This is a genomic window from Halioglobus sp. D3-4 (assembly GCF_055809315.1).
The window spans coordinates 2364535-2422205 of sequence record NZ_CM147907.1; the positions used below are offsets into that span (position 1 = coordinate 2364535).

General features: G+C 55.9%; 51 protein-coding genes (2 of these 51 only partly in view). 18 read left to right on the forward strand and 33 right to left on the reverse strand.

The window, feature by feature from the left end; genetic code table 11:
- Positions 1-1163: the 3' portion of a redoxin domain-containing protein gene (locus tag AC0L6S_RS10125; protein ID WP_473428364.1), read on the forward strand. It extends 649 nt beyond the left edge of the window; only the last 1163 of its 1812 coding nucleotides appear in the window; its start codon lies off the left edge, out of view; the stop codon is at positions 1161-1163.
- Positions 1164-1181: 18 nt separating this feature from the next.
- Here the strand turns inward: AC0L6S_RS10125 and AC0L6S_RS10130 are convergent, their stop codons facing one another.
- On the reverse strand, positions 1182-2129 hold the full coding sequence (locus tag AC0L6S_RS10130) for an NAD(P)H-dependent flavin oxidoreductase (protein WP_473428365.1): 948 nt from the start codon (positions 2127-2129) through the stop codon (positions 1182-1184).
- 220 nt (positions 2130-2349) lie between these two features.
- Positions 2350-3387 (reverse strand): glutathione S-transferase N-terminal domain-containing protein, encoded by a 1038-nt coding sequence (locus AC0L6S_RS10135; protein ID WP_473428366.1) that lies wholly within the window; start codon positions 3385-3387, stop codon positions 2350-2352.
- Between the two features lie 142 nt (positions 3388-3529).
- Here AC0L6S_RS10135 and AC0L6S_RS10140 point away from each other — a divergent pair, with 142 nt between their 5' ends.
- On the forward strand, positions 3530-4120 hold the full coding sequence (locus AC0L6S_RS10140; protein ID WP_473428367.1) for a hypothetical protein: 591 nt from the start codon (positions 3530-3532) through the stop codon (positions 4118-4120).
- A gap of 19 nt (positions 4121-4139) precedes the next feature.
- Here AC0L6S_RS10140 and AC0L6S_RS10145 read toward each other — a convergent pair whose 3' ends face one another.
- Complete coding sequence (locus AC0L6S_RS10145; protein ID WP_473428368.1) at positions 4140-4823, reverse strand: hypothetical protein; 684 nt, start codon at positions 4821-4823, stop codon at positions 4140-4142.
- Positions 4824-5022: 199 nt separating this feature from the next.
- Here AC0L6S_RS10145 and AC0L6S_RS10150 point away from each other — a divergent pair, with 199 nt between their 5' ends.
- Positions 5023-7236, forward strand: coding sequence for a TonB-dependent receptor (locus tag AC0L6S_RS10150; RefSeq protein ID WP_473428369.1), 2214 nt, complete (start codon positions 5023-5025; stop codon positions 7234-7236).
- 60 nt (positions 7237-7296) lie between these two features.
- Here AC0L6S_RS10150 and AC0L6S_RS10155 read toward each other — a convergent pair whose 3' ends face one another.
- Together AC0L6S_RS10155 and AC0L6S_RS10160 are read right to left on the reverse strand one after the other, a co-directional pair.
- Positions 7297-8964 carry a sulfatase gene (locus AC0L6S_RS10155; RefSeq protein ID WP_473428370.1) on the reverse strand — a complete coding sequence of 556 codons (1668 nt, stop codon included), beginning with the start codon at positions 8962-8964 and terminating at the stop codon, positions 7297-7299.
- Between the two features lie 47 nt (positions 8965-9011).
- Positions 9012-9986, reverse strand: a complete 975-nt coding sequence (locus tag AC0L6S_RS10160; RefSeq protein ID WP_473428371.1) for an NAD(P)H-dependent flavin oxidoreductase — start codon at positions 9984-9986, stop codon at positions 9012-9014.
- Between the two features lie 191 nt (positions 9987-10177).
- Here AC0L6S_RS10160 and AC0L6S_RS10165 point away from each other — a divergent pair, with 191 nt between their 5' ends.
- Complete coding sequence (locus tag AC0L6S_RS10165) at positions 10178-11641, forward strand: MFS transporter (RefSeq protein ID WP_473428372.1); 1464 nt, start codon at positions 10178-10180, stop codon at positions 11639-11641.
- Between the two features lie 10 nt (positions 11642-11651).
- Here AC0L6S_RS10165 and AC0L6S_RS10170 read toward each other — a convergent pair whose 3' ends face one another.
- On the reverse strand, positions 11652-13178 hold the full coding sequence (locus AC0L6S_RS10170; RefSeq protein ID WP_473428373.1) for a malonate--CoA ligase: 1527 nt from the start codon (positions 13176-13178) through the stop codon (positions 11652-11654).
- 99 nt (positions 13179-13277) lie between these two features.
- Here AC0L6S_RS10170 and AC0L6S_RS10175 point away from each other — a divergent pair, with 99 nt between their 5' ends.
- Positions 13278-14036 carry an SDR family NAD(P)-dependent oxidoreductase gene (locus tag AC0L6S_RS10175; RefSeq protein ID WP_473428374.1) on the forward strand — a complete coding sequence of 253 codons (759 nt, stop codon included), beginning with the start codon at positions 13278-13280 and terminating at the stop codon, positions 14034-14036.
- A gap of 68 nt (positions 14037-14104) precedes the next feature.
- Here AC0L6S_RS10175 and AC0L6S_RS10180 read toward each other — a convergent pair whose 3' ends face one another.
- The 6 genes from AC0L6S_RS10180 to AC0L6S_RS10205 form a co-directional block, all read right to left on the reverse strand.
- The gene (locus tag AC0L6S_RS10180; protein ID WP_473428375.1) at positions 14105-14590 is read right to left on the reverse strand and encodes a hypothetical protein; all 486 of its coding nucleotides are present in this window, start codon (positions 14588-14590) and stop codon (positions 14105-14107) included.
- Entirely contained in the window at positions 14590-15591 is a 1002-nt protein-coding gene (locus AC0L6S_RS10185; protein ID WP_473428376.1) for an SH3 domain-containing protein, read from the reverse strand. Before AC0L6S_RS10185 ends, AC0L6S_RS10180 begins: the two co-directional genes overlap by 1 nt.
- A 191-nt stretch (positions 15592-15782) precedes the next feature.
- Complete coding sequence (locus AC0L6S_RS10190; protein ID WP_473428377.1) at positions 15783-16514, reverse strand: hypothetical protein; 732 nt, start codon at positions 16512-16514, stop codon at positions 15783-15785.
- 78 nt (positions 16515-16592) lie between these two features.
- On the reverse strand, positions 16593-19037 hold the full coding sequence (locus AC0L6S_RS10195; RefSeq protein ID WP_473428378.1) for a penicillin acylase family protein: 2445 nt from the start codon (positions 19035-19037) through the stop codon (positions 16593-16595).
- 147 nt (positions 19038-19184) lie between these two features.
- A complete protein-coding gene (locus tag AC0L6S_RS10200) occupies positions 19185-19808 on the reverse strand; it encodes a glutathione S-transferase family protein (protein ID WP_473428379.1) in 624 nt (207 codons plus the stop codon).
- 131 nt (positions 19809-19939) lie between these two features.
- Positions 19940-20572, reverse strand: a complete 633-nt coding sequence (locus AC0L6S_RS10205; protein ID WP_473428380.1) for a pyridoxamine 5'-phosphate oxidase family protein — start codon at positions 20570-20572, stop codon at positions 19940-19942.
- Positions 20573-20692: 120 nt separating this feature from the next.
- Between AC0L6S_RS10205 and AC0L6S_RS10210 the strand changes: the two genes are divergently transcribed.
- Positions 20693-21598, forward strand: coding sequence for a LysR family transcriptional regulator (locus tag AC0L6S_RS10210; protein WP_473428381.1), 906 nt, complete (start codon positions 20693-20695; stop codon positions 21596-21598).
- Positions 21599-21626: 28 nt separating this feature from the next.
- On the opposite strand, the gene AC0L6S_RS10215 is transcribed toward AC0L6S_RS10210, so the two are convergent.
- Complete coding sequence (locus tag AC0L6S_RS10215; protein ID WP_473428382.1) at positions 21627-22226, reverse strand: TetR/AcrR family transcriptional regulator; 600 nt, start codon at positions 22224-22226, stop codon at positions 21627-21629.
- 116 nt (positions 22227-22342) lie between these two features.
- Here AC0L6S_RS10215 and AC0L6S_RS10220 point away from each other — a divergent pair, with 116 nt between their 5' ends.
- Positions 22343-24001 (forward strand): phytoene desaturase family protein, encoded by a 1659-nt coding sequence (locus tag AC0L6S_RS10220; protein ID WP_473428383.1) that lies wholly within the window; start codon positions 22343-22345, stop codon positions 23999-24001.
- A gap of 45 nt (positions 24002-24046) precedes the next feature.
- Here AC0L6S_RS10220 and arsJ read toward each other — a convergent pair whose 3' ends face one another.
- The 4 genes from arsJ to AC0L6S_RS10240 all read right to left on the reverse strand — a co-directional run bounded on the left by arsJ (position 24047) and on the right by AC0L6S_RS10240 (position 27171).
- The gene (gene arsJ, locus AC0L6S_RS10225; protein ID WP_473428384.1) at positions 24047-25276 is read right to left on the reverse strand and encodes an organoarsenical effux MFS transporter ArsJ; all 1230 of its coding nucleotides are present in this window, start codon (positions 25274-25276) and stop codon (positions 24047-24049) included.
- Positions 25277-25285: 9 nt separating this feature from the next.
- Positions 25286-26296, reverse strand: a complete 1011-nt coding sequence (locus AC0L6S_RS10230) for an ArsJ-associated glyceraldehyde-3-phosphate dehydrogenase (protein WP_473428385.1) — start codon at positions 26294-26296, stop codon at positions 25286-25288.
- 113 nt (positions 26297-26409) lie between these two features.
- On the reverse strand, positions 26410-26754 hold the full coding sequence (locus AC0L6S_RS10235; RefSeq protein ID WP_473428386.1) for a metalloregulator ArsR/SmtB family transcription factor: 345 nt from the start codon (positions 26752-26754) through the stop codon (positions 26410-26412).
- A gap of 12 nt (positions 26755-26766) precedes the next feature.
- Positions 26767-27171: an arsenate reductase ArsC gene (locus AC0L6S_RS10240; protein WP_473428387.1), complete on the reverse strand. Its 405-nt coding sequence runs from the start codon at positions 27169-27171 to the stop codon at positions 26767-26769.
- 141 nt (positions 27172-27312) lie between these two features.
- On the opposite strand from AC0L6S_RS10240, the gene AC0L6S_RS10245 reads away from it, so the two are divergent.
- Together AC0L6S_RS10245 and AC0L6S_RS10250 are read left to right on the forward strand one after the other, a co-directional pair.
- Positions 27313-27528: a DUF2970 domain-containing protein gene (locus tag AC0L6S_RS10245; protein WP_473428388.1), complete on the forward strand. Its 216-nt coding sequence runs from the start codon at positions 27313-27315 to the stop codon at positions 27526-27528.
- Positions 27525-28145 (forward strand): hypothetical protein, encoded by a 621-nt coding sequence (locus AC0L6S_RS10250; protein WP_473428389.1) that lies wholly within the window; start codon positions 27525-27527, stop codon positions 28143-28145. Before AC0L6S_RS10245 ends, AC0L6S_RS10250 begins: the two co-directional genes overlap by 4 nt.
- A gap of 85 nt (positions 28146-28230) precedes the next feature.
- Here AC0L6S_RS10250 and AC0L6S_RS10255 read toward each other — a convergent pair whose 3' ends face one another.
- From AC0L6S_RS10255 to AC0L6S_RS10270, 4 genes are all read right to left on the reverse strand, one after another.
- Positions 28231-30408, reverse strand: a complete 2178-nt coding sequence (locus AC0L6S_RS10255; RefSeq protein WP_473428390.1) for a vWA domain-containing protein — start codon at positions 30406-30408, stop codon at positions 28231-28233.
- Positions 30405-30929: an RNA polymerase sigma factor gene (locus AC0L6S_RS10260; protein ID WP_473428391.1), complete on the reverse strand. Its 525-nt coding sequence runs from the start codon at positions 30927-30929 to the stop codon at positions 30405-30407. The genes AC0L6S_RS10255 and AC0L6S_RS10260 overlap by 4 nt, the downstream gene beginning before the upstream one ends.
- Positions 30930-31043: 114 nt before the next feature.
- A complete protein-coding gene (locus AC0L6S_RS10265; protein WP_473428392.1) occupies positions 31044-31952 on the reverse strand; it encodes a bile acid:sodium symporter family protein in 909 nt (302 codons plus the stop codon).
- A 223-nt stretch (positions 31953-32175) separates the two neighbouring features.
- Complete coding sequence (locus tag AC0L6S_RS10270) at positions 32176-34188, reverse strand: FUSC family protein (RefSeq protein WP_473428393.1); 2013 nt, start codon at positions 34186-34188, stop codon at positions 32176-32178.
- A 205-nt stretch (positions 34189-34393) separates the two neighbouring features.
- Between AC0L6S_RS10270 and AC0L6S_RS10275 the strand changes: the two genes are divergently transcribed.
- On the forward strand, positions 34394-34960 hold the full coding sequence (locus tag AC0L6S_RS10275; protein WP_473428394.1) for a redoxin family protein: 567 nt from the start codon (positions 34394-34396) through the stop codon (positions 34958-34960).
- Between the two features lie 167 nt (positions 34961-35127).
- Here the strand turns inward: AC0L6S_RS10275 and AC0L6S_RS10280 are convergent, their stop codons facing one another.
- The 3 genes from AC0L6S_RS10280 to AC0L6S_RS10290 are packed head-to-tail and all read right to left on the reverse strand — an operon-like array spanning position 35128 to position 37414.
- Positions 35128-36468 (reverse strand): M20/M25/M40 family metallo-hydrolase, encoded by a 1341-nt coding sequence (locus tag AC0L6S_RS10280; RefSeq protein ID WP_473428395.1) that lies wholly within the window; start codon positions 36466-36468, stop codon positions 35128-35130.
- A gap of 2 nt (positions 36469-36470) precedes the next feature.
- A complete protein-coding gene (locus tag AC0L6S_RS10285; protein ID WP_473428396.1) occupies positions 36471-36641 on the reverse strand; it encodes a hypothetical protein in 171 nt (56 codons plus the stop codon).
- Between the two features lie 2 nt (positions 36642-36643).
- The gene (locus AC0L6S_RS10290) at positions 36644-37414 is read right to left on the reverse strand and encodes an enoyl-CoA hydratase/isomerase family protein (RefSeq protein ID WP_473428397.1); all 771 of its coding nucleotides are present in this window, start codon (positions 37412-37414) and stop codon (positions 36644-36646) included.
- 257 nt (positions 37415-37671) lie between these two features.
- Here AC0L6S_RS10290 and AC0L6S_RS10295 point away from each other — a divergent pair, with 257 nt between their 5' ends.
- The 4 genes from AC0L6S_RS10295 to AC0L6S_RS10310 all read left to right on the forward strand — a co-directional run bounded on the left by AC0L6S_RS10295 (position 37672) and on the right by AC0L6S_RS10310 (position 41011).
- Positions 37672-38115, forward strand: coding sequence for a hypothetical protein (locus tag AC0L6S_RS10295; protein ID WP_473428398.1), 444 nt, complete (start codon positions 37672-37674; stop codon positions 38113-38115).
- A 26-nt stretch (positions 38116-38141) separates the two neighbouring features.
- Positions 38142-38924 (forward strand): hypothetical protein, encoded by a 783-nt coding sequence (locus tag AC0L6S_RS10300; protein ID WP_473428399.1) that lies wholly within the window; start codon positions 38142-38144, stop codon positions 38922-38924.
- A 104-nt stretch (positions 38925-39028) separates the two neighbouring features.
- Complete coding sequence (locus tag AC0L6S_RS10305; protein ID WP_473428400.1) at positions 39029-39874, forward strand: peroxiredoxin family protein; 846 nt, start codon at positions 39029-39031, stop codon at positions 39872-39874.
- Between the two features lie 54 nt (positions 39875-39928).
- Complete coding sequence (locus AC0L6S_RS10310; protein ID WP_473428401.1) at positions 39929-41011, forward strand: Gfo/Idh/MocA family protein; 1083 nt, start codon at positions 39929-39931, stop codon at positions 41009-41011.
- 77 nt (positions 41012-41088) lie between these two features.
- Here AC0L6S_RS10310 and AC0L6S_RS10315 read toward each other — a convergent pair whose 3' ends face one another.
- On the reverse strand, positions 41089-42360 hold the full coding sequence (locus AC0L6S_RS10315; RefSeq protein ID WP_473428402.1) for an alanine racemase: 1272 nt from the start codon (positions 42358-42360) through the stop codon (positions 41089-41091).
- Positions 42361-42649: 289 nt separating this feature from the next.
- On the opposite strand from AC0L6S_RS10315, the gene AC0L6S_RS10320 reads away from it, so the two are divergent.
- The 4 genes from AC0L6S_RS10320 to AC0L6S_RS10335 all read left to right on the forward strand — a co-directional run bounded on the left by AC0L6S_RS10320 (position 42650) and on the right by AC0L6S_RS10335 (position 47383).
- Complete coding sequence (locus AC0L6S_RS10320; protein ID WP_473428403.1) at positions 42650-43831, forward strand: DUF819 family protein; 1182 nt, start codon at positions 42650-42652, stop codon at positions 43829-43831.
- A gap of 177 nt (positions 43832-44008) precedes the next feature.
- Positions 44009-45352, forward strand: a complete 1344-nt coding sequence (locus tag AC0L6S_RS10325) for a cytochrome P450 (RefSeq protein WP_473428404.1) — start codon at positions 44009-44011, stop codon at positions 45350-45352.
- Positions 45353-45418: 66 nt separating this feature from the next.
- Entirely contained in the window at positions 45419-46411 is a 993-nt protein-coding gene (locus tag AC0L6S_RS10330) for an SDR family oxidoreductase (protein WP_473428405.1), read from the forward strand.
- A 129-nt stretch (positions 46412-46540) separates the two neighbouring features.
- On the forward strand, positions 46541-47383 hold the full coding sequence (locus tag AC0L6S_RS10335) for an acetoacetate decarboxylase family protein (RefSeq protein WP_473428406.1): 843 nt from the start codon (positions 46541-46543) through the stop codon (positions 47381-47383).
- A gap of 192 nt (positions 47384-47575) precedes the next feature.
- Here the strand turns inward: AC0L6S_RS10335 and AC0L6S_RS10340 are convergent, their stop codons facing one another.
- From AC0L6S_RS10340 to AC0L6S_RS10375, 8 genes are all read right to left on the reverse strand, one after another.
- The gene (locus AC0L6S_RS10340; RefSeq protein WP_473428407.1) at positions 47576-50002 is read right to left on the reverse strand and encodes a TonB-dependent receptor; all 2427 of its coding nucleotides are present in this window, start codon (positions 50000-50002) and stop codon (positions 47576-47578) included.
- A gap of 225 nt (positions 50003-50227) precedes the next feature.
- Complete coding sequence (locus tag AC0L6S_RS10345; protein WP_473428408.1) at positions 50228-50428, reverse strand: heterodisulfide reductase-related iron-sulfur binding cluster; 201 nt, start codon at positions 50426-50428, stop codon at positions 50228-50230.
- Between the two features lie 22 nt (positions 50429-50450).
- Positions 50451-51713, reverse strand: coding sequence for an OmpP1/FadL family transporter (locus AC0L6S_RS10350; protein WP_473428409.1), 1263 nt, complete (start codon positions 51711-51713; stop codon positions 50451-50453).
- A gap of 162 nt (positions 51714-51875) precedes the next feature.
- A complete protein-coding gene (locus AC0L6S_RS10355; protein ID WP_473428410.1) occupies positions 51876-52895 on the reverse strand; it encodes an HAD family hydrolase in 1020 nt (339 codons plus the stop codon).
- 119 nt (positions 52896-53014) lie between these two features.
- Complete coding sequence (locus AC0L6S_RS10360) at positions 53015-54718, reverse strand: arylsulfatase (protein ID WP_473428411.1); 1704 nt, start codon at positions 54716-54718, stop codon at positions 53015-53017.
- 165 nt (positions 54719-54883) lie between these two features.
- A complete protein-coding gene (locus AC0L6S_RS10365; protein WP_473428412.1) occupies positions 54884-55255 on the reverse strand; it encodes a response regulator transcription factor in 372 nt (123 codons plus the stop codon).
- A gap of 54 nt (positions 55256-55309) precedes the next feature.
- Complete coding sequence (locus AC0L6S_RS10370; protein WP_473428413.1) at positions 55310-55933, reverse strand: response regulator transcription factor; 624 nt, start codon at positions 55931-55933, stop codon at positions 55310-55312.
- 5 nt (positions 55934-55938) lie between these two features.
- A protein-coding gene (locus tag AC0L6S_RS10375; protein ID WP_473428414.1) for a GAF domain-containing sensor histidine kinase crosses the window boundary here: on the reverse strand, positions 55939-57671 show its 3' portion. It continues 313 nt past the right edge of the window; the window shows 1733 of its 2046 coding nt (coding positions 314-2046); the start codon falls outside the window, past its right edge; it ends in the stop codon at positions 55939-55941.

Sequence of the window (57671 nt, forward strand, 5' to 3'; positions counted from 1 at the left end):
TGCTGGCCGACAAATGCACTGCCTGCCATCACGATGGCGGCATTGCCCCCTGGTCTATGACTGACCACGCGATGGTGCAGGGCTGGTCGAAAATGATGAAGGAGGTCGTGATGACCCGGCGCATGCCGCCCGGGCAAATTGACCCCCACGTGGGCAAACCGATCGACGATGTGGTGGAGATGACGCCCGCTGACCTGCAAATGCTGGTGCACTGGATTGATGCTGGCGCCCCTATCGAGGATGGCGCAGAGGACCCTCTGGCGGCGCTGACCTTCGACGATGCCAAATGGACGCTGGGCGAACCCGATATCGTACTCCAGGTCCCCCCGCAGACTATCCCGGCCACCGGCCTTGTCGACTATCGCTATGTGCCGGTTGAGCTCAATCTGGACAGGGATATCTGGGTGCGTGCAGTGGAGTTTGTCCCCGGCGACGAGAAAGTGCTGCACCACGTGATCGCGTATCTATCGAGCCCCGCCGACAAAACCAGCCGCGCCAGTACCGACGAGGGTGATAGGGACGACAGCATCGCCGGCTTTGCACCGGGCAGGCAACCGGATCAGTTCCAGGACAATAGCGGCCGCCTGATCAGGAAGGGCTCCAACCTGCTGTTGCAAATGCACTACACCACCTATGGCAAGGAAACCGTGGACGAAACTGAGGTTGGGCTCTACGTGCTGGAGGAACCGCCGGCGCACGTTATGGCTGGTGGTGTTGCCGGCCAGCGCCGGTTCATGATTCCCGCTCACGCCAAGGAACATAAACTGGAAGGCGTGCAGCTGATTGAAAAAGACGCCTACCTCTACAGCATGACGCCACATATGCACTATCGCGGCAAGTACATGAGCTTCACGGCGGAATATCCGGACGGCACTTCCGAGGTCATCCTCTCGGTGCCCAAGTATGAGTTTAACTGGCAGTTCAGCTACCAGTTGGAGGAGCCGCTATTCCTGCCCGCAGGTACACGCCTGGTGGCCCGCGGCGCAATGGATAATTCCGAGCAAAACCGTTTCAATCCCGACCCTTCCAAACCGGTACTGTTCGGCCTGCAGACCAAACACGAAATGTTCTTTGGCTTTACCACCTTGCGTTACGTCGGTGATACCCCCGAAGCAGCTGCAGACAGCGAGCAACAGGCCGATGACGATATCGCCGCGCTGTAGCTGCCAAGGTCAGACCGGCTAGGAGGCGTATTTTCCCGCCAGGCCCTGCATGATGCTTTCAAACTCGGCCATGGTCTGTCCGATGATTTCACTGGCGCTTTTGACGGAATCGATGCGCCCGGCCACCTGCCCCGACAGCGGAATCGCCGCCTCCATATCGCCACCGAAATAGAGCTCCTGCAGATTAGCCATATTCTCCATGAGATCGATTTTGCCGTGCAGCGCCAACTCACTGGTGCGCGCCGTGCGCAGCGCCCGCAACGCGGGGCGCGATTCCTGATTCAGGAAGACAGTATCGGTTTCCTGCGCAGCGACCACCGCGACTTTCCAATTCGCGTGCACCGGCGAATCAGAACAGGACAGCATACGCGTACCCATCTGAACACCCTCTGCCCCCATCGCAAAGGCGCCCGCCATGGAGAGGCCATCGCACATACCTCCGGCGGCGATAATAGGCACATCGACCCGAGAGCGTATCAGCGGCAACAACACCATAGTGGAGACAGGGCTGGGATTCTTGAAACCACCACCCTCGCCGCCTTCTACGACTAATCCATCCACGCCACAGTCTATTGCCTTCATCGCCATATCCAGCGTTGGCACCACGTGAAATACCTTGATACCGGCATCCTGAAAGGCCTGCGTACACACTTTCGGACTACCCGAGGAGGTGGTCACAAATTTGATGCCCTGCTCGATAACAAAGTCGATCACATTGGTGCCCTTCACATAGGACAGGGCCACGTTCATACCGAACGGCTTATCGGTCAGCTCGCGCATCTTCGCGACCTCGGCCTTGATGTTGTCGAACTCCCCGGAGGACGTTTCGATAATCCCCAGCCCGCCCGCATTGCTCACAGCAGACGCCAACTGGGCGCGGGCTATCCAGCCCATCGGTGCTTGAATGATCGGGTAGGCAGTGCCTGTCATCTCGGTGATGCGGTTGTTGATCGGTTTGGTGCTCAAAGTGCTTTCCTCGTCGTAAGGTTTTGATTTCAGGTTGGTCCGAATGGTGCTTACCAAGACAACAATGTGACATCGAGGCAGAGAATTGAAGTCTATATGGTTGGGACTGTGCGAGGCAGGACGCCGAGCTCAAGCCCCCATGGATGGGTTCACGGCGTGTCCCAACCATATAGACTTCAATTTTCTGCCGTCTCGAGGCTCCCATACCTGCCACTGCGGGCTAAGCCAACATACTCTCTATTCCTGTACCTGCAATCAGCGCATCTACACGCGCGCGATCGCTTGCACTGAGCGCCTGATAGCGCTCATTGGTCCACTTCAGGCACTTGGCCTGATACGGAAAGGTCTGCTGTGTCCACAGTGCGCCATCGATCTGCGCTTCCCAGGTTTTCTCGCCCGCCTGCACCGCTTTCTGATTCGCCAGTTGCGCCGGTGCATAGACACGGCCTATCTCAGCCAGTAGCTCTCGCAGGCTGTCCGGTTGATCTTCCGGTGCAATCCAATCGCCGTCCTGCGGATCAAGGCCGGTCTGGTCGCGCAGATGGTCGACCCAAACAACGGTGCGCGGCGATATTGCGTGGGCGATTTCACGTGGCGTTGGATCGAAGCCTACCAACTGTGTCAGTTGCCCGTAGAGACCGAAGTCACCTGCTGCGGGCCGTGTGCCGAGCATGAACTTCTGGTTGGACAGATGATTCTCCATGGCTGTCAGGTAACGGCGATAACTCGTGTCGATCACCGGCGCTGTGGTGTCGTTGGAGCCCACCACATACAGGCGGTCGATTTGCCGTTTGGAAAACACCGCCTTGAAGGTGGCGTGGGCGTCGGTGGGTAGACTCACATCCATACCCAGCGGCAGCATGGTACCCGCGTTGTCGGCATCCTGCTCGGGGTACCAGCGGTAGTGGAACATGTACTTGGTGCACCACTCGTCAGCAAAATCCTCTATCAGGTAGTCGATGAACGCCAGCGCAGCATCCGTGGGCAGGACAGAGCGACCGGGGTACAGGGACTCCAGCCGGCGTATGATCGGCGTGGAATCGCAAACGCCCTCTACCTCGCCCTCATCGTTGTCGAACAGGAACGTGGGCATGAAGATCGGCTTCGGCTTCTCGACACCCAACGCATCCAGAAAAGCCGCCGGGTCACCCCAGGTGACTTGGTAGGGAATGCGCCGATAACGCAGTAGCGCGACCATTTTCTGGGTGTAGGGCGAGCCGGGGGCGCCAACCAGGCGCACAGGGTCTAGTGAGGACATTCCAGATACTCCATCGATAATATCAGCGGGCGATACCGCTTGCGGCTTCGAGGTACATATTGACATAATTCATGCCATATTGTTAGCATTCGAAGCAATTCGAGTAGCCCAAACCGATCATAATAGCGATAAAGGTGGCAGTATGAGCGCATGGATAATCTGGCTGACAGCCGCACTGGCCTATGCATTATTCTGGTACTGGTATGTTGGCTTTCAGAAAAAAATTACACCGCAAGAAGTCGAGGCTACCATGCGTCTCTTTGAACGCGAGGGCAGCTGGAACGCCACCCAACAAGAGCACCTGCGCAAGTTTTTGCTAGAAGATGACGGCCGGGACTTTGTGATGGTCAACCTGATCCACCTCAAATCACCGAGAAGAGAATCGCGCGAAAAACTGGCCCGTTATCAAAAGGTGTTTCTCGGTGCGCTACTGCGCAAGGCTGGGCACCCGGTGATGATCGCTACTGCAGCCAGCGGCAATGTTGAAAACGTAGACTGCGAGCACAGCAATGACTGGGGCGCGGCGGGTATGATTCGCTATCGCAGCCGTCGCGATCTGATGGAAATATTACCTTCGACCATCGGCAGTGAGCACCACAATCTCAAGCTGGATTCTCTGGAGAAAACTTTTGCCTTTCCCGCAGCACCCTGGTTTATGCTGGGCGGCCCGAGGATTGTGGTTGCACTGGTTATCGCACTGATGGCCGCATTTGCGCAACTCGCCCTGAACTAAAAATACCTGCTACTGCAGCCTAGAACAGTTTATAGCGCGGGCCGCGCGGCTTCGGCACTTTGTGCTCCTGTGGCAATGTGCAAATGCGCTCCATGCGGGTGGTGCTGCCATCGACGTATTCCCACACCAACTGTTCGCCGCTCATGTATCGCCTGACCACCAGTGGCCCCCAGCCGAGAAGATGGAATTCCAGTATGCCGTCGCTCCAGGTCATGCTGGCAGATGTTCGATTGCAGTAGGCTTTGTCACCGATCGTAAATATCACCGACCCTTCCGTATCATTCGAATTCTCACCGGCGCTGCTATTGGGGCCGCCGTCGTGAATAATGCCCGCGCTGGTAATCACCGTGCGACTGCCGCATTGCTCCACGCGCTCGACATGGCCAACTTTACCGCTCACGCCAAGCCACAAGCCGCGGATGTCTGCAGCGCCCTCGGCTAGCGGTTCGGTACACTGCGCCAGAATCGGCAGCGGGAAATGATCATAGGCACAACCGGGTGTATTGCCCTTGGGGATGTCCTGCGCCATTTTTCCGCCGCCATGCAAGGGCGGAAGTTTGCAGTAGTTGATCGCACTGCCATCCCCCGCCAGTGTCGCCGGCTCGGTCAGCAACGGTGGTCTGGCGGAAAAAAACAGCAGCCAGCAAGCGACAGAAACCAGCACCATCACTGTGACAATAACGCAGAGCAACCACTTCTTCATTTGTGTTCCTCAACAATCCAGGCTGTTCTCGCCATGGCAGATGAATGACCACACTCGGGTGGTAGACAACAACTATCGGCCTTGTACGAACCACCTTTTCATATTTACATACTATATGCCATTTCTTTATGGCATATAGTATGTCATTATAATTAGGGCAAAAACAATAACGACGCTCTAGTAAGCAGGAGAAGCCGGAATGCGAATAATAAGATCCACCGCAATGGCGACCATCCTCTCAAGCACCAGTACCTGCATCCAGGCCGCCGCGCTAGAGGAAGTCATCGTTACCGCCACCAAGCGCGCAGAGAGCTTGCAGGATATACCGGTGTCAGTGAACGCGCTGTCTGAGGCCACCATTCAGGAAGCGGGAGTCTCCGATATCGGAGATGTTGCCGCACTGGTTCCCGCATTGACGGTAAGCTCAAACCTTAGCCCATTTGCCACCGCTCTTCGCATTCGCGGTTTTGGCACTTCGCAGAATGATCCGTCACTGGAAGCCTCGGTAGCCTTCATCGTCGATGGCGTGTACATGGGCCAGTCGGGGCTGGGAATGTCCGACCTCACTGATATCGAGCGCATAGAGGTTCTACAGGGGCCGCAGGGCACGCTGTACGGAAAAAACAGCAATGCCGGCGTGGTCAGTGTGATTACAAAATCGCCCAACCTCGATGAGACTGAGGGCTTTGTCGAGGCCAGCCTCGGCGATTACTCCCTGCAAAAATATATCGGCTCGGTCAGTGGCCCGATCAACGACTCACTCGGGTATCTGCTCTCTGGCAGCTGGCACGAAACGGATGGCTGGCTGGAGAGCGATACTGGTGACGATCTCAATGGCGTGAAAGACTGGAACGCTCGTGGCAAGCTGCTCTGGTTGCCAACTGATGAGCTGAGCATTCAACTCACCGCCAGCCATGTGGACCGCGACACAAATTGTTGCGGAGCCGACGCCACGCAAACTGCTGCGATTACAGATCAACTGGTTGCCCAGGGCCTGCCGGTTCCGAAAAACGATGCCTTCGACTACAAGAACAATCAGGACATCAACTCCAACTTCAATCTGCAGTCCGATGCCATCAATCTCAAACTGGACTACGAACTGGACAGCGCAACCCTCACATCCCTGACCGCCTGGAATGACTACGACTATAAAACATCGACCGATGCAGACCGCTCACAGCTGGCGGTTCTGGGAATTGTCGATGACAAATACACAGGGGAGCTATGGTCGCAGGAGTTGCGACTGAGTAGCGACGCCGATGGGCCGTTGCAATACATGGCGGGGTTGTTTTATGCCTACCAGAAGTTGACCCGCGGTGGCACCGGACAAGGTACGGTTGAGATTGGCGACGATGTCATTGCCGTCGGCGGTGCCCAAACCGGCCTGGGACCAGTGTTCGGCAGCATTGTGCAACCTGGCGACACGGTGTTCTTTGACAGCAAGTGGGAGACAGAAACCATCGCTGCGTTTGGCCAATCCACGTACAACATCACCGAGGCATGGGCTGGGACACTGGGGCTGCGTTACACCTCGGAAAACAAGGATGCCGACCTCTACACCGAACCGTATTCCAGCGCGCCCGCTTTTGCCACGGATGGAGCGCTGGTGCAGCGCGCCTTCGAAGCCGTTGATGAAGATTTTCACCGCGACAATGACGGTTTTACCTGGCTGGCCAACCTCACCTGGTTCGTTACTGAGGAGATTATGTTGTTCGGTTCTGTCTCCACCGGCAGTAAATCGGGCGGCTTCAATGGCGTTGCCGGCGAGGGTGCACAGCGCGAATTTGACGATGAAGACACCACTAACTATGAACTCGGGATCAAGTCCGAGCTGTTCGATAACCAGCTGCAATTGAATGCCACCGCCTTCTACACTGAGTTTGACGACCTGCAGTTCCTCGCGCAACAACCCACCGGCGTCGGCACGTTTGTCAGCAACGCCGCAGCCGCCACCAGCACCGGAATCGACCTGAGTATTTCCGCCGCACCCTGGGATTTTCTGATGCTGAGCGGTGGCTTGCAGTATCTGGATGCAGAATACACCGACGGAGAGTTGGATGAGCTGAACTTCGATGTGCCCTACGCCCCTGACTGGAGTGGCAATATTTCTGCGACCCTTTTGCTACCCCTCGCCAGTGGTGTCACGTATCTGCGCAGCGATTACAGTTTTATGGGCGATCACTACACCAGCCCAACCTATCAGCCCTCCAGCGCAGAGCAGAACAAAACAATGCTAAACGTGCGCCTGGGATGGCGCAACGATAACTGGGATGCCGCGCTCTGGGTGAAGAACGCGACCGACGAGGCATACTCGAACCTGTCGCTGGCACCCGTCGCGTATTCAGGAACTGCTGGAGAGTATCTGGAGGCACCGCGCACATGGGGTGTTACCGTGCGCTATACCTTTCTCTGACAACCACAACGAACGCGCTTAAGCCGGAACAGGCTTTCCCGGGCTGGCATGTTTGGACGCTCAGTTCGGCCAGTAAATGTATTCGTCGCCCGGCTCAAAATGCTCGGCCAGTGTCTTATCGATCGCGACCGGCATCTCTACAATATAGGGATACAAGGGTTTGCGGCCCGATGCGCGATGCGCATCCAGCAGGGCGCCTAATTCATCGCGCTTATCCGTGCGTGACTCAGCCAGATTGCGCTGCTCTGTGGGATCTTCCGCCAGATTGTACAGCCAGGCCTTGGCCGGATTTTCCGAGACCTGCAGCTTCCAGTCACCGTGGCGCACCGCGCGGTAGTAACCGCTCTGCCAGAACAATGTCTCCCGCTCCCAACGCTGCGCACTCCCCCCGGTAGCCAGCGGGAGTAAATCACGGCCATCAATTGCCACACTCTGTGGCGGCTCAGTCCCGGCAGCGGCGGCTATAGTCGGCATCAGATCGATATGAGCGACGGGGGTATCTATCAAGGTTTGAGGCGCAATGACTTGCGGCCATTTCATAAACAGAGGCACCCGCAGGCCGCCCTCGAAGTTGCTCAGCTTCCAACCCCGAAACGGCGCGTTAATATCGGGCAGACCGATATAACCCGGGCCACCGTTGTCGCTGGAAAATATCACCAGCGTGTTATCGGCCAAGCCCTCTTCTTCCAGCACCTGATTAATGCGACCCACGCTGCGATCCAGCGCGCGTACCATGGCCGCATACACCCGCAGGTGATGGGGCTGTATATCACCCACGGCCTCATAGTCCTCGCGGGTTGCCTGTAGCGGTGTATGCGTACCCCAGTGGGCGAGATAGAGGAAAAACGGGCGATTGCGGTTGGCCCGAATCACCGCAATGGCCTCGTCGGTCCAGTAATCGGTGAGATAACCACCGGGCTCAAACCGCTCCTCACCGCGATTATTGAACGAGGCGGCATAATCCATCCGGGCCCAGAGGAACCTGTCGATTGGGTCGAAATCCAGCTTCGCATTCACCACGTCGGGATCATCCTCAGGCAGATAGAGGCCACTTGCCATCAGCAGGCTGTCATCGAAACCCTGGTCTATCGGCGCAAAACCCTCACTGCGGCCCAGATGCCATTTACCGATATGCGCGGTGTAGTAACCCTTTTCGCGCAGCACCTCGGCAACCGTTACCTCGGCGCTGGGAAGGCCCTGCTGCTCATAGGGCGGAGCCGCAGCGGCGCCCGCTTCATTGAACAACCCCGGCGGCAAACCATTGTCTATGCTGTCACTCACAGCACCGACCATAGGCCCCATGCCGGAGGGCGTGGGCGTGAATTCGAAACCTGTACGCGTGGGGTAGCGCCCGGTCATAATCATCGCCCGGGAAGGCGCGCAGGTGGCATTGCCGGCATAGGACTGCGTGAACACGGCACCGGTGGCGGCGAGCTGATCGATATTGGGCGTTTGCACGCGGCCGTCGGCTACGCCTCCGCCAAATGTGGAGAGATCGTTGTAGCCCAGATCATCTGCCAATATAAGAATAATATTGGGCGGCTGCTGCACACCCGGTTGACGGGTGGCAGGCCCCTGCTCCCAGGGTATCTGGCGATTCGGCGCGACAACAAATTCCCGCTCAGACTGGAACTTGACCAGCGCCAGCATCAGGTCGATGCGGTTTAACCAGGCGACAGCCCCGAAAGCAACTATCACCAGCAGCGAAGCAATAAGGAATTTCTTCACGGTGCACCTCTGGTGATAGTTCGTGAGCTACAGAGTTATCAAAACGATCAGGCTGTACCGGCTATTCCCGCCAGGCGCTCGTTGATGATAGAACGGGCATCGGCAACAATCGTTTTCACCAGATCTTCACAGCTGGGTATATCGTTAATCAAACCGCCGCACATACCCACGGTAACCATACCCGCCTCGATATCACCGGTCGTCCAGGCTTTTTCCTGATTCGCGCCGGATACGAGATGGTGCACCATACCGAAGTCGCCGCCTTCCGCCTCTATTTCAGCCACTTTATCGGCCACACTGTTGCGGTAAACCCGCGCCGTGTTTTTGTAGGTCCGGAAAATTAGACGCGTCTGGTTCTCATCCATCTCGACAATTTTCTGCTTGATACCTTCATGTATCGGCGCTTCCTTGGTGACCATGAAGCGCGAACCCATATTGATGCCCTCACACCCAAGCGCCAGCGCGGCAGCGAGGCCGCGACCATCGGCGATCCCGCCTGAGGCCAGTACCGGAATTTTTAGCGCCTGCGCTGCGGCAGGGAACAGCACGAGGCCGCCCACGTCCTGCTCACCCGGATGACCGGCACATTCGAACCCGTCGATACTGACAACATCAACACCGATACGTTCGGCTTTCAGCGCGTGTCGGACCGCGACACATTTGTGGATAACCTTCACCCCGTTGGCCTTGAAACGCTCCATAAACGGCTCCGGGCTGCGCCCGGCGGTTTCTACAATCTTTACGCCGCTATCGATAATCACATCCAGAATATCGTCGTAGTTGATCTCCGTCGTGACAACACCCACCGTCAGGTTTACAGCGAAAGGCTTATCGGTGAGTGAACGACATTTTTCAATCTCTGCGCGCAACCCCTCCAGTGTTGGCTGGGTCAACGCAGTCATCACGCCCAGTGCGCCCGCATTGGACGCAGCGGCTGCCAGCTCGGCAGTACCCACCCGCATCATGCCACCGCACACGATCGGCGTTTCAATACCCAACAATTCTGTCAATCTGGTTTTCATAGTTCTGGCTCCCTGAGCGTGTTCTGCGACCTAAAATTAGTGCAGAGACTTTATATATCGGCATATGTTATGTCAAATAATTCCCGGCTGCTTTGGAGTGCCTAAAATCGATTTAAGTACCCTGTTGGCGCCAGTCAGGGTATCTTCATGCGGATAAATGCCAGTCGGCACTCCCTAAAGAGGGGGCTGCCGTGAATGGCCGCGACAATAAGGTGACAACAATCCACAGCAACACCCACACTTCAACGAAGATTTTCTATGGTATTGGTGGCGGTGTTTACGCCGTCAAGGAAGCTGCCTACGCGATCTTTATCCTCCTGTTTTATACCCAGGTGCTGGGCCTTTCCGGGACGGTCACAGGCGCTATAATGGCGATCAGCCTGATCTGGGACGGCATCTCGGACCCATTGATAGGAAGCTGGTCGGACCGGTTGCGCAGTCGTTATGGCCGGCGACACCCCTTCATGGTGTATAGCACGCTGCCGATTGCGATCGGATTTATTGGACTTTTCGCACCGCCGGACAAGGTAGTCGATTCACCGACATTGCTCGCCTGCTGGTTGCTGTTCTGGTCGCTGTGGGTACGCACCTTTATTACCGGTTTTACCATTCCGCACCTTGCCTTGAGCGCGGAGCTGACCAGCGATTACCACGGACGCAGCCAGTTGATGGCGATGCGGCTAGGTTCGATGTTCCTCGTCGGCCTGCTGTTACCGGCGCTCGCGCTGACCATGATCTTTGATGCTACGGGAGACTTGGACGGGCGTTTTGTACCGGGCAATTACCCTGTGTACGGCCTGCTATCTGCGGGCATTGTGATCGTCCTAAGCATTGTCAGTATAATGGGAACACGCCATCACACCAGCCTGCCGGACCTGACGGGCGAGCGCTACACCCTGCCACGTCTGCGCGATTTTTTCGATGACATACGCCAGACACTGCGCAACCGGATGTTCCGCACGATGCTCGGCTTTGAAGTGGCCTCGGCTATCGGATGGGGCTGTTATACGACCCTCAACATTCTCGTGGCGACATATGTTTTCGAGTTCTCCTCGGATGAGGTCGCCCTGATTCTGGCGGTTCCCGGACTGCTGGCAATCGTGCTGGCCGGCGTGATGCTCAAACCGCTCAGTGCACGATGGCAGAAACCGCAACTGCTGCGTCTGGCCGTCTGGGGGATGTTGTTCAACTCCCTGTGGCTGCTGCCGCTCAAGCTCGCAGATATGCTGCCTGCCAACGGCAGCCCCCTACTGTTGCCACTGGTGTTGCTCAGCAGCACGGTGTTCATGTTTTTCTTTTTCTTGCGGGCGATCAATGCGATGTCGCTGGTGGCGGACATCACCGACCAGCATGAAATTGACGCCGGCGAACGCAAGGAAGGCGGCTTCTTCGCGGTAATGACCTTCGTCGTCAAGATAGCCAGCCTGGTCGGTCCACTCTACGGCGGTATCGTTCTGGATGTGGTCGGGATGACCAACAAGGACCTTCCCGGCGAAGTGGCTGAACCCGCATTGATCGGCCTGATGTGGGCCTCGCTTTCGATGGGCATACTGACCCTGCTGATCGCCCTGCGCTATGCCTACAAGTTCAGGTTCAGCAAAGAGCAGATGGAGAAGATACAGCTGACGCTACATGCACAGCGCTCAACCAACTGATCGCGCACTGTTAGTCAACGCTGCTGAACTGTTCACGCAGCACGTTTTTCTGGACCTTACCCATCGCATTGCGCGGTAAAGCGTCCACGATCTCGACGCGTTTAGGCACCTTGAAGTTGGCCAGTTGCGTCTTGCAGTGCGCGATCACCGCGTCAGCACTGGGAACAGCCGGCGCAGATGAGGTACTGTCGGCGACAATCACAGCGACCACCGCCTCACCAAAGTCAGCGTGGGGAACGCCAATAATCGCCGACTCTCCTACCCCGGGCATGTCATCGATCACCAGCTCAATTTCCTTGGGATACACATTGAGGCCACCACAGATCACCATATCCTTGGCGCGCCCGACGATGGCGATATATCCGTCTTCATCAATCACCGCCTTATCGCCCGTATTAAAGAAGCCATCGGCGGTAAAGTCCTCAGCCGTTTTTTCCGGCATATGCCAGTAGCCAGCAAAAACATTGGGGCCCTTCACCTGCAAGTTGCCAATCTCGCCTGCGGCCAATGGTGTGCCCTCATCGTCGACAATACGCACCGTCACATCAGGCAGCGCAGGCCCAACAGTACCGGCGCGGCGTTCACCGTGCAGTGGGTTGGATGTATTCATCCCTGTCTCGGACATGCCGTACCGCTCGAGAATGGTATGCCCGGTGCGCGTCTGGAACTCCGCAAAGGTCTCTGCCAACAGCGGCGCAGAACCTGATATAAACAAGCGCATATTGGCACAGCATTCGGGGCCAAAATCCGGATTACCCAGCAGGCGTGTGTAGTAAGTAGGGACGCCCATCATCACCGTGCAATCGAGCATCGCAGCAATGGCTTCCCTGTCATTGAAACGGCTGTGCCAGGACATGCTCGCACCGCTCATCAGCACACAGTTCACTGCGACAAACAAACCGTGCACATGGTAGATCGGCAGCATATGCAGCAACCTGTCAGAGGCGGAGAACCCCCATAGATCAACCAGTGTTTCGGCATTGCTGCGCAGGTTATCGTGGCTCAACATGATGCCTTTTGGCCGCCCGGTTGTACCCGATGAATACAGCAACGCTGCCATATCTGCGCCGCTACATTGAGCGACCTTGGCCTCGGCGCTCGCCCTCGCGGCTTGCGCCATCAGAGTACCACTGCCATCGGTGTCCAGAGTCAGCACCGCTTTTACACCTGTCTCGGGTAGCACGGACTCGATAGTCTCCACCGCCTCACCCGAACAAATCACAATGCTCGGTTGCGCATTATCCAAAAAATAGGCGAGCTCTGCCGCCGTGTAAGCCGTGTTCAACGGATGATAAACCAGACCGGCACGCAGACAGGCCAGATAGAGGAACAGGTTCTCGACAGACTTTTCCACCTGCACCGTGACTCTGTCACCAGCCACCGCTCCTGCCCGCAGCAAAGTGTTGGCGATACGGGCAGACGCTTGTTCAGCATCGGCATATGTCACACGTCGTCCTTGCGCGATAAGCAACAAGGTGCCTGAATCTGCGGGAAACTTCTGTTGGTAGTGTGCGAAAAGGTTGGCGTTGTCGCTCATGCTGGGCTTTCTCGGCTGCTTGTCTGTCTGCTTGCTGGGCCCGTGAGACTATGCCAAGCTACCTGCCAATTCACAAGCTGATATCTCTGGAAGGTGCCCATGCAGTTGGAATCGAAAATCGCGGTAATAACCGGTGCAGCACGTGGACTGGGTCGAGCCTACGCCGTCGCAATGGCTGCAGAAGGCGCATCCATTCTGGCGTGCGATATCAGTGACTGTAGTGAAACCGTCGCTGAGGTAAAAGCGGCTGGCGGGCGTATTGAGTCTGTTGTCACCGATATCACCGACATGGAGAGTTGTCGCGCAATGGCGGATGCGGCTGTCTCCGCGTTCGGCAGGATCGACATCCTGGTCAATAACGCAGCGTTATACGCCACGCTCAAAGGCGCCCGCTTTGAAGATCTGGACGAAACGCAGTGGGACGCGGTGATGAACGTCAATATCAAAGGCGTGTGGCAGTGCTGCAAAGCGGTTGTGAAGCCAATGCGTGAAGCCGGCGGCGGATCAATCATCAATGTCTCGTCACTCGCTGCGGTATATGGCTTACCTTACGGTCTGGATTATGTCGCCTCCAAGGCGGCTGTCATCGGCATGACGCGCGGCATGGCGCGCGAGTTGGGCAAAGACCTTATCAGGGTCAACGCCATCGCTCCGTCAGCGGTGATGACCGAAGGCACGCAGGATTTCTTTGGTGAGAAATTTGAAAAAGCCAAGTCCGTTATCTCGCAGGGCCAGATCATACAGCGTAACCTGGACCCGGCCGACCTGACCGGTACGGTTATCTATCTTGCATCGGATGCCAGCAGCCTCGTCACGGGGCAAACACATATGGTGGATGGCGGCTCCTGGTTCCTGTAATAGGTGCGAAACCAGCAGCGACTGGCAATCCAACAACGGAACAGAGACTGGCCTGTTCTGCTACTGCGCTACTGATCGCAAGTAAATCTCAGCGACAGAACCGCACCGCTTTCTACGTCATGCAATAACCGGGCTGAAATGCCTTGCGGCCAGCGCCATTCGGCAAAGAGCAATTTCTCATTAACCCAGCGTACGTCAATGGTCCCGCTGACGCCGGGAATACTGATGCGCTGCAACTCGCTGCGCTCGGAATCGATATCGATTGTGCTCACTGAGTGTACTTCCTGCTCCAGGGCGGGAGACATCAACCAGAACTGATAGGCACCGTTGGGTGACAGTGCACCCGGCAGTGGGCGATCCATACGCACCACGTTAGAAAATCCGATAGATTGGCGCAGTTGTACTTCGCTGGTGGCGCCGAGCGGACAGGTTTGATCAACGACTCCCGCAGGCTCCAGGGCAGCCGCTAACGGGATTGCAAAAATCATTGCGAGCGCAGACACTATTCGCCGAATACCTGTGAGAACCTCGCTGCTGCTCGCTAAATCAACCATTAACAGCCCCTCGAGTAAAACCAGGCGGTGAGCTTTCCGCTACTGGTGAACGCCGGAACCCAGCCTTCCTCCAACACGTTATCCATGCCATGTGTGCTGTCGTCACCGTCAGGTGAGCACGGGTCGACACGTGGAATCTGCACTTTCAGCCAGAGTCCTTTTTCAGTGTCCTTCACGTCGGTGACCGTAGCCGGGTATTCGTCGAGTTGTTCGAAGCCATGACGCATGGAAGGTCTGGCCAGACCGTTTTTATCGACCGCCTGCGGAGCACTTTCCCACAGTAGGCCATCCCAGTGTGCGGTAAGATAATTTAGTCGGTTCTGCAGCAGCTTGGACACTGCGTGAAAACGTAGACTATTGTCGTCTGCCGCAATCCAGCCGTAGGGCCCTCCCTCTGCGAGCTTCACTCTGAACCACCCGTCGAGACGTTCATAAACGACGGCAGCACCGCTCTCATACGCGTATTCCCGAGACTCAAGATCGCCTGGACGGATAGTCTGCAGCAAAACACGTGAGCGGGTAGACGGCGCCGAATGCACCACCGCAGGCAAAGGATTATCAAGGGCCTGCATCTCACCTGCTTCGCGACTCTGGAACACACCCGGCATCGCCAGCAGGCCGACAATTTCAGTACTGGCCGGGTAAGAGTCCGGAAACGACAGCGCCTGTGCCTGGGTCGGCTCGGCACAGGGGCAGCGAGCAAAACAGGCTTCTCGATATTGCTGCCAGGCATTAAAGCCATCGATGGCCGCCTCGTGATAAATCACCTGCCCGCTGTCGGCATCAAACACCATGTCGGAGGAAACCACCCGCCCCCAGGGGATACGGATAAACAGCAACGCATCACTGATCCACTGCGGCGCGGGCGATTGTGATACCCCCTCAAACAACATGACAGTATTCTCGGGGAGACCGCGGTCAATCACGAGGCCGGCACCGCCAGTGCCATCCGGCGACACTTCGCGCACCCAGTAGCGAAAGCGTGAGTTTGGGGCCGTCACTGCATTGTCCTGTGGAACGACATCAGCAGGTGCACTTAGTAAGTGCACGCGGCTTTGCAACTCTGGCGGCGGGGGGCTGTGATACACCCGCGGTGCGGCCCAGCACTCCGGGCTGGTATGAAACGCCTGGGACTGAACAAGCGGACTCACGATGCCTGACAGTATCGCAACGCACATCCATACACATGACTTCACTGACAGTCCTCACTATATCGAAGGTCACTGTGTGCTTGACGGATCACAGCGACAGCTTCGGCCATGGCTGGAAACCGATCCAGACAGGCTTGATCCAGAAGCACAGAGTACTGTGTATGCGGCGGCTTATAATCGTGAATTTCGAAGTTCAGGCTGTACAGCCAGCGTCCGTCTTGCAACGGGCAGGGAGCCGGCTGCTCCGCAAATAGAACCTCCAGTGCGCGCAGGACCTTTAGCAGTTGCAGCTTCTGTTCTGCTCTCTCAGGCAGCAAACCGATGCAGCTGTGATTATTCGGGTACAGTACCTCGAATCTACCTTGAACAGAATCAAACTCAATATCAACAAAGGTTGAAGCGCTCTGCTGCTCGCTGTTCGCCAGATACACTTTAAATGAAGGCATGCGCGCCATTAACTCATCGATGTAGGCAGATTGTTCCCGCTGACTCTGGCTTACAGAGAAGCCCAGCAGAAGCAGCAACATCAATGCAGGCACGCCCCACAAGTAAAGCAGCCAGCGCGCCAGGTTTGCAGGTAACAGAGGGTGGAGCAGAAACATCAGTATTGCTGCCCCAATACCCACTGCGACGCCCCTGAACAGGACGATGGCACCCCCTGCCAGTCCTTGATCCACCACCGGATAAAGCCAATTGAGTAAAAGTGCTCCAAGAGCAGAGGCATCGATTGCCAGAACCAGGCTGAGAAGCAGTCGCGGAAGCAGAGTCCTCACTGCATCAACGACCGCTGTACGCCAACCTTCAAACCGCGCTTTGCAAGCTGTACACCCGCCACCTCAGACAACAGACTGCTACTCTTCGAGCAGCAAGGTCTCTCCGATCTGGTTGGCGACAATATCCTCCTCACAGAACGGCCAGCGTATCCATTCCTTATTCGAATAGAGTTTGGTCTGATCGGCAAAGTGGGCCGAGGTGGGATCGGTGGACTGTGACGGCACCTGGATCACATCAGCGATGGGACACTCGGAATCATCCCAGGTCACCACCTGAATATAGGAATTGCCGGAGCCCGGATTTTTGTATCCACCCTCAGACAGGCCGACGCTGATTGCGCCGTAGATTCCCGCCGGACCATAGCCGCCGTGGATGGGCACATTTTCGCCATTGCGTTCCAGGAACTGGACGTCTCCCCACGACGCATCCAGCGCGACGCCAGCCGACATCAGCTTGTTGCGGGCGGTCTCTAGAGCCTCAATAACACGGGTATGGTTCGCCGCTATAGACAGATCGATACCTGCGGGCGTATTCAATGGGTCCTCAGCATCAAAGTCGATGCGCCAGAATTCATCGCTCTCAACGATATTCTGAAAGGGGTTTTCCAGCTCACTGCGAATCGCCTTCCAGAACTCGATGAACACCTGAGCCCCACGGCTGTCCAGATCGACCTTCCTGTCCCATCCCGCCAGTGCCGCACAGGCGTCCGTCACACCGCTGGCAGCCGGCAGGGCACAAACATCGAGCACATCGTCAAGCACGACTTCTGCACCATAGACGCGGTTGCTATACATCAGGTCCTTCACTTTCTCCACATCGAACAGTGGGTCCATACTTGTCTGGCGCTCGGCCACCATAATGTGTCCGATGCGTGTGCGCAGGAACTGCTGCGTGCCCTCATAGCCCAGCGGCCCCATCACAGTGGGGTAACCTTCCAGCGGATTATTTGCATCCGACAGCCAATAGCTGTTGTTGCTGTTACCCACATAATCCGTCGTCCACAACTGCGGCAGTTGGCCACTGCTGTACAAGTTGGTATCGGCGGGAGCGTCCGGATCTGTTCCCCATTCGCAGGCCGGGTCAGAGCCATCAAGCGATACGATAACGTTAGTCGTCAGATCCGCCAGCAGCGGGCCGACAATGCCATTGATACAGGTATCCAATTGCGCCTGTGTGATAAAGGGAATCGCGGAGACTTCACCATAGAAAGCATCGCCGTGCCGGTCTGCGGCCAGGTCGTGAAACACCGGGTTACCAATCAACTTGAGTGCGTCGACATATTCCTGCATATTCGTCGCCGTCGCCTTGTCTGCCCACTGCTGCACAAAGCGTGGCCCGGTATCCAGGTTGGCGTCCCGGAACGCGAGGATGGAGCCATTGAACATGGGCCAGCCATCCAGCAGCGGCTCCTCGTTTTTCAGGTTCAATATGGGACCGTAATGGGAGGTATAAAAAGTGTAACTGCGCGTCTCCATGGAACCGTCTTGCTGCTTCGCCAGCACTTCGACATCTGTCTGTTCGATGTCGCGCCACTGCCCGTCATAATCGTACTGCAACGGGTTTTCCGGATTCAATTTAAGCTCATAGAGGCTGAAACGATTGGCGTAGGACACGGTATGGGTCCACGCCACGTCCTTGTTGAAACCGATACCGACTATGGGCGTGCCGTGAAGTGCCGCACCGGCTGCATCATAGACACCGGGGATTGTCAGGTGCACCTGGTACCAGGCGCCGTCACCAAACCAGGGCTGGTGGGGATTACCCAGCAGAATGCCAGTGCCAGTACTGGTGGCATCGCGACCCAGCGCCAATGCGTTACTGCCCACATCCCGCATCTCCTCGGTGGCCGCGGCGAGCGACACCGCCGCGTCTTCCAATACCTGCACCGACGGCATCACTGCGGCCAATGCGGGTGTTGGCCCCTCAACTGACAACAGTGCGCGCTTGAAAATACCCTGGTCGGAACTCCCCCTGAGAGACACCCTGCGCAGGAACATCCAGTAATCGACACTGTCAAATGCGTAGACCCACGCGGCGTTGCGGCACCCCCATTCACCTTCAGGGAGATTTTCCACGCCGGTCTCCTCCAGATAGCGATTCATGCCACGGGTAAAACCCTCAGCCACGTCCTGAGCAAACTGCGGTAGTTGACTCACCAGGTCCCTTTCAAACGTCTCTTTGTCACCGTTGATAAAGCGCCACAGAAGATCGTCGTTAACATTGCCTTCGTCCTCGCCCATCAACTCGGCGGAACGGCCACTGCTTTCGACAATCAGGCGCATCGTCACGCAATAATTGTCCTGCGCATACGCGTAGCCATAGCCATATCCCAGCCCTTTCCAGTCCTGTGCAGTAACGTGGGGTATGCCGTACTCCGTGCGACGGACTTCAGCGGAGAAAACATCATCAGGTATCGGTAGCGGTAGGTCTGTTTGATCGCTCTGGCTATTATTGGAATCGCTACAGGCACCGAGCATCAGGGTCGAAGCGAGAACACAGCTATACCAAATTTTCATAGACATGAAGCTACCTTTATTGTTATTTGCAAGGCCCTCATTATGGTCTATAGGTATTCAAGTGCAAGTCATACGCGATTCAGCCTGTTGAACAGCTGGCCCCGCAAGTCGTTGATGACCACCGCGTGCATGCGGTGGCCAATCGAGCGTGCTTCAAGCCGCGAGGCCTGCCGCCGTACTCTGCATCGGCACGAATCCGGGAAGTGCTTGAATACGACCCAGCCATGCGCGTATGTTCGGGTAGGGCTGTAGCGATACATCACCTTCAGGCGCATGCGCGATATAGGCATAGTTGGCCACGTCGGCAATGGTTGGATGACTCCCCACCAGCCATTCCCTCCCTGCCATGTGCGCATCCAGTACTGCCAGCACATTATTGGCAACGTCAATCGCACGCTGTTGATCCAGCGTCGCGCCGAAAACGTTTACCAGCCGCGCAGCGGCTGGCCCGAAGGCGACGGGGCCGGCCGCTATCGACAGAAACCGCTGAACTTCGGCAGCAGCTATCGGTTCCGCAGGCAGCCACGTCTGTTGTTTATCGTAACGGTTGGCCAGGTACACCAGAATAGCGTTGGAATCCGCTATCACCGTATCGCCGTCCTGCAACACCGGCACCTGCCCAAATCGGTTTTTCTCCAGAAAACTCGCCTGCTTGTGCTCGCCTGCGGCCAGATCCACATCGACCATCTCAGCATCAACGCCGAGCAGCGACAAAAACAGCTGCGCGCGATGGGCGTGGCCGGACAGCGCATGACGGTAAAGTTTGATGTTCTTCATAATTGTATCTCCTCGATTGATTTACTGGTTGTTTGTTGTTGCGAAGCTTTGGTGTGAATCTATGGAGAGTTTGCCTGCGAGCTCCGCAGCCACAGGCTCCATTGCGTCCTAAAGGTGTTCATTCGCACTCTCTAAGGCAGCGGTGCCGTTTCTGGCGGGCCCAGCTCAGCACCTGAGAGCTGGGCCTTCAGGAGCGCATTTTCGGCGCGCAAAGCGGCCAGTTGCTCCCCGATATCGGCCTTGGTATAGCGCGGCGTAATATGTTGCGGACAATTCCAGTCAAAGCCTTCCACCGCGATAAAAAAGCCACGTGCAATTTTTGCCGGGTAATTTTCATCGCTCAGGTGCGCCAGCTGTTCGAACTCATTCGGCCCCGCCGTCCGCACCCGGCCCAGCATTTTCAGCCTTTTGCGATTGGGGTAGTCCATAAAAAAAAGCGCCACACGATTATCGGTCTTGAGGTTCCCTGTGCTGACATACTGGCGATTACCGGCGTAGTCGGCGAAACCGATCGTGCACTCATCCAGCACCTTCACGAACCCCTCAGGCCCGCCGCGATGCTGAACGTAAGGCCATCCGGTTTCGCTCACGGTGGCCATATAAAAACTGTCCCGTGCGGCGATGAATGCGGCTTCACGCGCGCTGAGCCGATTGTGGTGGTCCTCACCCTCATCCATCCGCGCATAAGCTGCGCGGCTGCCCTCCTCCGACTGGATAGCGCGCACGGTTGGGGTAAAGGTAATCTGGGCAAACTTATGGGCCATGTGGAGTCCTCCTGACTTGCTTTGTCTGATTAGCTTGAGATGCGACTACCTTCCCAAATTTCTAAATAGATAAGAATCATCTATTATTGGAATTATTTATTTCTTAAAATGGAATAATAGATGGATCGCTTTCACCAATTGAGGGTCTACATCGCTGTCGCCGAGGAAGAGAGCTTTGCCGCCGCTGCGCGTCGCCTGCAACTCTCTCCACCGGCAGTGACCCGTGCGGTGGCCGCACTGGAAGACACGCTCGGCGTTAAGCTACTGGATCGCACCACGCGGTACGTACGCACGACGGAAGCAGGCCGGCGCTATCTCGAAGATACGCGGCATATTTTGGCGGGCCTGGAAGCCGCCGATGACGCCGTCGTGGGCATCAACGGCAAGCCTCGCGGCCATCTTGCAGTGACAGCGCCGGTACTGTTAGGTCGCCTGTTCGTGATGCCGGGCATTATTGATTATCTGCGCCAGTACCCGGCCATGGAAGTAACTGCGATGTTCCTCGATCGCCCGGTAAATCTGCTGGAGGAGGGACTGGATGTCGGGGTGCGTATTGGCGAGTTGCCCGACTCCTCCATGCGCGCGTTACGAGTGGGTACTGTGCACCATGTGTTAGTGGCGGCGCCCGACTATCTCGAGCAACACCCAGCCCCGCAGATATTACAAGACCTGCATGCACACACCCTAATCGCCTCAACCGCAGGCGGATTCAGCAGCAACTGGCAATTTGAGGATGCCAGCGGCAGGCAGCAGTTGAAAATTCAGCCGAGATTAGCCGTTACATCAAACGACGCTGCAGTTAGCGCCGCAACGGCAGGGTTTGGTATCGCCAGACTGTTGTCATATCAGGTAGCCGAGGCCGTCGACGCCGGCGCGCTGCGTGTTTTGATGAAACAGCAGCAGCCGCCGGCCTACCCCGTACATATTCTGCATCGGGAGGGGCGACGTGCCTCAACCAGAGTAAGAGCATTTATCGACCTGCTGGCGGATCGGTTACGCAGCGACAAAACACTGAACCCTGATTGATATGGAAAAGGCTAAAAGGGCGCGCTAATCAGCCAATATCCAGCAAACCGCACACTTGTTCAGTGAGCGCCGCATCGTCAGGCAGGCCCAATTTCCTCGCGGAGATCCGACCATCATTGAGCAGTGATGACAGACCATGTACCAGGGCCCACGCACCAGCGGTCGCTACCGGAGTTTGCTCGGGCATGCCCAGGGACTCCATCCGCCGGGCTACATCAGCTTCGAGGAGTCCGTAGGCGCGCGCTCCAGCCTTCTGGAGATAGGGCTCCGCCAATACTTCGCCGGGCGCCGGCCCGAACATCAGTTGAAACAACGCCGGATTGTGGGTGGCAAACTGCACATAGCCACGAGCAAGAGCGACCAGGCCGCCGGTAGATTCGCCGCGCTCAGCACGGGCCTGTTCGCGCTCCATCTCGACAGCCAGTTCATCGAAGCCCCGCGCAGCCAGCCTCGCCAGCAGTTCCTGCTTGTCTTTGAAATGGCTGTATAACGCCGTGGCGCTGACACCGGTGCGCTTGGCCACAGCTCGCAGACTCAACGCTTCAATACCCTCGCTGGCAAGCGTTTCTCTGGCGGATAGCAGCAATGCCTCGCGGAGATTCCCATGGTGGTAAGCCTTTTTACGCATGCGTTGCCTGTCCTGTTGAGCCCAATTATTTTCACACATAATCTTTACAGCGTAAAGTTTGGCAACTACACTTACAACTTAACAGTGTAAAGATTGCAGCCAGAGGTACTCTTCTCATGACGACACCAAGCACGCTACGCATCGGGCGACGCTATCGCCCCAGCCGTCTCGACGGCCAATACGACGCCATTGTCATCGGCTCCGGCATTGGCGGCATGACCACGGCGGCCTGCCTCTCGAAGCAGGGTAAAAAAGTGCTGGTGCTGGAACAGCACTACACCGCAGGCGGCTTCACCCATGCCTACGATCGCAATGGCTATGAGTGGGACGTGGGCGTGCACTACATCGGCGATGTGGGCAGCCCCAAGGCATCGATGCGCCAGATGTTTGATTTCATCACTGACGGAGAACTGCAGTGGGCCCCCATGGACGACAACTACGACCGCATTTTTATAGATGGCGAACGCTTCGATTTGATAGCGGGCCGGCGTAAATTCGTGGAAACATTGAAAGCGCGCTTTGTGCATGAGCACGATGCGATTGACGAATACATGCGGCGCCTGGACGCCGTGGGCCGGGCTGTTCAGACACTGGCGATAGAGAAGCTGTTCACCGGCATTCCTGGCAAGCTGACCGCACTGGCCCGCAAGGCCTTGCTCCCCGGTTACGTGAACCGCCCCACCTATGAGGTACTGCGGGAACTGACGGACGACGAAACACTGATCGCGGTGCTAACCGGGCAGTGGGGTGACAGCGGTGTACCGCCAGAAAAATCGAGCTTCCTGATCCACGGCATGATTGCCAGCCACTACCTGCGCGGCGCCTACTACCCCATTGGTGGTGCCTCGCGTATCGCAGAGACTATTATTCCCGTGATACAGCAAAGTGGTGGCGAGCTCTTCACCTATGCCAATGTCAGACAGATTCTGATCCAGAATAATCGCGCAACCGGCGTACAGATGGAGGATGGGACCGAGATTCTCGCCCCCATCGTCATCAGCAATGCCGGCGTGTTCAATACCTTTGAGAAGCTGCTGCCGGAACAAACCAGTCGCAAATACGGCTACACCCACCAGTTGCAGAAGGTAGAACCTTCTGTGGCTCACCTGTGTGTCTATATCGGCCTCAAGGAAACTGCCGCACAACTGCAATTACCCAAAACGAATTTCTGGATCTACCCCAGTACTGACCATTCACAAAATCTGGCGGATTTCCGCGAGGATCTGGCTGCGGAATTCCCCGCAGTGTATATCTCATTTCCCTCGGCCAAGGACCCCAGTTGGGAAAGTCGCTATCCTGGCACTGCGACGATTGAGATCGTGGCCCCGGCATTTTTTGAGACCTTTGCCACCTGGAAGGACAAGCCATGGGGTAAACGCGGTGCTGACTACGACGCTCTCAAGGAGCAATTGACTGACAGGCTACTGGAATTCCTCTATGACAAGTTGCCGCAACTGCGCGGGAAAATAGACTACTGTGAACTGTCGACGCCGCTGTCGACCGACTACTTTTGTGCCTATGGCCGCGGGGAGATGTACGGCCTCACCCACGTACCCGAACGCTTCGAGCAGGACTGGTTGCGCCCAAAAACACGGATTCCCGGACTCTACCTGACAGGACAGGACGTGATGTCATGCGGTGTGGGGGGCGCCATGTATGCCGGCTTTACCGCCGCGCTCAGCGTACTGGGGCTAAAACAGGGCTGGGGCCTGTTAAAGCAATTCAGTCGCGGTACGCCGAAGGCAAGTAAAGAAGGCACGTTACAGCCCAATTGAACCGACCGTGGAAGTCGGTGCGGGCCGGTAACAGCCGAGACAGCACTAAGCGTTATCGGTGGCCTGCGCCGCGCCATCTCTGGGGAGTGACAGCGCGATAACGGCAGACAGGATTATAAATACGCTGGAAATCCACAGGCAACTGGCCATCCCCCATGTCTGGAAAACCCAGCCCGACAGCACTGTGCCCAACAGCCGTCCCATGGCGTTGGCCATGTAATAAAAGCCCACGTCCAGCGAGACGCCCTCCTCGCGCGCATAGCTTACGATCAGGTAACTGTGCAGCGCCGAGTTCACCGCGAATAACAGACCAAACACCATCAGCCCCAACAGCAGGCTGGTCTGCGCCTCGAATCCGCTGGCCAGCGCAATGGCTATACATGCCGGTATAATCGACAGGGCGGCCGCCCACCTGAACGCACTGTTGCCGTCGGGTACACGCCCTCCCCTGGCACTGGTAAACGTTGGCGCGGCCGACTGAAAGATACCGTAACCGATCACCCAGCTCGCCAGGAATGCGCCCACGGCCCAGTGATCCCAGCCCAGCGTGGATGTGAGGTAGACGGGCAGCGCGACCACGAACCAGACATCGCGGGCAGCAAACAGAAACAACCTGGCCGCCGACAGGTAGTTCACCGCTCGGCTTTTGGAGAACAGCTGACTGAATTTTGGCTTGTTGGCCGATTTTCCAAGCGAGGCCTTCAGATGAGTAATGCTAAACAGCCAGACCAGTGCAAGCGCCACGGCCATCGCCATGATCGCTTCCCGAAAGCCCCACACGGTGAGTAGCATGCCGCCGAGGAAGAACCCCACGCCCTTGAGCGCATTCTTGGAGCCGGTCAAAATTGCCACCCACTTGAAGAGCACGCCCTGCGCATGCCCGGGCACCAGGGTTTTGATCGCGCTCTTGGCACTCATCTTGTTCAGGTCTTTAGCGATACCGGAAAGCGCCTGCGCTGCCATCACCCAGACAACAGTGAGCAGTTCAGGCGGCACTAGAAGCATGGAGAGCGCAACGACTTGTAGCAGAAGACCCGCGTTCATGGTGGCATTGAGGCCTATATGCGCACCCAGCCACCCGCCAACCAGATTTGTGATCACGCCAAATATTTCGTAAAACAGAAACAGCATGGCGACTTCCAGCGGACTATAGCCCAACTGGTGGAAATGCAATACAACCAGCATCCGCAGGGCGCCATCAGTCAACGTGAACGCCCAGTAGTTAAAAGTGATCACCAGATACTGGCGCACATCCGCAGACAGGGAGGACAACATGCCGAGCGCCTAGGTCTGATCCTGTCGAGCGACCATCTGCATAATCTCGGCGGTGCGGTTGGCGTACCCCCACTCATTGTCATACCAGAGATAGAGTTTTACCTGTGTACCGTTCACCACCATGGTAGACAACGCGTCTACCACGCTGGAGCGGGGATCCGTTTTGTAATCTATGGATACCAGCGGTTGCTCCTCATAACCGAGAATACCCTTGAGATTGCCCTCGGCCGCTGCTTTCAACAAGCCGTTGACTTCGTCCACCGAAGTGTCACGACTAACCTCGAACACAGCATCTGTCAACGAGGCATTGGCCAGCGGCACGCGAATGGCGTGGCCGTTCAACTTGCCTTGCAACTCCGGAAAAATGTGCGTGATGGCTGTTGCTGACCCTGTCGTCGTCGGTATCAGGCTCATACCGCAGGCCCTGGCCCTGCGCAGGTCCTTGTGCGGCGCATCCAGAATCGTCTGGGTGTTGGTAATATCGTGGATGGTAGTCATCGAGCCGTGCTTGATACCCAACCCTTCATGAATCACCTTGACCGCCGGTGCCAGACAGTTGGTTGTGCACGAGGCGGCACTGACAATCGTATGGATCGCGGGTTGGTAGAGATCATGGTTCACCCCCATGACGATATCCAGTACCCCCTCCTCCTTGACCGGTGCCGTCACAACCACCCGCTTCACACCCTGCTTCAGGTATTCATCGAGCACCGCTTTCTTTTTGAATTTACCCGACGCTTCAATAACCACATCACAGGCTGACCAGTCAGTATCCTCCAGACGCTCATTCGCGGTGCAGGCAATACGCTGGCCCGACACCAGAATCGCGCTGCCATCGCTGTCGGCGACCTGTTCCCACCTGCCGTGCACAGAGTCATGATTGAGCAAATGCGCGAACGTTCTGGCATCGCCTGACGGGTCGTTTAGCTGCACAAACTTCACGCCCTCCATACCCCAAGCCGCGCGCATCGTCAGACGTCCCATCCGACCGAATCCGTTGACACCGACTTTTACTTCCATGCAATGCCTCCATAGAAATGACACAAAATTGAATGATGCGCAGGCCCGCCGGTATCATGCTGCGATACTCAGGCCAATCCAGTTAATGCTTAGTGCCGAGAGCTCTCACTGGACTAGCAACAGGCCTGCTTGCGGGTAGGTCTGTCACCCATGCACTGCAGGTGTCGCAGACTCTCCGCCAGAAATTCCGAATTACCCTCCAGGGTATCCCCCAACACCTGCTTCGCCCACGCAGGAAGATCGGGGTTAATGCGATAGTAGATCCATTGCCCCTGGCGTCGATCTAACAACAATTCACTCTGACGTAACTGGCCGAGGTGGCGCGATATTTTCGGCTGGATTTCCTGCAACGCTTCAGTCAGTTCACAGACACACAGCTCCTGCTCGTGCTGGATCAACATCAAGCACCGGAGCCGCGTCGCATCAGACAGACACTTGTAGAACTGAACCGGATCCATAATCCGCCCCCTCTACTTCGTCTGCACGAGAACAAACATCTTGATCCGCTCGTTAATCTCCTTAGCTGTGGTCTCGAATGGACTCAGCCCCGGGCGTGTCTTGGGATCTTCGAAATTCCAGGCAATCATCTCTGCGGCGTTGGGAAAGCTTTTACACTCCTGACCGGCCTTGTCGCACAAGGTGATCACAAAATCGAAGTTGTCATCTTCATACCCGGACACTGACTTGGACAGAAGATCCTCTGCCGGTAGACCCATTTTTTGCAAAATAGTTACGGTACGCTTATCCACCGCCTCCGGTGCGGTTCCCGCACTGAACGCTTCGAACTGGTCACCAGCCTGGTGCCTGAGCAACACCTCTGCCATCTGCGAACGCGCCGAGTTGCCCGTACAAAGAAACAGCACCCTTTTTTTCATTTTAACCAAACCCGCGACAATCATTTATATACGGAAATTAGTATATATGGAATATCGAATATGTAAAGTGGCTGGAGGGGTGTGGTATCCTTGTTGCTGTGGGCAGCACTACCACAGTGACAATTTCAAGCGGACAGGCACTTGAACAACCCGGATACAGACGAACACTCAAAACCCCTCTCCTTCAAGGAAACACTGTCGATTGTCCTCGCCGGACACCTCGGTGTGCGCAAGCGCGAGCAGCGCGTAATTGACTTCCGTCGCGCCAACGGTCTGCACATTTTTATCGCTGCGGCTGTCTACTTTATGATCATTGTTGCCGGCGTAATAATGCTGGTGAGATATATCACCGCATGAATATCGTAAAGCTGAAGGAGGCCGAAGCGGCATTCCTGGCCCGATACCCAGAGGGGTTTGCCGACCCGGCAATCGCGCCCATCATGAAGAAACACAATGTGGGTAAGCTCAGTGAGTTTGCGCAGGCGAACCTGAAAAAGGCAGATTTCAATAGGCCGGAACATATCGCCGAGACGCTGGTTCGAATCATTAGCCGCTCCTCCATGGTTTCGATGTTCGAGAAACCCAAGTTTCGCGATTTTATCCGGGCGCTGAACAGCCAGGAGAAGGAATACCTGGCCTTCGCCGTTGAGAAACGCCTGCACGGCCGCAACAAGCAGGCCGGGTTTGAAGAGATTCTCGGCATCATGACGCAACATAAAATCGCCAAGTGGCCAATTATATCCGCTGTACCGTTTTACTATGCGCCGAGCAAAGAGGCCTTTGTGAAACCAACCACCGCCAAGCGCGTTATTGCGTACCTGGAGGTCGAGGATATGCACTACAAGCCGGCGCCCAGCTGGGAATTCTACCGCGCCTATGTGCGCCTACTGGACAAGGTGAAGAAGGAAGTTCACCCCTCTATCGCTACCAACTATGCGGGCTTGTCAGGCTTTTTGATGAGTACCACCACTTAGGGCGCTACCCCCAGTGGCAGTGTGTACGAGGAATGATGCAGATAAGGGGCACCACAGTGTCCACTGAAGCGCCCCGGAGCGTACTTTACATCGCGCCGGCAACTTCCGCCTTGCGCACCAGTTGGACAAATTCCGCGCGGTAGCCGTACAGATCGTCGCCGCGATTGGCCTGCGCCAACTGCCTCGCATCGCTGTAGTCCCAGTCTGCCAGGTACTTCCCGCCCTGAAGTAACTGGGCGAAACCGGCAACAGCCGCGGCGAAACGCGCTTCGCGCAACATATCAGGTGTCGACTCACTGCCTGCGACAATGGGCTGGCTGATCAAGCGTGAGGCGTCCTCACCGGGCAGTTTGTACCGCAACTTGAGGTATCCGTACTCGTCAGATTTATCCTCACTCACCGGCGCTTCACCATAGCGTGATGGAGAAAAGACACCACTATCACTAGCGACAGGCGTGATCTCGTAAATGGCAGTGACGCTGTGCCCGGCACCAATATCACCCGCATCTACCGTGTCGTTATTGAAATCTTCCTCTGCCAGCATGCGTGTTTCATAACCCAGCAGGCGGTACTCGCTGACGGTAGCGGGGTTGAACTCCACCTGTATTTTCACATCGCTGGCAATCGGAAACAGTGACGATGTCGCTTCATCGACAAGTACCTTTTGCGCTTCTCCAAGCGTATCGATGTAGGCCGCAATGCCATTGCCGTTCTGTGCCAGCACCTGCATTAAGGCATCGTGATAGTTACCCGCTCCAAAGCCAAGCACGGACAGGAACACACCCGAGTCGCGCTTGCGCTCGACGAACCCTTTCAATGCCTCGCTGTTGCGAATACCGACATTAAAATCGCCGTCGGTGGCCAGAATAATGCGGTTGACGCCACCCTCAATGAACTGCGATTCGGCCAACTGGTAGGCGAGCTGAATCCCCTGGGCACCTGCAGTTGAACCACCGGCCTGCAAACGGTTCAGCGCAGAGAGGATTTTTTGCTTGTCCCGCACCGGTGTCGGCTCCAATACCGTACCCGCAGCACCGGCGTAGACCACAATAGACACGGTATCCTCCGGTTGCAGGCGGCTCAGTAGGAGCCCCATGGACTGCTTGACCAAAGGTAACTTGCCGGGGCTGTTCATGGAGCCGGACACATCGAGCAGAAACACCAAATTACTGCGCGGCTGCGTCTCCAACATGTCATAGCCCTGGATACCGATATGCACCAGCTTGTTCCCGGCCTTCCACGGTGAATCGATTACCGTCACATTCGTGCTGAGGGGCTGGCTACGATCCGCTGGCAGAGGGTAGTCATAGGGGAAGTAATTCACCATTTCCTCCAATCGCACGGCCGCTTTCTGCGGCAGCACACCGCCATTGAGTTGTCGGCGCACAAAGCTGTACGACGCGGTATCCACATCGATGGAGAAGGTGGAAACCGGTTCGACACTGGTGCGTTTGACCGGGTTGGTTTCAACCGTTTCGAAACGGTCGCGACCAGTCTCCCCATAACCGGGTGGTGCTAAGCCTTCAGCGACAACCAGTGCTGAGGATTGCGGGGCTGCGAAAGAGGCGATGGCATTCCCGGCAGACAGCTGCTTACTACTGCGCAACGCGTCCAACTCGGCTTTCGACGCTGGAGCGGCTGCCGCCTGCGCCGCTGCGGCAGCTGCGGCGGCTGCGGATACGTCGCTCTGCGACATGTCAGATCGCGATCTTTGCTCAGTTTCAGCTCGCAGTGTAGGTCCGGGGTCAAGCGCAGCCACTTCAGCACTGACATAAGCCGGATTGTTCAGCGCAGGAGGCTGTATCGGCACGGCATCTGCCTTCGCAGCTTTTTCCGCGATAATCAGCCCGGAGCTGGCACTGCTTGCATCGAGATCGATTAAGGGGTTCTCCGATACTGTGCCTCCGCTCACACCGAAGTCTGGCGTTGTTGCCGGAGGCAATTGATACGCATTTTGTTGCGGTAGCTCCAGAGCTATATACACACCCACTACGAATACAGCGGCACTGGCCATGCCAGAGTAAAGCCAGCGTTGGGCCGGGTTGTTGGATGACATGAATTGCATGATTCTTCTCCCGAATGATGGACGTTCGGAAGTAAGACGATCCCCTGCGGCAAATCCTTGGCTGGCGGAGGCATTTTTCTGCGCGGACTGTTCCTCATCAAAAGCCTGCAATGCTGCATTGAGCGCACGGTTTTGGGCCCCGGCGTCGGGCTCAGCGTCGACACCGGCAAACAGCTTCTCCAGTTCTTGTTCGTTCATCGTTCAACTCCCGGCTGAACCTGATCGCTCAGCCGCTTGCGAATTTCATGCAGACGCCAGGACACCGTCGATTCCTTCACATCGAGTATCGCTGCCGCTTCGGCATGTGTCATTCCCATACCCAACACCAGCACTACACTCTCGCGAAAGCCCTCGCCCATCGTATCCACCAGAATCATCACCTGGTCTAGCAATACCGATGATTCCTGTTTACCGGATACAGGAATGTCGTCCAGTTCATCCGGTTCACGCCTGCGTTGTGATTTCAACCAGTCGCGGGCACAGTTGATCACCAGACGGTAGAGCCAGGTCGAAAAAGCTGACTCAAAGCGGAACTGCACGAGGGATCGCGCCAGCTTTATGCACGCCTGCTGCGTGACATCCTCTGCGTCCTGCCTGTCACCGCAGTAGCGGCAGGCAAAGCGGAATATGAGGGCATAGTGATCCTCCACCAGACGCGAAAATGCGTCCCGGTCTCCGCGCTGGGCACGCCCGATGATCTCCTGCAGGTCCTGTGTCATGGATGACCAATATTGGCTTGTTCAGTTATTAGACGATGTGCACGCCGCAATCCTTGGCGGCAATTGAGAAAAAGTGGGGAGAGCTCGGCTTACAACCACAACCCCACCGATGCGTCACGACTGGCGACCGACACTCGCAGCGTGTTTGGCACGATACCGCGGCACTAACAGCGCCGCGATGATCAGTTGCAGGCCGCCGTAGAGCAGCAAAGAAAACAATACCGCATCACCAAGTTGTCCCGTTGCTGCGGTCGCAGCGGGGAACAACGACGCTTTCAGCAGTACACCCAGATTGACGTTGCGCACGATCACTTCAAACTCGACAGCAGTAGCATCCGGCCTTGAGAGCTTGAACACATGGGAGGCCGTCCAACCCATCACCGCCAGCACCACGGTGAACGCTATCACAAGCAGCACATTGTCCAGGCCAAATGCATCAATATTCAGGCGCCCGGCACTGGTGGAGCCGACAACGATCAATACAATGCCGAACAAGGAGGCGCGGATACACCACTTCGACACAACCACCGCCCTCTCTGGATACATGTAGAGAAAGGCCATGCCAAGCGCCAGTGGCAGCAACAAGGTAAAGGCTATTTCATTGACGATCTGCCCCGTGGGCATAGTGAAATCGGCGGGCAGGCTGTCACTAATCAACGCAGTGAGTATCAGCGGCGTGGTCGCCAGACAGGCCAGCGTGGTGAGACCGGTAATGCTGATCGAGAGCGCACTGTTACCACGCGCAAAGAAGGTAAAAATATTGGACGTGGTACCACCTGGAATTGCTGCAATCAGTGCTATACCAATGGCCACCCCACCACTGACACCCAGCACCCACAAAAAGGCAAATGCAGCCAGCGGCACCAGAACCAGCTGCACCACCAAGCCGATGGTGACCGCTCTGGGTTCTCGCACCACGTCGCGAAAGTCGCGGCCGGTGAGCGTCGCCCCCATGCCCAGCATGGCCATCACCAGCTGGAAGGCGGCAAACCAATATTCATGCTCTACATAGAAGGCGCCCATAATCAGGTATTTCCTATTCAGATACGTGGCTCAGCACTGACACCATTGGCAATAATGGCATATCGTACGAGGCGACATGGCAAAACCGTTGGAGTCGCTCAGTGCGAGGCACCTCTTGGGTTTCGACAGTTTCCGGCCGTGCCGCGATGATAGCGTCATTTTGCCCGGCGCGCCTGCCCGGGCACCCTATTGTGTCGGGGTAATGGCATCCGGGTACAATTGCTCAGCTGACAACGGCTTGCGTGCCCTTCGCATGCACGGGCGTCTTCAGCTGACTACGGTAGTCGCAAAGCCAGGCAAGTTCAGCCTCCACCTCTGCAAACCGGTCATCCGTCTGCGCCTTATTGGCCGAGCCCCCAGAGCCAGTATTGGCATACACCCCACTTTGCAACCCGGTGAGAGCTGCCAGCGCATGTTTGATCCGTGCTTCATCCGGCGGGCCTTCGCCCAGGCGACGCCCCTCTGCATAGACAGTAATACAATCACAAAGCCTTTCAGCACCAGCTACGGCGGGATACCACGATGCCGCTTCACGGCCAGCCGGTGGCGGTTCGGCCAGAAGGCGCTGCAACTGAGTTCTCAGATCCGACAAACCCCGATACGCCGCAAACTCGCTGTCTGCCAGAGCCTGGCGGAAAGCTGCCAGAGCATCCTCGTCTTCGGGCACAGATGTTGTGGCGGCACGAAGAAATGCGCCGACGGTTTCTAGCACACTGGAAAATGCGGCGTTGATCTGCACACCCTGCGATCGCGGCCAGATAAGATAGCCGAAAACAAGCGCAATTGCCGCGCCCACCAGGGTATCTATGAGCCGTTGCACGGCAAAGTCTTCCGCCGATCCGGGAAACACCAGTGAGATCATCAGCAAAATCACCGGCGTGAGAAAGGCGACGCTGGCAGCGTAGCTGCGCAATCCCGCCCACGGGATAAACGCACAGAGCACAGCAATAATCGCAACAATCCAGAGATCGCTGTGCACCAGCGCGGCTATCAGGGCGGCAACACCTACGCCGATTACTGTGCCAAGACTGCGATGAATACCGCGCACAAACACCGATCCAAAATCGGGTTTAAGCACAATAGCGACCGTCATCGGCAACCAGTAGGCATGGTCGGCCACAAACAACTGACTGATAGCGATAGCAATGCCCATGCACAATGACAATCTGAGCGCGGCGGTGACGACCTCGCGACCAATAATGAGTTTCCTCGCCAAGGCACTCAGTGGATTTCTCACAAAAACCGGTCTCGCGTGCGCAGTAACCTTCTCGACATTCTCCTGAGTTTTTTCGGAGGGTGCCCAGATCTCATTTGCCAACCTCTCGACGCCGCGCAACAATTCACTTTGCTGCTCACCGGAAGCTGCGGCCTCACTGGGGCGTGCACCTCTCTGCCTGTAGGTATTGGCGATCTCATCCAGCCGATCAGCCGAATCCTGCAGGCTCGCGCTACCGTCGCGGGCGGCGATGATCGACATGGTCAACTGATTCACCAGACTGAGAATGGCTGCCGCACGCCGGGAGTGCCGTGTAGGGGCGCGACCATGGGATCGCTTCTCTATTAATGCATCATACGCGGCCTTGCTCGAGTCCATCACGATGCGGCGCCGATCCTCCAGTGCAGCGCGTTTCCCGGCGTCTGCCCCGGTGGACAGTGCGGCAGCGGCACGAGCGAGATCGGCCAGCACACCGACCAAACCGGCCAGCATATACCGCTCCGGACGATCGCGATCCAGAAGCGCCGCTATCGCCAGCATCAACACAACGAAAAGCACGCCCAGCAAAAACTGGAGCACCAACCACCACGGCGACACCGCATGTGCCATGCTTGAGGTCACGATGGCGAGCACCAGCATATTCAGGGCACCTGTGGAGAAAGCCGCGCCATAGCCGCTGATCAATCCGGAAAACAGCGCGACAATTGTCAACATGAAAACCGTCATCAATCCCTGATCAGCAACTGCCGGACCGATAAAACAACCCAGTATTCCCACCAGGGTTGAAATCGCAATCTGCAGGAGGCGCTCGGAATAAGGGTCCAGCCGAACGGTGATGGCCGTAAGAAACGCACCGAGCGCGACAAATATCGTGGCGCGGACATCACCGCCAAGCACACCGACCAGCAATGGCACCCCTGTACCGATCGCTATGCGCAGCGAGTGCCTCCACGGTTTGTAAGGCGCGGGCGCGAGCAGGGCGAGCTTGTGGTACCAAGCGCCCGTTTCAGTCGTCCCCATGTATCCCTCGCCCCCTACCGTTGTTCACAATGCTTATCGATAAAGCATACACTCTACCGCAGAGAATTTCCGGCCCTGCCCGATTGCGATAGCATCGTAGTTGTATTCAATTGCCCATATACCCACAATTGATTTCACAGCTGCAGGATTTTCGTTATTATCCCTTCCAACACACAGACAACAACTGTAACCAAGGAGCCACTTTATGCGCGACCGCGTACCCAATGTCGTATTCAAAACCCGGGTAAGAGACGAATCTGTCGAGGGAGAAAACCCCTACCGCTGGGAAGACAAAACCACGGCTGACCTGTTTGGCGGCAAGCGCGTGGTGGTTTTTTCCTTGCCCGGCGCATTCACACCGACCTGCTCCTCCAACCACCTGCCACGCTATGATGAGTTGTACGAGGAGTTCAAGGCCCAGGGTGTCGACGAAATTATGTGCATCTCTGTGAACGATGCCTTTGTGATGTTCCAGTGGGGCAAGCATGTTGGCAACAAGAATATCTACCTGTTGCCCGACGGTTCCGGCGAGTTTACGCGCAAGATGGGCATGCTGGTAGACAAGGCAAATCTCGGGTTCGGCATGCGCTCCTGGCGCTATTCGATGCTGGTCAACGATGGCAACATTGAGCAAATGTTCATCGAGCCGGAGTTTGGCGACAACTGTGAGATTGATCCGTTTGAAGTGTCAGACGCCGATACCATGCTCGCCCATATCAAGGGTGAAAAACCTGCAGGTGTTGCCAAGCCCTCGGTTTCGTTTACCGGCTAGACACTCGCCAATATCGCTGGAATGGAGACAGATCTATTTTCGATCACGCTGGGTCTGAGAGGGCCGCAAGCGAAACAGTGATCTGCCTCCATTCACTTTTTTACACTGCCGCAATGCCAGTCTGTATCGGCATTAGCGTTATGAATCCTGATCCCGTCGCACTTCAATCACTCCAATTCTGCCGCGAGAAACGTCACTATCGCCCAGGCAGCGACATTCTGTTGCAGTTCTTCGGCATCAATCTTGTCGAGCGTATCATCAGCGGTGTGATGGTAGTCAAAATAGTCAGCACCCTCCTGCTTTAATCGAAAGATGGGCACACCGGCCTCCTGCAACGGCCTAATATCGGGGCCGCCACTGCTGGCTGCGCTGCCCTCTTCGATGTTCAACACCGCCAGATGTGGCATGACTTTCTTCATCAACTCGCTATTTGCAGTATCAAACCGCCAAACAGGGCCTGCGCCAAAATCTGACTCAGAAGCAAACAAATGGTCCTTCAGTTCATCCCGATGCTGTGTGGCATAGGCCTTGGCACCCCAGATACCCTGTTCCTCGTTGGCGAACAACACCACCCGCACACTGTGCCTGGGGCGCTGTGGTAACTCACCTATCAGCTGCGCCGCAGCGACGGTGATCGCGACTCCGGCACCGTCATCAATCGCACCGGTGCCCAGATCCCAACTATCGAGGTGCGCCGAAATCAAAACGACCTTCTGCGCATCAACACGACCATCGATCTGGGCGATAACGTTATGGGATTCGCCGCCGGGTTGCTCTGAGACCGCAATATCCAGAGCCAACACCAGGGGTTCCCCGCGATCCAGTATGCGCTGTAGCTGTTGTGCATCGGGAACAGACAACGCTGCGGCCGGCAGTGGATTCTCGACACGGGAACCAACGCCGGCGTGGGGAAAGCGATGGTTATCGGTTCCCACAGATCGAATCAACGCGGCCACAGCGCCTTTTTCTTTGGCGATAACAGCGGCGGCATATCGATTTGGCACCACCTCGGCATAGCCAGCGCCCTCACGGTGTCGGTACATCGGCTGGTTAACAAATACAATTTTTCCCGCTAGCTGTGCCGCCTCCGCTTCCTGCAGTGAAGCAAGATCGGGGAATGCAACCACCTCGGCGCTGATCTCCCCGTCGGTAGAACCGCTGTAACCCAGTGCAGTGATTTCAAGTGGCTGTGGATAGGGAGAGACCACACGGGCTTGTTCCCGCTGACGCTGCCACACTGGAAAAGTTACAGGCTCCAACCAGACACGGTCGAATACCCCGGTCTTTTCTGCCTGCTCTAGCATGGTTACCGCCCAACTCACTGCACGTCTGTCCGCAGCTGTGCCCGCCAGCCGTGGGCCAACCTCCGTCGTCAGCGACTCGACGATCTCCCAACCGCGGTTACTCGCCAGCGCTTTCTCACGCAGCATGGACGCAGTTGCATCCAGGTCATCCGCAAAAGCCAGAGGCGAAAACAGCGCCAGCAATAGCACGGCTCGGTAAAGCACGCTCAATCCTTCTTCTCGATGGTTACTTCGAGGGAGCGGGCAGCACCGGCGAACCATTTCTGCACATACAGGCTGCCGATAATCGGTGCCTGTCCGGGTTCGGGCGACTCCTTATAGCGCACGCTGTTTTTGGTTTCTTTCTCAATTTCAAACTTGATTGTCTGTTTTGCCATAATTAATTCCTCGATAGCCGTGATGCGATATAGGCCTCGCGTGCCGCTGCGCACTCTGGGTTGTGAAGGGCTGCTATCAGGCTATCCGCATCGGACCAGGCCCTGTCTATTCCTACCATTTGTGAAGTCACGGCATCAACGTGCACTTTGGTGGCGCTTACAGGAATAGCGGGCTTGGCAACTATAGTGTCAACCAGTTGCGACACCGCATGATCGAGATCCGTTGCCGGAACCACCCTATTCAGAAAACCCGCCGCCCGGGCCTCTCCCGCACCGAACTCACGACAGGTAATGACCAATTCCTTGGTGAGTGCAGGACCGATTTCGCGCACCAGGCGAGGTATACCGCCCCAGGCAAGTGGAATTCCCAAATCAATTTCCGGGATGGAAAAACGCGCATCTTGCTCGGCAATGCGCAGATCACAGGCTGCCGCCAGTACCAGTCCCCCACCAACGCACCAGCCATGGACACGCGCGATGGTTATCGATTTCATGTTCTCCAGTGCGTCAGCCATAATCCTACCGGCATCGGCTGCATTACGTATATCCGCTGTACCCGGCGCCGGGAAGCCTGCCAGATCGGCTCCGGCAGAAAATGCCTTGCCCCGACCGCCAACAGTCACGACGCGAACCTCGGGCTGCTCGTCAAACCAGGCAGCCGCCTTTACCAACTCACTCAAAACCGTGATCGATAGAGCATTAAGTTTGTCGGGGCGATTCAACCAAATCGCACCAACGCTGCCGGTAACGGACACTTCAAGTGTATTGAACATATTGAGCACGCCATTTTATTTGCATGGAGACAGTTTACTCGTTTTACGCCCATGGGCCACATTCGTGACTGACTCAAGGTATACCAGTCGACACCTGCAGTTCGTTCACAAACCGACTATTGGCCGCTGACAATTATTCTGTCACGTTTTGCAAATGTTGCCAGACTCGTCAACCTGCGCGATTATGACTGCGTAATATGAAGGGTTCCAGGCATCGCAGTGAACTAAACCAGCGCACTTGAGCAAGAGGCAAACCGATGAAGACTAACTGGACTGCCGCCGATATGGCAGAACTCGGCCATCGCCACGCCCGGCTGGAAGGCGAACGCAAACTCGATGCATTAATGGACACACTGTGCGCCGACCCAGTCTACGAGTTCCACCCCGCTGGTTTGACGTTTAGCGGTGGCGACACCACGCGTCGCTATTATGATCAATTCATACGCGAATTTATGTCACGGATACAGGGGTATGATCTGGTCGATGAATGGGTCAATGAACAATCGGTTGCGCAGGAATACGTCATCCGTATCAAACGCGAAGATTCGATTATCGCACTGCGCACGATTGGCGTGCTGTTTCTCGATCCCGGCAGTGTTGAGTCGGGTGACCCCCGCCTCGGTGGCGAGAGAATCTATGGCAGCGAACAACTCGTCAGGGAATTCACTGGCGAGATGTACAGTGAACTCAAATCTCTTTAACGCCTGTGGACATTCCAGAAATAAAATTGGGCAGTGTTCTGCTCACATTACTGGAGCCGGCCCCGGGCTTTGAGAGAGAGTTTCACCGCTGGTACGAGCGGGATCACTTTTACGCCGGCTGTATGATTGGAGCCAATTTTTTCTCCGGTCGGCGCTGGGTGGCAACGCGCGCACTCAAAGAGCTTCGCTTTCCCGCGGACACACCGATCACTGACGACCTGATGAAAGGCTCGTTCCTGGCGAGTTACTGGATACTGGATCAACGCTATGAAGAGGCGCTGCAATGGTCAATTGCGCAAGTGCATCAACTGCATGCACAGCAGCGTATGGACCCACCGCGCGACAATATCACCAGTGGCTTTTATCACTATGATTTCGGTAGTTTTCGCGACGAGGACGGGGTCCCTGCCGAGTTAGCACTGGAGCACCCCTTCAAGGGTCTGGGCATGACTTTTATCGATTTTCCTGCTGGAGACAACAGCGACGAACGTACCGGGGATGTACGAAAGGCACTGTCTGCGGCACTGGATGCGGCGATGGTAGATACCTGTTGCTGCATGTCACTTTGCCTGGCCCCGCAGCCACTGCCCGACTCGGTACCGGCCTATGTACCGCGCGTGGCACACGATATTCTCGAGCGCCGAAGGGTGCTACTGCACTTTTTCGACGCTGACCCGGCAGAAAGCTGGCAGACCTTTGCAGACTCACTGTTATCGCAGCTACACAAGCACTGTCGCGCTGACATCGTTTACGCCGCGCCGTTTATTCCGACGATACCCGGTACAGATATATACCTTGATCAACTTTAATAACACTATGCCCACAAACCCGGCGTTTAAGTGGCAATGTCTGAAAGACCAAAATTGACTATAGTTGTAAGCAGCCAAACTCATCATTGCCTATTGAGATAATAATGAAGAAATATTTTCCGATTCCCTACAATGCAGTATTGGCAGTCACCTCGGTATATGTCATATATAAATTCGTCACCGAAGATTTTGCACTCGCCTGGTTTGGAGCAGGTCTCTCCACCATGCCTATGCTGGGCTTTTTCCTCTATGTCGGCACCGGTGCCACTGCGCGAACCAGTCGACATCTGCCCCTGCAGTTGATTGCAGCGATTGTCGGGGTCGTCTGCACGATTATCGATTTCAATCTGACTGCCTTTGCCATCGCGTCGTTTATCGGGTTATTCGGGGTCTGTCTTTACAATTACTGGTACACGCCACTGGATCGATCATTGAGCAAAATTCAGCTAGGTAAGCCCCTTCCCGATTTCAGCTTGAGCGATACCGATGGAAATATGGTTACAAGCCTGGAGAGCAACGGTCGACAGAAAATCTGGCTGTTTATTCGCGGCAACTGGTGCCCGCTATGCGTTGTTCAGGTGAAGGAAATGGCAGCGCGGTACCGAGAGATAGAGGCGCTGGGTACCGACGTTTTTATCATCAGCTCCCAGGCAGAGAAGCAGAGCAGAAAACTGGCAGCCAGGTTCGATGTGAATCTGCAATTCTTAGTCGATGATAATAATCGAGTAGCGCAAGCACTGGGTATAGAGCACGTGGATGGCGTACCTTCCGGTATTCCCGGCCGAGGTGACGCCTATGACCCCAATACCGCCATGCCCACAGTTATCATCACCGATCGGGACAATACCGTAGTGTTTGCCAGCCAAACGGACAATTACCGTATTCGACCAGAACCCGAAGAGTTCATTCGCGTATTGCAGAGCATTGCGCCCGCGCGAAGTACCAGCTGAGTCCGGTACGCAATCCACTTTCTCTATCCACTTTCTCATTCAACGGGAGACACCATGAACAGCAGGCAACTCGGCGCCATTATTATCGGCACAGGATTCGGTATACTGACTCATGCGAGGGCGCTGCGTGCAGCCGGCTTCGATATTAAAGCGGTGGTCGGTCGTGACCCCGAGAAAACACGGGAGCGCGCCGCGAAGTTCAATATCCCTCTGGGACTGACCGACCTGTCGGAAGCACTGGCCTTGACCGGTGTTGACGCTGTCGCCGTTGCTACGCCGCCCCACACGCATGCAGACATCGTGCTCGCCGCCGCCGTAGCGGGAAAACATATTGTCTGCGAGAAGCCGTTCGCTGCAAATGCACAACAAGCCCAGCAAATGCTCGATGCAGCCGATGCTGCAGGTGTTGTGCACTTCCTCGGTGCGGAGTTTCGCTGGCAGACATCACAGGCCCTCGCGACTAAAGCCATACACGATGGGCTTATCGGTACACCTCGGATGGCGCAGTTTATCTTGCTCGTTCCCGCACTGGTCGAGCGCAGCGCCGAAGTGCCCGACTGGTGGGGCGATAAAGCCCAGGGTGGCGGCTGGCTCGGTGCCTATGGCTCGCATGTCATCGACCACATTCAGCATATGTTTGGCGATTTTGCCGGTGTAAGTGCAACGCTGCAGCTGTTGTCCGATCACGACTGGACTGCCGACGATGCTTACTCTGCCCACTTTCGCACGGTCTCAGGCGTCAGCGGTGTCATGCAGAGCAGCATCAGCGCAGTTGGCTCATTCCAGAGCAGCCTCCGCGTGATTGGCTCCAACGGCTCGCTCTGGCTTGAAAACGATCAGGTGGTTATCTCAGACGCCGCGGGACAGAGAACACTGGAAGCTGGCAGCTACGCCAATGATGCCCCCGTGCCGCCCTCCACAGACCTGCTGGTGACTGCTTACGATATGCTGCACTCAATGGGCACGGACCTGGCACCCTATACGAAGCTGTACGAGACATTCGCGAATAAGATTCTCGGCAAACCTGCGCCCAGTGATATCGCACCCGCCACCTTTGCCGATGGGGTTCATATGCAGAAGGTGCTGGATGCGATCAGGGCCGCATCGGCCGAGACGCGCTGGGTGGAAATAAGCTAGCCCTTTTTCTGGTGTGGGTGCCGAAACCGATCTAGACCCCGCGGCTACAAATTGCCAGGCGAACAAAGCACAGCCAGCTAGGGAGCCGGCGGCAGCGGCTTCCAGCAATCTACTATTTCGCCGTCGTCGTAGACCAGGATTTCATTGAACTGAGTGATCACTGCTTCGCTTTCATTGGGCCGGAAAAACACGTAGTCACCTGGCTTCAGATCAATACCTTCGGCACCGAAGTAGCACTCCTGATTACTTGAACCACCGAAAAAGCCGTTCTTAGCCAGCCCCTGTGGTGATACAGGTGCCGCATTCCAGAGCCCACCAAAGATAAAAAACGAACGCCGCCGGTTTACGTCCCAATAGGAGAGCAACCTGGCTAGCCAGGGCAGGCCGGGGACCAGAAAATGCGGCGAGGTTTTCAACACGGGCGTTGCTATGTATAGCGCCGGCTCATGCATCGCCAGTGTTCTGGTGTCAAAATGGGCCGGTTTAACAAAGCAGGAGCCGATGGTGAGTTCATTGGCGATGGCATTGTTTCGATACATCGGGTAGGTCACACTGCCCGCGGCATTCCAGGTCAGCTCGTCGATGGGCAGAGTATCGCCAAATACCTCTCGAACAATGTTTTTGCAGGAGCGATAAAAATCCAGGCATTCCTCTAGCAACCGCTGGCGACTGCTATCGCTGAACGCCACGTAGTACACATGTTTTTCGTAACCCATGAAGCCTGAGAACTCGAGACGCGCGTGATCCCTGACATACTGCAGCGCCTTTCGCACTTGGGCCGTGTTGTCGAAGCCGCCACGGCGAATACCAATGTCGATTTCAAGATTTACCTTCAGTTGCAGGTTTTGCTTCTCAGCCAGGGCGGCGTAATCCTGCAGCCGCTGCATATTGTCTACCAGCCACTGAATACCGGCGACAGTTTCAGCCTGATACGCGTATTCCGCGCTCGATTCGTAGAAGTCCGCCACTGCCATCGCGGGCATCGGTTTCCCCAGCAGCACGTCAACATACGATTTGCGCAAACAGATGGTTTTCAGATAGTCGATACTGAAGATCATCATTTTGTCTGTACCGAGACGTTCAGCGATGATATCCAATAGAGGGTCGCTCGGCAGTGACTTCATGGCCACGCGCACGTCTGCGCCAATGCCGCTGGCGTGGCGGGAAACCGCGTCAATATTTTTTATCAGCCGCTGCTTGTCAATGATCAGAACGGGCTTGGCGACACGGGATTGCGCCAACACGGCTGAAAGCTTCTGAAAGTAGGCCGAGGGAGGGGCGCTCTTGTCTCTGGGATACACTCGCCAGACGACCACAGCAACGATAATAATAGCCAATAACGTATACATTGCCTTTCCTATGGGGTTCTATTGCAGTTTTTTGCGGCCAATAATCCGGCGCGCCCAACACTGCCACAACTTGAGGCAAGAAGTGTAAGCGCACAGGTGCGTATTGGCCAACAGTTTGTGGTGACCCTCTACGCGCTACCAGCGGCAGCACCGCTGCGGGCTATTTCTCCGCCTGTGCGTTAGGCCATTTTTCATTAACGTGGTAAATTGCGCGTTTGCCGGGACATACACCGCATCGCAGTATAGCTGCCCGCTTCCTAACAACAACCGTCAAGGCGCCTTAAGCACTATGGCAGTGACAGCATTATTCTTTCTGATGATCCCCGCGCTCATTATCTGGCTGTGCCAAAGAGTGGTCGCACTCGACAAGATTGGTGTAGTCACGCTGTGTTTCGGCTTGGGAATTGCCAGCTCAGTGGGTCTGGATTCACTTCTGAACGGCAGCGCCGGCGAAATTGCGGAAGTGCAACGCAGTATTGCCGAGGTCGCCATTGTCATCGCGCTGCCGCTACTGGTATTTTCCATGAACGTGAAAAGTGCGCTGACACATGCCGGGGGCGCACTGACCGGTATGGCGCTGGCGCTCTTTTCGATCGTGCTCGTGAGCATCGTCGGTGCGGTATTGTTTCACCCAATGCTGGCCAACATATGGCAGATTGCCGGCATGTCGGTTGGAGCCTACACCGGAGGTGGGCCGAATATGGCGGCCATCAAATCGGCCATCAACGGCGACGACGCGGTGTTTATCACCATGGTCACCTACGATTTGCTGTTTTCAGCCATCTACCTGATTTTTGTGATCACCTTGGGCAAACGCCTGTTTGGTTTATTTTTACGCCCTTATCAGGTCAGTGAAGACGACACCGCCGGCAGCACCCACGATATGGCACATATGATGGATGAAAGTGCCAACGGCTATCGCCAATTGCTTGCCAGCAGCAGAAAAATGGAGACGCTCAGCGCTCTGCTGCTGTCACTGGCGGTAGTGGGGATTTCGTATCTTGTTGCCAGCGCGTTTCCGGAAGACTCGATGTCCACCATCATGGTTGTCGCCATTACCACTCTCGGCCTGCTCTTCTCCCTTGTTCCGGCGATCAGGAGGCTGACCAACAGCTACAGCCTGGGCATGTACTTTGTGCTGGTATTTTGTTTTACCACAGGCTCCATGATTGACATCGATATGATCGTAAACATCGATTACCACCTCGCCGCGTACACCCTGTTCATTTTATTCGGCTCTCTGGTGCTGCAGGCCATCCTCTGCAAACTGTTCAGGATTGATACCGATACATTCCTGATAACGTCATCTGCGGCGATTATGTCAGTGCCCTTTATCCCCGTTATTGCCGGCGCACTAAAAAACCGGGAGATTCTGCTACCAGGCTTATCAGTGGCCATCATCGGCTACGCGCTGGGCAACTACCTTGGTATCTTTGTAGCCAATTTCACCCTGTGGCTAACTACACAATAAGCCTTGCCTGCCGCCCGTCCGGCGAGCAACACACTACGCCACAACGGTACTGCTGGCTATTAGAGCCCATTGAGAAACAGACAGTTCGCCAGCAATACATATATCCGGCCGTGCACTATTGAGTAAACTCTGGCTTTTGCCGTGCCAAATCGGCAGTGCCAGATGCTGGAGTATCGCATGACAGAATCACATTACTTGGAACGTCCGGATAACCGCGATTTGCGGCAGATACCAGGGGAATACGGTCTCCCAATCATCGGCAACGCCCTCGCCCTGAAAAGCAATCCACTGAAGTTCTGCGATGACCGCTTTCATCAGTATGGCCCGATTTCCAGGTTCGCGATGGGGCCGACACATGTTGTCCTCGCACTGGGTCCGGACAACGCGCGCGCACTCCATCTCGACGTGGAGAAGAATTTTTCTTCTGCCAAAGGACTCGGCCACTTCGAGAAACTGATCGGCGGCAGCCTGATCATGAAGGATTTCGAAGCACATCGGTTTCAGCGAAGGTTGATGCAAACAGCGTTCAAGCGCTCCAGCATGGACGGCTACGTTGCACACATCAACGAAATTTGTCGCAATACACTGCGCCCTCTCCTCGGCGGTGGCGAATTCGAACTCGCCGGGACAGCCCGCTCAACCCTTATGGATATCGCGGCACAGACCTTCACAGGCGTCACCGAGCAGGGCAAAGAGGCGGAAAAACTCAAGGCCGCGTTTGAGGACTTTATCGACGGATTTACCTTCATCTTCGAGGTCAACCTTCCCGGCTTCAAGTTTCATAGCAGTATGAAAGCCAAACAGTACATCGCGGACTTTATTCGCGAGCTTATCGCGGAAAAACGTCACAACAGTGATCAGGATATCCTCGCGCACTTCTGCCGAGAGCGGGATGAGAACGGCAACTATTTTTCAGATTATGACATCGTAGAGAATTTTGTAGTGCTGCTATTCGCCGCACAGGACACCACCACGGCGTCGCTGGTGAATGCCTGCTTTGAGCTGGGTCGACACCCCGAGTGGCAACAGCGACTGCGCGATGAAGCGCGTGCGCTGGGCAAAGACACTATTGGCCAGGATGATTTTGAGGCCCTGCCCTCATTCAGCCTGTTGTTCAATGAGACCCAACGCCTGCATTCATCCGTACCGCTGTTTCCACGGCGCAGCATCAACACCTGTGAATTGTCGGGCGTGGAAATTCCCGCAGACACCGTGCTGATGAATGCCATTACCTACAACCACGTTATGCCCGGGTGGTGGACAGACCCGTATAAATTTGACCCCGATCGCTTTGATCGCGGAGAACACAAACAACACCCGTTCCTGTTCCATCCGTTTGGTGGCGGTGCACATAAATGCATCGGCATGCATTTCGCACAAATGGTGTTTCGCATTTTTATGTACCACATCGTTATCCGGCACGACATCCAGTTGCGCCCGGGCTACGCCCCTGAGTTGCAGTATCTACCGATGCCGAAACCCAAGGATAACCTGCCGATGCGCCTGGTTCCGGTCGATTAGACTTGATACAGGTGATTTTCCCGCCGCTATTCTCACACATCCAAATAATGTAAACAGGAGAGTTTGATGTCCAGAACCCTGATCACCGGCGCCACAGGATTTATCGGTAACCACGTCGCCCGCATGGCACTTGAGGCTGGAGATGATGTGCGCGTAATGGTGATGCCGGGAGAGGACTGTTCGCCTCTGGATGGCATGGATGTTGAGTTTGTCGAAGGCAATCTGCTCGACCACTCGACCTTTGCACCGGCTCTGAAGGGTGTCGACAAAATGTACCACCTCGCCGCGTTGTTCGCCGTTTGGACCAAGGACCCAGACCTGCACTACAAGATCAATGTGCAGGGTACCGAGGCGCTGATGAAGGAAGCGCTAAGGGCAGACCTCGAGAAGGTCGTTTACACCAGTTCGGTAGCTGCCATCGGCATCAACCCGGGAGAAATGTCCGATGAGGAAACGCCCTTTAACTGCTGGCCCTGGGCCAGCGAGTACATCATGTCCAAGTATATCGCCCATCAGGTGGTCAAGGGCTTGGTGAGCAAGGGTTTGCCAGCGACAATGGTATTGCCGGGCCTACCTTTTGGCCCCGGTGACCGTGCGCCGACACCGACAGGCAGTGTGATCCTGCAAGTGTTACAGGGCAAGGCCAAAAACTGGTGGAAAGGCGGCGTCTGTCTGGTGGATGTTCGCGATGTGGCGCGCGGGCATATACTGGCCATGGAAAAGGGCCGCATCGGCGAATCCTACTGCCTGACCAATACCGACGCCAATATGAGCAGCAAGGCGCTGATTGAGATGGTGGGGCGCATCGCTGGCGTAGAAGGAGTCGCGACTAGAGAAATACCAGCAAAGATGATGTTGCGCGCCGCCCGCTTGATGGAGCTGTGGTCGAAGATAACCGGCAAGGCACCCATGACTACTTACAAGAACACCGTGTATATCCTGCAGGAAAATTTCGTCGACTCCAGCAAGGCTGTGAGGGAACTCGGCATGCCGCAGAGCCCGATAGAACCAGCCATTGAGGAATCCATCAGATGGTTCCGCGAAAACGGTTATGTGTAACACTCGCCGTCAGCTTGTTTACTCTGATAATATCCTCCGTTCGCGGTTGCTCTACGAGTGTCCGCGCAAACTATCGCACACCTGTGCAACACACATTTTCCGACTTTTCCAACCAGTAGAGGTCTACCCATGAAAGCACGCGGCGCGATCTTTGAGGAACCCCCTGTCCACAGCGACAAGGGCGACAGGTTTACTAACGACGTCTGCTCAAAGAACTCAGAAAGCAGCTACACCATCGACGGCAAGGATATTGCTTTCCCTGTAATCGTCTCCGATGCCGCTATGTTGATGAATGGTTTTTTGGTGGACGCGAAAGCTGCGCAGGCCATGCTCGCCGGCACAGGGTTCAAGGTGGTCGAACTCCTCCCCGGCAAAGCCATATTGCAGTTACTCGCTGTCGACTACAAAGAGAACCATCTGGGCGACTACAATGAAGGCGCAATCATCTTCCCGGTACTGACGCCGGGCGAGAAGAAGCCTTTTCCCTTTTTCGGCGCACTGAAGCGCATGGGAGACGGCAGCATCGGTAATTTCGTCTACAGGATGCCAGTGGATCAGGAATTTACCACCCACGCGGGACGCTTCATCTGGGGCTTCCCCAAGTGGGTGAGCCGCGTGGATATAGAGTTCGGTCCCAACACCGCCAGCGGCACGTTTACTGATGAGGGAGAACTGGTGTACTCCATTGCGGCGAAGACCGGCGGCAGCGGTAATCCCAAGGAACAACGCGCTGCTTCAGTGGCGATTCGCGACGGCAAGGCGTGGAAAACCTATGGCAGCAACAACAGTTCCGGGGTCACTTTTTCGCTGGGTGGCAAAACACCCAAAATTGGTGACAGCCACCCACTGGCACAAGAACTGCGCGCCCTCGGCCTGCCCAAGAAACCGATGTTTACTGTCTCGGTCAAGCAAACTCGCATGACGTTTGGCCAACCGGAAAGTGTCGATATCGGCGCGCCCTTTTCGAGCTAAATCACTTTCGATGCGAGCGCGTCATTGGCGGGCAGTTGCCGGAACTGCCTGCGAGTACCGTTGTGATTGCCGATAAACAGCGTTGAATACGCCAGCAGGACTGACCTACAACAGCAGGCTGCACCGACAACAACTACCGTTCTCGATGATACTCGGCCAGCCCAGAGGTCAATTTTTGGCGACCCACCGAGCTCAGTAGATATAGGCCAACTCTACTCCATAACTACGCGGCAGATTAATGGCTGCCACAGGCGTGCCAAACTGCGAACGAGTGGTATTGCGCATATCCACAATATACTCCGAATCAGTCAGGTTCTTGCCCCATACGGCGAATTCCCAGTTTCCGTTGTTGTCCGTCCAGGCAACACGCCCATTCAGTACCTTCTCGTCATCGAAGTAGCCGGGCAGGTCTTCGAGGTCAGGGTAATAATCCGAGTCGCTGCTGCTGCGCGGATTCTCCCGGTAGATATAATCCAGATGCAGGAGCAGGCTGCCCCACGGTATCGCTGGCGTCCAGTCAGCGGTGACGGTAAAGTTGTTGGCCGTATCGCCACTTGATTTGTCCTGCGTCAAGACACCGGCTGAGTTGTAAAAGGGATTCCAGGTCGCTGTCTGGTCCCGGTAGTCAGTAACCAGCCCCAGCTTAAGGGTGTCTATGGGCAACCAGTCCAGCGTGACTTCGATACCGTCAAATTTCTGCTTCCCGTTGATAATTTTGGGAATGGCGGCATCCTGGCCGGGAGGCCGGGATTCCACTGAGCGCTGCCGGCCATCGATCTCCAGTCGGAATACTGCCACCTGGGCGCGCAGAGTATTCTCAAACAGATCCCCTTTAATCCCCCACTCGTACATGGTGGACTCTTCCGGCTCGATCGGGGTGAAGGCGGTTTCGATATCCAGCGTGTCGTAGCCACCGGACTTGTATCCGGTGGAGTAGGAAACATAGGTCATCAGCGGATCGGTAATCTGATACTGCGCCACCAGCCTGCCAGTAGTCTTGCTCCAACTGTCATCGGCATCCAGCGGCGTATCCGCTGCAGATTCCAATCCGTCGGGCAGAATAAAAATCTGGTTGGGCACACCCGGGCGCACCTCACTGAATGTCGTTGCGGGTATGAGCCAGTTGAACTTCTTTTGATCTTCGCTGTAGCGCAATCCCGCAGTAAATTTGATCCGGTCGTTAAGCGCGTAGTCGATATCGAAATATACACCCCAGTTTATGAAGTTACCCTCATTCTGGATAGTTTCACTCCACGGTGTACCCGCGTAGGATGGACCATAGATCATCGGCTCGCCCAACAGGGTCGAGACCTGTTCGTACCAGAAGTCTCCCGACTCTGCGATATCATCCGCCGAGACATCGATGCCGACGGACTGCAGCGCCCGGGCGTATTCGTCCGGGTTCCACAGGTGATCGATTGGAGGATCGAGGCCGAGCACTCGGTTGAGCTCCTGGGAGACCTGACGGGCCACCGAATCTGCCAAGCCGGTCAGCCATGTCGTCTGCTTCGTATTCTCCTTGCTGTAGTTGGCCCCGAACACCATATCAATCGCATCGTGACTGTAGTTGAACTGCAACTCGCTGTAGAAGATATCGGAGTTTTCCCTGTTGTCCGCATCCAGATACCGGGTGGTGTCTGCAGTGCCATCCATATCCCCCCGACTGGTGGTTTTAAAATCCCGGTAGCTCAAAATCAGTTTGCCAGCCAGCTCGGGCGTGAAGTCATGCCACAACTTGCCGACGACAGCATCCATGTCACGCGTCTCTTCGCCGTCTATAACATCGTTTTCCACTTTGCCGGAAAAGGGATCAAGGCTATACGCATACTCGCTGTAGCCGATGGCCATACCGGGTGCGTTATCAAGTTTGTCCCAGTCATAGGACAGTTGAGCACGGGTGGTGTCGTTGATCTCCCACAGGCCGGCGATGCGCGCTGTCTTGTGATCCTGCTCACCCGGATCGCGATCGGCTGGACCGACCTGCTCGGCAAAGCCATCACGCTGGTTACTCAGGCCATTCACCCGCAGGAAGAAGTTGCCAGTCACCGGCACATTGACCATACCCTCTACCCGAATGAAACTATCATTCCCGTATCGCGCCCTGACAAACCCCTCCAATGTATCGGTGGGCGAATTGGGGATCATATTGATAACACCAACTGCCGCATTGCGCCCGAAGAGGGTTCCCTGAGGCCCCTTGAGTACCTCGACTCGCTGCATATCGGAGAAGGCGATAGTGGTTGCAGCCCGGGGCAGGTAGGCCTCGTCGTAGAATGTCGCCACTGAGGGGTCGCCGCCGGTGGAAATATTGGAGCTGGAAACTCCACGCACTTTCAAGCCCTGCTGTGTCGCCGATTCCCCGAGGACCTCGAAGCCGGGAATGTAGGCATCGATATTGCGCAACGTTAGAGCACCGGTTGTTTCGATATCACTGGCACTGAACACGTCCACGGCTATTGGCACAACCATCGCCGACTGTTCGCGCCGCTGAGCGACGACCACAACCTCCTCCAGAGTAAGCGCACCCTCTTCCCGGGCCTGCAAACAGGGTGCTGTCAGTACCAACGTGGCAACGAAAAATGTCGGCGTGAGCGTCCTGAGGCACAGGCGAAGGGGCATGGTGGTGTCTCCTGACTTATTATTATATTCAGGGAAATTCTAATGATTTCCACAAACGCTATAGCTTGGTCACAACTCGCAGGGATGGAAAGCGCGAGGCGGTTGTACACGTATCTCGGTTGTTCCTGAGATAGTGCTTGCTATAGCCCGACAGACTCTAATAGTTCTGAATAAGCAGAGTCAAGTTTTGCGCGCTTGTAACCCCAGGCATTGACTGACCGGATATTATTCAGGTTTGGCCCATTCGAGTAGACACGCCCTCTTCAGCCCGCCGAAGCCACAGCACTCATTTGGTCGATCCAACTGCACAAACTCGATACCCCTGACCTTGACCAGCGGTTGCCTGCAGCAGATCTGCTCGAACGGAAAGTCAACATCACACCCCAGACGCTCCAGCAACTGCAGCGTCGCAACCCTCCCGAACATCAAACAGAACAGCTGGCCGGGCTCAGTTCCATGCGAGGTACAGCGACAGGAAATAAATATTAGCGTTACTGTACTTGCCGTACAAATCACCACCAATACCAGGATTATCCTCAACCGCTACGTTGCCCTCGTACAGCCAGGTCAAGCCACCGCCAATCGTCATCCCGTCGCCGCGATTATGTTTGAAACCGACGGCATAGCGATACAGTGCAGCCAGCGGAATGGATGTTGGGCGGGTTCGGTCTGTTGACATGGAAGTGTCGTAGGAAATACCGGCTGTGAGCTGAAGTTCTGGCTTCCACTGGTACTCTGCACCCACACCAAAGTGCCAGGTATCGCGAAAATCCTCATTCAGCGTCGTACCCGGGATGCCGCTGTCATCGATAGTCACCTGAATATGTCCGAATTTGGAAAACTCGTCCCAGCCGACGCTGCCAAGCACATTCAGTTTCTCGTTCCAGCGATGGTGCACACCCAGGGAAACGGTTTGCGGCATCTTCACGCCAAGATCAAGAGCCTTATTCGCCTTGGGCAGCGCCTGTCCCAGCGGATCCTTCCATGACACATTGGGCTGGTCCTTAAAATCCAGGTCAGTTTCAGTGAGATAGCGCAAGCCGATACGGGTATGCTCCCACGGCTGCAGCATAATGCCGAAGTTGCCCTGCACGGCATAATCTGAATCTGAAACACGGACTTTTGCATCCGGGTAGCCCGGCGCGAGCGAAGAAACTCTGAGCTTGTCTGACAGATAACCCAGTGTCAGGGCAGCTCCGGCACCCACGCTGAGCCAGTCATTAACCTTGTAGGCTATCGTTGGCTGCACCTGCGGTGCCAACAACGCGACGTTCACCGAGCTTTTTCGGCCGACCCAGTCATCCAGCCAATCGACCGCCAGCCCGAAATAGTTCTGTACACTGATACCCACAGACCACTGATCATTGAGGGGCCGTAGATAGGCAAAAGAACCGGCGGGTATAACGCGCTTGTTGATATAGCCACTGTCGCCTGTCGCCGTGTTCTCGCTATCAGTCTTGAACCCGGAATCGATATAGACACCGACGCCACCTGCCAGCATCGCCGAGTCCTCATAACGGGTCATCCCCGCCGGGTTTGAAAAGACAGTACCAGCATCGTTGGCACGCGCGGCAAGTCCCGCTCCGCCATAGCCTGATTCCGAGGCATTACTCATCTCATAAAGATATAGCCCACCAGCAGATGCATTAGTGGATAGCATGGCCACAAAGCCGAGTAACAGGCCCGTGTACACATGTCGATACGCTTTCATAGGTATCCTCTAAAAATCACGGTGTTGAAAGGCGCCCACCCTACCGGATAAACATCCCTGTGCCGGGTAACTCGTTGCGAACGGGAGAGCAACCGCAGCGAGTGGGTGGGCGCATAAAACACCTGGATGGTGCCTGGTTTGTCAGCGCTGGAAACGGGCCAGCTACTCTTCAAATGCGAAGATCTGCGCCCAATCGTTTTTCATGCTGACAATGTGCCAGCCATTCTTTTTCGCCTCATCCATCGTGGACTGGGAGAACTTCCCGAACGGTGAGTCAGGCAGACCACCGGCCGGGCCATACGCGTATTCGCGCTCTGCATCATCGTGGTATACCAGCCCCATCAGTCGCTCGCCTTCACCGGCGCCGGTCCACTCCAGCATCTGCCGGTCGCCGTCAGAGTTGCCGAACGACACCACCGGACGCTTGCCGATATACATATTGATACCCACCGGCTTGCCGGTCTTGTCGTCGATAAAGTTGATCTCGGCCAGACGCATCAACTCCGGCTTGCCGTCTTTCAGTTCATACTGGGTCTTGATGCTGGAACCGATCACCTGCTCGGGCGGAATCCCGTAGACCGTTTGTGTCATCGGGCGCATGAATTCAATACCGCCGCCAGAGACGATGTAGGTTTTGAAATCGTGGGCGCGCAGGTACTCAAGTAATTCCACCATCGGCAGGTAGGTCAGTTCCGTGTAGGGCTTGTCAAAGCGCGGGTGGCGCGCGGTGGCCAACCACTCCTTTACGATGGCCTCGAAGTCGGCGGTACTCATACCGGCATGGGATGCCATCACCAGCTCCAACAGGCCCTTTTCACCCGAGGCTGCGAGCGTCTTCATATCATTGTCGAGCACGGCCTTGAACGGCTGTGTCGTCTTCCACTCGGGGTGCTGTGGCGCCAGTTTCTTGACGCGATCCAGTGCGAATGCCAGCTGCGTGTACATGGGGTGTTCCACCCACAGTGTGCCATCGTTGTCGAATGTGGCGATGCGGTCTTCAACGGGGACAAAGTCACCACTCTTGGGATCTGTCGTTTTCTCGACAAAATCCAGGATCGCCTGCTTGGTGGGGCCGTCATTCCACGACGACAGCGCATCGTCTGCATACGTCTGTGCGGTGAACACCAGGCACGCCATCAGTGCCAGGCAGAGGTGGGTAAAACGAGTTCGGATGTATGTCATATACGTATCCCCTTCAGTCTATGGATAACAGGTTTATACCGCGCCGTACCGGGCGTGGCTAACAGAGCGGGCGCTTCCTCCGAAGCGCCCGCCAGGGTCTTTCATAAGTGCCCCGCCGCTTATTCGCTGGCGTGACCGATATGTTTCGCATCTTGCATGGCTTTCATCACCTGATCGAGATTGTAGCTTGCTGGCGGCTGCAGCGATGGGAACTCCTGATAAGTAGCCAGTTCCTTCATCCACATTGCCTGCCCGATCGGCAGCATATTCCAGTCATACAGATACGCGGTACTCGGCGCTGCCAACGCACCGCCCATCGACATGATGCTCTGGTCGGAGAGTACATTTCGCTCAAACGGATCGCGCTTGATATTGTTGACCTGCGTCCAGTGGTAGGTCTGCACGCCCATCAAACCGCCAGAGGCAGTCGATGGTGCCATCGCGTAGTAGAACTTCCAGTTCTTGTACCGCACCGCAGAGGGGTTTGCGCCGCTGTAGTAGAACAGGTAGTCACGCGCTGAGTCGCCTTTGCCCAACAGGTACGCACTCTGATCGTGACCATCCAGCGTGGTCTTCACGATACCGCTGTATTTTCCGGCCTCGATGGTTTTCTTCAACTCATCCCCTTTGGGGCCACCGGCAATACTTACCAGTGTTGGCACCCAGTCCAGCGCGGAGAAGATCTGGTCCTTGACCACACCCGCTTCAATGTGTCCGGGCCAACGAGCCACCATCGGCGCGCGCATACCGCCTTCCCAAGTAGTCAGCTTACCACCGCGGAACGGGGTGACACCACCGTCAGGATAGGTGATGGTCTCGGCGCCATTGTCGGAGGTGAAGACCACCAGCGTGTTATCCAACTCGCCCATATCTGCCAGCTTATCGAGCACGTAGCCGATGTTGTCGTCCATCTGCTTCATACCGACTTCGTTGATACCCCAGTCCTTGCCACCCTTGGTGCCAAGCATGTCGGCATATTTATCCGAGAACACCGTGGTGATATGCATACGGGCCGGGTTGTAGTACACGAAGAACGGCTTGCCGGTTTTGTCGGGATCGTTGCGGTCGAGGAAATCGATAAGTTTGGCGGAAATTTCTTCGTCCACATTTTTGGAACGCTCCAGCGTGAGAGGCCCCTCATCCTTACACGACTGGTTCTGCTCGGTGCCATCAACTGAGGTACAGGCGATCACCGGACGCGGCGGCATCATGCAAAGCGTGGTTTTCGGGTCAACGGCGCCGGGGGGATCGGAAAGGCCTTTGACGGGTGTATTCCTACAAGCAGGCACCACGGATTGTACTTCCGGGCTGCTGTTGATATCGGGAAAACTCACACCCTGCATTGCATCCAGATGATAGAGATACCCCCAAAATTCCTGGAAGCCGTGTGCAGTCGGTAGTGATGCCGAGATATCCCCGACATGGTTCTTACCAAACTGTCCAGTGGTATATCCCTGATCGTAAAGGAATTTGCCGATGGACGGCGTACCCGGCAAAAGAGAACTGGTGGCGCCCGGTAGTTGTGGCATCAGCATGCCGGCGCGCAACGGATGCATGCCGGTAATGAACGCAGTACGACCGGCTGTACAGCTCTGCTCCGAGTAGTAAGTCTGGAACAGAGCGCCCTCATTGGCGATGCGATCGATATTTGGGGTTTCACCGACCATCAGGCCACGGTGATAAGCCGCCACATTATAGATGCCGATATCATCGCCCATGATGAACAGAATATTGGGCTTGTCGGCGGCATTTGCCCATGCCGATACGCTGGAAATGGCCAGAATACAGCCCAGCCGCAGCGTTAACTGCAAAATGGATTTCATTTTTTCCCTCCGGGATACTCGCAAGTTAAGGAATGCACACTTTCAGTACCTGGCACAAAATGCGGAAACAGCACCGATATGCCCGATACTGCACGATCGCGTCAGTAGTTGGTATTGAACGAAGGTTTACTTCAGAGGCGAGACAGCTCACGTCGTCACAGCCCATCAGTGTGTCACCAGGCATTGTTCAATTGCCGCAATCAGACGAATATCATCCACAGGTTTAGTGAGGTAGGAGGCAACGCCCATATCTGCAGCGCGTGCGCGGTATTTTGGCAGGTCAGTCCCGGAGAGAATGATCACCCGGTCACGTGCACTGCCCATGCTGCCAAGGCGGTCCAACACTTCAAACCCATCCATACCGGGCATCTGCAGATCCAGCAGGATACAGCCACTGGGTTCTTTATGCTGGGCAGCCAAAAACAGCGCACCGTCGCTGAAAAGTCGGACGGTGAACCCATGGGCGAGCAGTAGACGGCCGAGAGCCCGTGCAAATGCGGGCTCGTCATCCAAGACTGCCACTGTAGCGGAAGTCACGTTCATCTGCCCGAGTATGCTGTGCTGTGGGGCGAGCGGCCATACAACCTTAGTTCAATCGCTGACGGTAGCAATCCCGAGGTGCTCGGCGATACGCACCAGCTCAGCGACAGATGGGGCTTCCATTTTCTCGGTTATACGCATGCGGTGTACCTTGACCGTCTGCTCGCTGATGCCCAGAACATGCGCTATCTGCTTGTTCAATCTGCCACTTATCACATGGCTGAGAACCTCGCGTTCGCGCGGCGTCAGCCGGTTAAGGCGCGCACGCTCCTCACTGAGCCCTCGCTCCCTGGCCTGCTGTCGCGCATGCTGCGCCACACTGTCATGCACTGCTGCCAGCAATTGGGCATCGTCGAAGGGTTTGGTCAGGAAGTCGACCGCACCGGCCTTGATAGCGCGTACGCTACTGGGAATATCACCCGTACCTGTCAGAAAGATTACCGGAACCGTGCTGCCTGATCGCTTCAATTGCTGCTGCAGTTCAAGCCCATCCAACCCGGGCATCGACACATCGAGTATGAGGCAGTCAAGATATGCGATGTCTCCAGACCTCATCAGCGCTTCGGCGGATTGGTGGCAGCGGACCTCAAAACCGACTGCGTTGAGCAGCCGCTGCAAGGCCCGCAGTATCGCTGGCTCGTCGTCTACAAGACCGATTGTGGCAGAATGACTCACCTAGCTCACCCCATAACTGTCGGTGTGAATTCAACAGCGTCAGCTGCTGTGTTCGGTTGGGCATCTGCCAAGGGGAAACGACAGCAGAAAGTAGCTCCGCCTTCCGGATTGTTTACGGCACGGATCGTACCTTGAAACGACGTCACAATAGAGCGACCGATTGCCAGCCCCAGACCCAATCCTTGCCCCTCCTTGCCGTATGAAACGAAGGGCTCAAAAACACGATCGAGAATGTTTTCGGGAATGCCTCGGCCCGTATCTACAATATGTAATTCCACAAAACCCGCATCGATTTTCGTGGCTACAGTAAGGTAACGCTTATCTTCCGGTGTCACTTTCATTGCATCGCAGGCATTCAGTACCAGATTCAGAATCACCTGCTGCAATTGAACACGGTCGCCGTAGATGAAAGCACTGTTGTCATCGAAAGACTTATACACTACAACACGGTGGTTGAGTATCTCCGTATTTGCCAGCGCCACTGTATCCTGCAGCACAGCACTGAGATCGATACGCTGCAGTGTCGGCTCCTCTTTTCGCAGCAACGCTCGCAACTGATCGATAACATCCCCTGCTCGCCGGTTGCTGCTTATAATGTCATCTAGAGTCTCCCGCAATAAATCCTGGGAAGGGTTGGCGGAATCCAGCACTCTGCGGGCAACATCGGCATTGGTTCGCATCACGGCCAATGGCTGACTCAGTTCGTGAGCGAGCGTCCCTGCAATTTCTCCCAGCATCGATACGCGCCCCATGTGCGCCACTTCGGCGCGCTGCCGATTAATCTCCAGTTTTGCCCGTTTGTGCTCAGTAACTTCGCGCAAGATGCAGAGAATTTTGTCGTTACCGCAGGGGACAATTGAGGATTCAAAATAGCGGGTAGCCTGAGCGCCCAGCCGGATAAACCCTTCGATATTCTCCTGTTGACAGCAGGTACTGACGCGCCTGATTCCGGCCTCCAGCCTGCTGCCCAGTTCTCCGGGAATTATGTCGCCGATCGTGGTGCTTTCATTGATTGCCTGCGTGCCAGGCAAAGACGAAGCATCACGCAGGTGCCAATCCACCAGTACACCTTTGGGTGTAGTCATGAATACCCAGTCGGGTATCGCATTCAACATGGCCTTGTTGCGCGCCTCACTCTGGCGTAGCACCTGCTGGGTATGGTGCTTGTCAATTGCCACACTGGCAAAGTGCGCCGCCGAATCCATCAGTTCGAGTTCCTGTGACGTCGGCAACCTCGCCGTGCGTGCATAGATCGCAAATGAACCAATGACATCGCCATCACGCGAAAACACCGGTGTCGACCAGCATGCGCGCCCTCCCGAGAAATTCTTTATATCGTCATAACCTTCCCATAATGGATCAGAAAAGATGTCTTCCACGATGACTCTGGCTCTACGGTACATGGCCGTACCACAGGAGCCGCCGCGCGGCCCCACTGCCAGCCCATCGACCGCCAGGGTGTACGCATCGGGAAAATCGGGCGCCACTGAGCTTTCTACCGCCTTGCCATCTTCACCCAACAGCAACACACAACAGGCGGTGTCGTCGGAATACTGTTGAATCAGGTTTACAAGCCTTTCCAGTACCTGCTCCAGCGGCGTCCCACCTGTGACACTTTCGAACATGCTGTGCTCGAGCGCACAAAACTCTTGCTGGCGCCTGCTACTAGTGACATCTCTGGAGACACAGAGAATCTGCGACGAATCCCCGTCGCCAGTTTGCAGCAGACTGATAGACA

What these genes read in the sequence shown, in the direction of transcription:
- AC0L6S_RS10345 (WP_473428408.1), bottom strand. Translation starts at nt 50,428, where the DNA reads ATGTTCGGGAGGGTTGCGACGCTGCAGTTGCTGGAGCGTCTGGGGTGT.
- AC0L6S_RS10150 (WP_473428369.1), top strand. Translation starts at nt 5,023, where the DNA reads ATGCGAATAATAAGATCCACCGCAATGGCGACCATCCTCTCAAGCACC.
- AC0L6S_RS10265 (WP_473428392.1), bottom strand. Translation starts at nt 31,952, where the DNA reads ATGGGCGCCTTCTATGTAGAGCATGAATATTGGTTTGCCGCCTTCCAG.
- AC0L6S_RS10170 (WP_473428373.1), bottom strand. Translation starts at nt 13,178, where the DNA reads ATGAGCGACAACGCCAACCTTTTCGCACACTACCAACAGAAGTTTCCC.
- AC0L6S_RS10315 (WP_473428402.1), bottom strand. Translation starts at nt 42,360, where the DNA reads ATGTATACGTTATTGGCTATTATTATCGTTGCTGTGGTCGTCTGGCGA.
- AC0L6S_RS10230 (WP_473428385.1), bottom strand. Translation starts at nt 26,296, where the DNA reads ATGGAAGTAAAAGTCGGTGTCAACGGATTCGGTCGGATGGGACGTCTG.
- AC0L6S_RS10270 (WP_473428393.1), bottom strand. Translation starts at nt 34,188, where the DNA reads ATGGGGACGACTGAAACGGGCGCTTGGTACCACAAGCTCGCCCTGCTC.
- AC0L6S_RS10160 (WP_473428371.1), bottom strand. Translation starts at nt 9,986, where the DNA reads ATGAAAACCAGATTGACAGAATTGTTGGGTATTGAAACGCCGATCGTG.
- AC0L6S_RS10290 (WP_473428397.1), bottom strand. Translation starts at nt 37,414, where the DNA reads ATGTTCAATACACTTGAAGTGTCCGTTACCGGCAGCGTTGGTGCGATT.
- AC0L6S_RS10195 (WP_473428378.1), bottom strand. Translation starts at nt 19,037, where the DNA reads ATGTCTATGAAAATTTGGTATAGCTGTGTTCTCGCTTCGACCCTGATG.
- AC0L6S_RS10255 (WP_473428390.1), bottom strand. Translation starts at nt 30,408, where the DNA reads ATGAACGAACAAGAACTGGAGAAGCTGTTTGCCGGTGTCGACGCTGAG.
- AC0L6S_RS10340 (WP_473428407.1), bottom strand. Translation starts at nt 50,002, where the DNA reads ATGCCCCTTCGCCTGTGCCTCAGGACGCTCACGCCGACATTTTTCGTT.
- AC0L6S_RS10210 (WP_473428381.1), top strand. Translation starts at nt 20,693, where the DNA reads ATGGATCGCTTTCACCAATTGAGGGTCTACATCGCTGTCGCCGAGGAA.
- AC0L6S_RS10275 (WP_473428394.1), top strand. Translation starts at nt 34,394, where the DNA reads ATGCGCGACCGCGTACCCAATGTCGTATTCAAAACCCGGGTAAGAGAC.
- AC0L6S_RS10205 (WP_473428380.1), bottom strand. Translation starts at nt 20,572, where the DNA reads ATGGCCCATAAGTTTGCCCAGATTACCTTTACCCCAACCGTGCGCGCT.
- AC0L6S_RS10140 (WP_473428367.1), top strand. Translation starts at nt 3,530, where the DNA reads ATGAGCGCATGGATAATCTGGCTGACAGCCGCACTGGCCTATGCATTA.
- arsJ (WP_473428384.1), bottom strand. Translation starts at nt 25,276, where the DNA reads ATGTTGTCCTCCCTGTCTGCGGATGTGCGCCAGTATCTGGTGATCACT.
- AC0L6S_RS10215 (WP_473428382.1), bottom strand. Translation starts at nt 22,226, where the DNA reads ATGCGTAAAAAGGCTTACCACCATGGGAATCTCCGCGAGGCATTGCTG.
- AC0L6S_RS10335 (WP_473428406.1), top strand. Translation starts at nt 46,541, where the DNA reads ATGAAAGCACGCGGCGCGATCTTTGAGGAACCCCCTGTCCACAGCGAC.
- AC0L6S_RS10355 (WP_473428410.1), bottom strand. Translation starts at nt 52,895, where the DNA reads ATGACATACATCCGAACTCGTTTTACCCACCTCTGCCTGGCACTGATG.
- AC0L6S_RS10235 (WP_473428386.1), bottom strand. Translation starts at nt 26,754, where the DNA reads ATGGATCCGGTTCAGTTCTACAAGTGTCTGTCTGATGCGACGCGGCTC.
- AC0L6S_RS10310 (WP_473428401.1), top strand. Translation starts at nt 39,929, where the DNA reads ATGAACAGCAGGCAACTCGGCGCCATTATTATCGGCACAGGATTCGGT.
- AC0L6S_RS10135 (WP_473428366.1), bottom strand. Translation starts at nt 3,387, where the DNA reads ATGTCCTCACTAGACCCTGTGCGCCTGGTTGGCGCCCCCGGCTCGCCC.
- AC0L6S_RS10200 (WP_473428379.1), bottom strand. Translation starts at nt 19,808, where the DNA reads ATGAAGAACATCAAACTTTACCGTCATGCGCTGTCCGGCCACGCCCAT.
- AC0L6S_RS10305 (WP_473428400.1), top strand. Translation starts at nt 39,029, where the DNA reads ATGAAGAAATATTTTCCGATTCCCTACAATGCAGTATTGGCAGTCACC.
- AC0L6S_RS10330 (WP_473428405.1), top strand. Translation starts at nt 45,419, where the DNA reads ATGTCCAGAACCCTGATCACCGGCGCCACAGGATTTATCGGTAACCAC.
- AC0L6S_RS10220 (WP_473428383.1), top strand. Translation starts at nt 22,343, where the DNA reads ATGACGACACCAAGCACGCTACGCATCGGGCGACGCTATCGCCCCAGC.
- AC0L6S_RS10175 (WP_473428374.1), top strand. Translation starts at nt 13,278, where the DNA reads ATGCAGTTGGAATCGAAAATCGCGGTAATAACCGGTGCAGCACGTGGA.
- AC0L6S_RS10285 (WP_473428396.1), bottom strand. Translation starts at nt 36,641, where the DNA reads ATGGCAAAACAGACAATCAAGTTTGAAATTGAGAAAGAAACCAAAAAC.
- AC0L6S_RS10260 (WP_473428391.1), bottom strand. Translation starts at nt 30,929, where the DNA reads ATGACACAGGACCTGCAGGAGATCATCGGGCGTGCCCAGCGCGGAGAC.
- AC0L6S_RS10240 (WP_473428387.1), bottom strand. Translation starts at nt 27,171, where the DNA reads ATGAAAAAAAGGGTGCTGTTTCTTTGTACGGGCAACTCGGCGCGTTCG.
- AC0L6S_RS10350 (WP_473428409.1), bottom strand. Translation starts at nt 51,713, where the DNA reads ATGAAAGCGTATCGACATGTGTACACGGGCCTGTTACTCGGCTTTGTG.
- AC0L6S_RS10145 (WP_473428368.1), bottom strand. Translation starts at nt 4,823, where the DNA reads ATGAAGAAGTGGTTGCTCTGCGTTATTGTCACAGTGATGGTGCTGGTT.
- AC0L6S_RS10360 (WP_473428411.1), bottom strand. Translation starts at nt 54,718, where the DNA reads ATGAAATCCATTTTGCAGTTAACGCTGCGGCTGGGCTGTATTCTGGCC.
- AC0L6S_RS10295 (WP_473428398.1), top strand. Translation starts at nt 37,672, where the DNA reads ATGAAGACTAACTGGACTGCCGCCGATATGGCAGAACTCGGCCATCGC.
- AC0L6S_RS10320 (WP_473428403.1), top strand. Translation starts at nt 42,650, where the DNA reads ATGGCAGTGACAGCATTATTCTTTCTGATGATCCCCGCGCTCATTATC.
- AC0L6S_RS10250 (WP_473428389.1), top strand. Translation starts at nt 27,525, where the DNA reads ATGAATATCGTAAAGCTGAAGGAGGCCGAAGCGGCATTCCTGGCCCGA.
- AC0L6S_RS10180 (WP_473428375.1), bottom strand. Translation starts at nt 14,590, where the DNA reads ATGGTTGATTTAGCGAGCAGCAGCGAGGTTCTCACAGGTATTCGGCGA.
- AC0L6S_RS10325 (WP_473428404.1), top strand. Translation starts at nt 44,009, where the DNA reads ATGACAGAATCACATTACTTGGAACGTCCGGATAACCGCGATTTGCGG.